At 36.6% G+C, this 57,671-nt stretch carries 56 protein-coding genes and 1 pseudogene (2 of these 57 running past the window's edge); 46 read left to right on the forward strand and 11 right to left on the reverse strand.

Annotated features, from left to right (window positions below):
- Positions 1–7 carry the end of a type 1 glutamine amidotransferase family protein gene (locus AC4GZ8_RS03045; protein ID WP_491080324.1) on the forward strand. It extends 626 nt beyond the left edge of the window, so the window shows 7 of its 633 coding nt (coding positions 627–633); its start codon lies beyond the left edge, outside the window; the stop codon is at positions 5–7.
- Positions 8–417: 410 nt separating this feature from the next.
- Positions 418–951 carry a dihydrofolate reductase family protein gene (locus AC4GZ8_RS03050; protein ID WP_491080325.1) on the forward strand — a complete coding sequence of 178 codons (534 nt, stop codon included), beginning with the start codon at positions 418–420 and terminating at the stop codon, positions 949–951.
- Positions 952–1,219: 268 nt separating this feature from the next.
- Here AC4GZ8_RS03050 and AC4GZ8_RS03055 read toward each other — a convergent pair whose 3' ends face one another.
- Positions 1,220–1,840: an NAD(P)-dependent oxidoreductase gene (locus tag AC4GZ8_RS03055; RefSeq protein WP_491080326.1), complete on the reverse strand. Its 621-nt coding sequence runs from the start codon at positions 1,838–1,840 to the stop codon at positions 1,220–1,222.
- 382 nt (positions 1,841–2,222) lie between these two features.
- Here AC4GZ8_RS03055 and AC4GZ8_RS03060 point away from each other — a divergent pair, with 382 nt between their 5' ends.
- From AC4GZ8_RS03060 to AC4GZ8_RS03070, 3 genes are all read left to right on the forward strand, one after another.
- On the forward strand, positions 2,223–3,284 hold the full coding sequence (locus AC4GZ8_RS03060; RefSeq protein ID WP_491080327.1) for a tartrate dehydrogenase: 1,062 nt from the start codon (positions 2,223–2,225) through the stop codon (positions 3,282–3,284).
- Between the two features lie 89 nt (positions 3,285–3,373).
- A complete protein-coding gene (locus tag AC4GZ8_RS03065; protein WP_491080328.1) occupies positions 3,374–4,720 on the forward strand; it encodes a 2-hydroxycarboxylate transporter family protein in 1,347 nt (448 codons plus the stop codon).
- A 188-nt stretch (positions 4,721–4,908) separates the two neighbouring features.
- A complete protein-coding gene (locus tag AC4GZ8_RS03070; RefSeq protein WP_491080329.1) occupies positions 4,909–6,096 on the forward strand; it encodes a mandelate racemase/muconate lactonizing enzyme family protein in 1,188 nt (395 codons plus the stop codon).
- 216 nt (positions 6,097–6,312) lie between these two features.
- On the opposite strand, the gene AC4GZ8_RS03075 is transcribed toward AC4GZ8_RS03070, so the two are convergent.
- Positions 6,313–7,824, reverse strand: coding sequence for a glycine betaine uptake BCCT transporter (locus AC4GZ8_RS03075; RefSeq protein WP_491080330.1), 1,512 nt, complete (start codon positions 7,822–7,824; stop codon positions 6,313–6,315).
- 152 nt (positions 7,825–7,976) lie between these two features.
- A complete protein-coding gene (locus AC4GZ8_RS03080) occupies positions 7,977–8,867 on the reverse strand; it encodes an FkbM family methyltransferase (RefSeq protein WP_491080331.1) in 891 nt (296 codons plus the stop codon).
- Between the two features lie 339 nt (positions 8,868–9,206).
- On the opposite strand from AC4GZ8_RS03080, the gene AC4GZ8_RS03085 reads away from it, so the two are divergent.
- Both AC4GZ8_RS03085 and AC4GZ8_RS03090 read left to right on the forward strand, forming a co-directional pair.
- Positions 9,207–10,067, forward strand: coding sequence for a gamma-glutamylcyclotransferase family protein (locus AC4GZ8_RS03085; RefSeq protein WP_491080332.1), 861 nt, complete (start codon positions 9,207–9,209; stop codon positions 10,065–10,067).
- A 507-nt stretch (positions 10,068–10,574) separates the two neighbouring features.
- Positions 10,575–11,477: a glycerophosphodiester phosphodiesterase gene (locus tag AC4GZ8_RS03090; protein ID WP_491080333.1), complete on the forward strand. Its 903-nt coding sequence runs from the start codon at positions 10,575–10,577 to the stop codon at positions 11,475–11,477.
- Positions 11,478–11,775: 298 nt separating this feature from the next.
- On the opposite strand, the gene AC4GZ8_RS03095 is transcribed toward AC4GZ8_RS03090, so the two are convergent.
- On the reverse strand, positions 11,776–12,387 hold the full coding sequence (locus tag AC4GZ8_RS03095; protein WP_491080334.1) for a CGNR zinc finger domain-containing protein: 612 nt from the start codon (positions 12,385–12,387) through the stop codon (positions 11,776–11,778).
- A gap of 119 nt (positions 12,388–12,506) precedes the next feature.
- On the opposite strand from AC4GZ8_RS03095, the gene AC4GZ8_RS03100 reads away from it, so the two are divergent.
- Positions 12,507–12,980: a hypothetical protein gene (locus tag AC4GZ8_RS03100; RefSeq protein WP_491080335.1), complete on the forward strand. Its 474-nt coding sequence runs from the start codon at positions 12,507–12,509 to the stop codon at positions 12,978–12,980.
- Between the two features lie 91 nt (positions 12,981–13,071).
- On the opposite strand, the gene AC4GZ8_RS03105 is transcribed toward AC4GZ8_RS03100, so the two are convergent.
- Entirely contained in the window at positions 13,072–14,337 is a 1,266-nt protein-coding gene (locus AC4GZ8_RS03105) for an erythromycin esterase family protein (protein WP_491080336.1), read from the reverse strand.
- Positions 14,338–15,084: 747 nt separating this feature from the next.
- On the opposite strand from AC4GZ8_RS03105, the gene AC4GZ8_RS03110 reads away from it, so the two are divergent.
- The 19 genes from AC4GZ8_RS03110 to AC4GZ8_RS03200 all read left to right on the forward strand — a co-directional run bounded on the left by AC4GZ8_RS03110 (position 15,085) and on the right by AC4GZ8_RS03200 (position 30,535).
- On the forward strand, positions 15,085–15,168 hold the full coding sequence (locus AC4GZ8_RS03110; protein ID WP_372496239.1) for a putative holin-like toxin: 84 nt from the start codon (positions 15,085–15,087) through the stop codon (positions 15,166–15,168).
- Positions 15,169–15,952: 784 nt separating this feature from the next.
- Positions 15,953–16,429 (forward strand): cell wall hydrolase, encoded by a 477-nt coding sequence (locus tag AC4GZ8_RS03115; RefSeq protein ID WP_491080337.1) that lies wholly within the window; start codon positions 15,953–15,955, stop codon positions 16,427–16,429.
- Positions 16,430–16,453: 24 nt separating this feature from the next.
- Positions 16,454–16,903 (forward strand): spore coat protein GerQ, encoded by a 450-nt coding sequence (gene gerQ, locus AC4GZ8_RS03120; protein WP_491080338.1) that lies wholly within the window; start codon positions 16,454–16,456, stop codon positions 16,901–16,903.
- Positions 16,904–18,661: 1,758 nt separating this feature from the next.
- Complete coding sequence (locus AC4GZ8_RS03125; RefSeq protein WP_491080339.1) at positions 18,662–18,922, forward strand: metal-sensitive transcriptional regulator; 261 nt, start codon at positions 18,662–18,664, stop codon at positions 18,920–18,922.
- 87 nt (positions 18,923–19,009) lie between these two features.
- Entirely contained in the window at positions 19,010–19,237 is a 228-nt protein-coding gene (locus AC4GZ8_RS03130) for a sulfurtransferase TusA family protein (protein WP_491080340.1), read from the forward strand.
- A 54-nt stretch (positions 19,238–19,291) separates the two neighbouring features.
- Positions 19,292–19,771 carry a DsrE/DsrF/DrsH-like family protein gene (locus AC4GZ8_RS03135; protein ID WP_098798876.1) on the forward strand — a complete coding sequence of 160 codons (480 nt, stop codon included), beginning with the start codon at positions 19,292–19,294 and terminating at the stop codon, positions 19,769–19,771.
- Positions 19,772–19,864: 93 nt separating this feature from the next.
- Positions 19,865–20,167 (forward strand): rhodanese-like domain-containing protein, encoded by a 303-nt coding sequence (locus AC4GZ8_RS03140; RefSeq protein WP_491080420.1) that lies wholly within the window; start codon positions 19,865–19,867, stop codon positions 20,165–20,167.
- A gap of 12 nt (positions 20,168–20,179) precedes the next feature.
- Entirely contained in the window at positions 20,180–20,470 is a 291-nt protein-coding gene (locus AC4GZ8_RS03145; protein WP_491080341.1) for a rhodanese-like domain-containing protein, read from the forward strand.
- 58 nt (positions 20,471–20,528) lie between these two features.
- A complete protein-coding gene (locus AC4GZ8_RS03150) occupies positions 20,529–21,104 on the forward strand; it encodes a sulfurtransferase TusA family protein (protein WP_491080342.1) in 576 nt (191 codons plus the stop codon).
- Between the two features lie 26 nt (positions 21,105–21,130).
- A complete protein-coding gene (locus AC4GZ8_RS03155; protein ID WP_098798873.1) occupies positions 21,131–21,364 on the forward strand; it encodes a glutaredoxin family protein in 234 nt (77 codons plus the stop codon).
- Positions 21,365–21,390: 26 nt separating this feature from the next.
- Entirely contained in the window at positions 21,391–21,786 is a 396-nt protein-coding gene (locus tag AC4GZ8_RS03160) for a DsrE/DsrF/DrsH-like family protein (protein WP_491080343.1), read from the forward strand.
- 51 nt (positions 21,787–21,837) lie between these two features.
- Positions 21,838–22,965 (forward strand): MBL fold metallo-hydrolase, encoded by a 1,128-nt coding sequence (locus AC4GZ8_RS03165; protein WP_491080344.1) that lies wholly within the window; start codon positions 21,838–21,840, stop codon positions 22,963–22,965.
- Positions 22,966–23,069: 104 nt separating this feature from the next.
- On the forward strand, positions 23,070–23,297 hold the full coding sequence (locus AC4GZ8_RS03170) for a sulfurtransferase TusA family protein (protein WP_491080345.1): 228 nt from the start codon (positions 23,070–23,072) through the stop codon (positions 23,295–23,297).
- Positions 23,298–23,353: 56 nt separating this feature from the next.
- Complete coding sequence (locus tag AC4GZ8_RS03175; RefSeq protein WP_491080346.1) at positions 23,354–24,133, forward strand: sulfite exporter TauE/SafE family protein; 780 nt, start codon at positions 23,354–23,356, stop codon at positions 24,131–24,133.
- Positions 24,134–24,845: 712 nt separating this feature from the next.
- Entirely contained in the window at positions 24,846–25,157 is a 312-nt protein-coding gene (locus AC4GZ8_RS03180) for a hypothetical protein (RefSeq protein ID WP_491080347.1), read from the forward strand.
- Positions 25,158–25,793: 636 nt separating this feature from the next.
- On the forward strand, positions 25,794–26,498 hold the full coding sequence (locus AC4GZ8_RS03185; RefSeq protein WP_491080348.1) for an HAD family hydrolase: 705 nt from the start codon (positions 25,794–25,796) through the stop codon (positions 26,496–26,498).
- A 1,006-nt stretch (positions 26,499–27,504) separates the two neighbouring features.
- Complete coding sequence (locus AC4GZ8_RS03190; protein WP_491080349.1) at positions 27,505–28,425, forward strand: aldo/keto reductase; 921 nt, start codon at positions 27,505–27,507, stop codon at positions 28,423–28,425.
- A 55-nt stretch (positions 28,426–28,480) separates the two neighbouring features.
- Positions 28,481–29,455: an aldo/keto reductase family protein gene (locus AC4GZ8_RS03195; protein WP_491080350.1), complete on the forward strand. Its 975-nt coding sequence runs from the start codon at positions 28,481–28,483 to the stop codon at positions 29,453–29,455.
- A 150-nt stretch (positions 29,456–29,605) separates the two neighbouring features.
- A complete protein-coding gene (locus AC4GZ8_RS03200) occupies positions 29,606–30,535 on the forward strand; it encodes a phytanoyl-CoA dioxygenase family protein (protein ID WP_491080351.1) in 930 nt (309 codons plus the stop codon).
- A 239-nt stretch (positions 30,536–30,774) separates the two neighbouring features.
- Here the strand turns inward: AC4GZ8_RS03200 and AC4GZ8_RS03205 are convergent, their stop codons facing one another.
- Both AC4GZ8_RS03205 and AC4GZ8_RS03210 read right to left on the reverse strand, forming a co-directional pair.
- Positions 30,775–31,419 carry a ThuA domain-containing protein gene (locus AC4GZ8_RS03205; protein WP_491080352.1) on the reverse strand — a complete coding sequence of 215 codons (645 nt, stop codon included), beginning with the start codon at positions 31,417–31,419 and terminating at the stop codon, positions 30,775–30,777.
- 14 nt (positions 31,420–31,433) lie between these two features.
- Positions 31,434–32,147 (reverse strand): SDR family oxidoreductase, encoded by a 714-nt coding sequence (locus tag AC4GZ8_RS03210; protein WP_491080353.1) that lies wholly within the window; start codon positions 32,145–32,147, stop codon positions 31,434–31,436.
- A gap of 1,147 nt (positions 32,148–33,294) precedes the next feature.
- On the opposite strand from AC4GZ8_RS03210, the gene AC4GZ8_RS03215 reads away from it, so the two are divergent.
- From AC4GZ8_RS03215 to AC4GZ8_RS03240, 6 genes are all read left to right on the forward strand, one after another.
- Positions 33,295–34,269: an SIS domain-containing protein gene (locus AC4GZ8_RS03215; RefSeq protein ID WP_491080354.1), complete on the forward strand. Its 975-nt coding sequence runs from the start codon at positions 33,295–33,297 to the stop codon at positions 34,267–34,269.
- Between the two features lie 35 nt (positions 34,270–34,304).
- The gene (locus AC4GZ8_RS03220) at positions 34,305–35,588 is read left to right on the forward strand and encodes an ABC transporter substrate-binding protein (protein ID WP_491080355.1); all 1,284 of its coding nucleotides are present in this window, start codon (positions 34,305–34,307) and stop codon (positions 35,586–35,588) included.
- 73 nt (positions 35,589–35,661) lie between these two features.
- Positions 35,662–36,546 carry a carbohydrate ABC transporter permease gene (locus AC4GZ8_RS03225; RefSeq protein ID WP_491080356.1) on the forward strand — a complete coding sequence of 295 codons (885 nt, stop codon included), beginning with the start codon at positions 35,662–35,664 and terminating at the stop codon, positions 36,544–36,546.
- A gap of 5 nt (positions 36,547–36,551) precedes the next feature.
- Positions 36,552–37,442, forward strand: coding sequence for a carbohydrate ABC transporter permease (locus AC4GZ8_RS03230; RefSeq protein ID WP_491080357.1), 891 nt, complete (start codon positions 36,552–36,554; stop codon positions 37,440–37,442).
- 6 nt (positions 37,443–37,448) lie between these two features.
- A complete protein-coding gene (locus AC4GZ8_RS03235; RefSeq protein ID WP_491080358.1) occupies positions 37,449–38,273 on the forward strand; it encodes a PfkB family carbohydrate kinase in 825 nt (274 codons plus the stop codon).
- Between the two features lie 59 nt (positions 38,274–38,332).
- Entirely contained in the window at positions 38,333–39,058 is a 726-nt protein-coding gene (locus AC4GZ8_RS03240; RefSeq protein ID WP_491080359.1) for a GntR family transcriptional regulator, read from the forward strand.
- 133 nt (positions 39,059–39,191) lie between these two features.
- On the opposite strand, the gene AC4GZ8_RS03245 is transcribed toward AC4GZ8_RS03240, so the two are convergent.
- Positions 39,192–39,938, reverse strand: coding sequence for an MIP/aquaporin family protein (locus AC4GZ8_RS03245; RefSeq protein ID WP_491080360.1), 747 nt, complete (start codon positions 39,936–39,938; stop codon positions 39,192–39,194).
- A 12-nt stretch (positions 39,939–39,950) separates the two neighbouring features.
- Positions 39,951–41,165 (reverse strand): formaldehyde dehydrogenase, glutathione-independent, encoded by a 1,215-nt coding sequence (fdhA, locus tag AC4GZ8_RS03250; RefSeq protein ID WP_491080361.1) that lies wholly within the window; start codon positions 41,163–41,165, stop codon positions 39,951–39,953.
- 239 nt (positions 41,166–41,404) lie between these two features.
- Between fdhA and AC4GZ8_RS03255 the strand changes: the two genes are divergently transcribed.
- Complete coding sequence (locus AC4GZ8_RS03255) at positions 41,405–41,791, forward strand: hypothetical protein (protein ID WP_491080362.1); 387 nt, start codon at positions 41,405–41,407, stop codon at positions 41,789–41,791.
- 13 nt (positions 41,792–41,804) lie between these two features.
- Positions 41,805–43,169 (forward strand): sigma-54-dependent Fis family transcriptional regulator, encoded by a 1,365-nt coding sequence (locus AC4GZ8_RS03260; protein WP_491080363.1) that lies wholly within the window; start codon positions 41,805–41,807, stop codon positions 43,167–43,169.
- A gap of 195 nt (positions 43,170–43,364) precedes the next feature.
- Here the strand turns inward: AC4GZ8_RS03260 and AC4GZ8_RS03265 are convergent, their stop codons facing one another.
- Complete coding sequence (locus AC4GZ8_RS03265; protein ID WP_491080364.1) at positions 43,365–44,300, reverse strand: metallophosphoesterase; 936 nt, start codon at positions 44,298–44,300, stop codon at positions 43,365–43,367.
- A gap of 35 nt (positions 44,301–44,335) precedes the next feature.
- Complete coding sequence (locus AC4GZ8_RS03270) at positions 44,336–45,202, reverse strand: endonuclease/exonuclease/phosphatase family protein (RefSeq protein WP_491080365.1); 867 nt, start codon at positions 45,200–45,202, stop codon at positions 44,336–44,338.
- A 1,268-nt stretch (positions 45,203–46,470) separates the two neighbouring features.
- On the opposite strand from AC4GZ8_RS03270, the gene AC4GZ8_RS03275 reads away from it, so the two are divergent.
- The 11 genes and pseudogenes from AC4GZ8_RS03275 to AC4GZ8_RS03325 form a co-directional block, all read left to right on the forward strand.
- Entirely contained in the window at positions 46,471–47,409 is a 939-nt protein-coding gene (locus AC4GZ8_RS03275) for an ArsR/SmtB family transcription factor (protein WP_491080366.1), read from the forward strand.
- A 266-nt stretch (positions 47,410–47,675) separates the two neighbouring features.
- Positions 47,676–49,436 (forward strand): glycoside hydrolase family 2 protein, encoded by a 1,761-nt coding sequence (locus AC4GZ8_RS03280; protein WP_491080367.1) that lies wholly within the window; start codon positions 47,676–47,678, stop codon positions 49,434–49,436.
- A 23-nt stretch (positions 49,437–49,459) separates the two neighbouring features.
- Complete coding sequence (locus AC4GZ8_RS03285) at positions 49,460–51,253, forward strand: glycoside hydrolase family 2 protein (protein ID WP_491080368.1); 1,794 nt, start codon at positions 49,460–49,462, stop codon at positions 51,251–51,253.
- A 198-nt stretch (positions 51,254–51,451) separates the two neighbouring features.
- Positions 51,452–52,705, forward strand: coding sequence for an extracellular solute-binding protein (locus AC4GZ8_RS03290; RefSeq protein WP_491080369.1), 1,254 nt, complete (start codon positions 51,452–51,454; stop codon positions 52,703–52,705).
- 114 nt (positions 52,706–52,819) lie between these two features.
- Positions 52,820–53,752: a carbohydrate ABC transporter permease gene (locus tag AC4GZ8_RS03295; RefSeq protein WP_491080370.1), complete on the forward strand. Its 933-nt coding sequence runs from the start codon at positions 52,820–52,822 to the stop codon at positions 53,750–53,752.
- Positions 53,753–53,764: 12 nt separating this feature from the next.
- On the forward strand, positions 53,765–54,604 hold the full coding sequence (locus AC4GZ8_RS03300) for a carbohydrate ABC transporter permease (RefSeq protein WP_491080371.1): 840 nt from the start codon (positions 53,765–53,767) through the stop codon (positions 54,602–54,604).
- 32 nt (positions 54,605–54,636) lie between these two features.
- Entirely contained in the window at positions 54,637–55,059 is a 423-nt protein-coding gene (locus tag AC4GZ8_RS03305; protein WP_491080372.1) for a hypothetical protein, read from the forward strand.
- 75 nt (positions 55,060–55,134) lie between these two features.
- The gene (locus AC4GZ8_RS03310) at positions 55,135–55,257 is read left to right on the forward strand and encodes an HAD hydrolase-like protein (RefSeq protein ID WP_491080373.1); all 123 of its coding nucleotides are present in this window, start codon (positions 55,135–55,137) and stop codon (positions 55,255–55,257) included.
- A gap of 209 nt (positions 55,258–55,466) precedes the next feature.
- Positions 55,467–56,156, forward strand: coding sequence for a response regulator transcription factor (locus AC4GZ8_RS03315; protein ID WP_491080374.1), 690 nt, complete (start codon positions 55,467–55,469; stop codon positions 56,154–56,156).
- Between the two features lies 1 nt (position 56,157).
- Positions 56,158–57,162, forward strand: a pseudogene (locus AC4GZ8_RS03320) (sensor histidine kinase).
- A 149-nt stretch (positions 57,163–57,311) separates the two neighbouring features.
- On the forward strand, positions 57,312–57,671 hold the 5' portion of the coding sequence (locus AC4GZ8_RS03325) for an ABC transporter ATP-binding protein (RefSeq protein ID WP_491080375.1). It continues 324 nt past the right edge of the window; 360 of the gene's 684 nt are visible here — the first part of the coding sequence; its start codon is at positions 57,312–57,314; the stop codon falls past the right edge of the window.

The following is a 57,671-nucleotide window of genomic DNA, read 5'->3' on the forward strand; positions in this document are numbered from 1 at the left end:
TAAATGAGTTAAAATATCAAATGGCATTTTTATTTTTTGAAATAATCTCCATACTTTGTACGATGTCAAAGTATAATTTTTACACATAATCAAAGTTTTTAGATAAGTTAACAGAGGTTGTTGATAATTGTAAACTATCGGGGGTGTTGATCCAAGCAGGATTAATGCCCTTTTATGTTGAACTCCTTAATGTAGAACGGGGCAGGTTAGAGACAGTATGTATTGGTAACAAAATAACATAAAAGGAAACAAGCAGATTGTGAGTAATTGTACTTAAACTAACGGGTTGCGATATCTCAATAACGAGGTATAGCATTTTCTTATTGTACGAAGAAGGATAGTTCAATAAAAGTAGCATCTTTGCTGAAATATTAGGGACCGTATATTCTTATATAGAGTGTAAATAGGAGGCGTATTATGAAGAACCAACGGAAGATAGTATTATTTATTGCTCAAAGCTTGGATGGGTATATCGCAACAAAAGAAGACTCTTTAGATTGGTTATTTAAAGTTGAGGGTGAAGAAGATAATGGCTATTCGGAATTTTTTGAAACGATAGACACAATTTTAATTGGCAAAAGAACATATGATTGGATAATGAAACATGAAAAAGGTCAATTCCCATATCAAAATAAAGATTGTTACGTTTTTTCTAGGTCACAATTAGACGATACGAACGATGTTAAATTTGTAAATGAAGACATTGTTAACTTTACTCATAACTTAAAAAAAGAAGAAGGAAAAAATATTTGGATAGTTGGTGGTGGAGACTTATTACATACGTTTTTAAAAGAAAAATTAGTCGATGAACTGATTTTGACAGTTGCACCAACTATCATCGGGGAGGGAATTCCATTATTTAAAGTAGGTGATTATCAGCTAGACCTTTTTCTAAAAGGTACTAGAACCTTTAATCAATTTGTTGAATTACATTACATAGTAAAAAAATGAACACAAATACTCTTCAACTAAAGGGTGCGATTGTTCAAGAAGAATAATCGCTATTTTCTTATTGAGCTAAAGTGGTTTAGTAAAAAAAGAGATGTTATTTTTACAACATCTCCTTAACTTATAATTCCTTGTGATTTTTAGACTCTAATTCATATTTTAAATATACTTGAAAGGGCGCTTTAATTAAAGAGTGCGGATTGTTACCGCATCCCCTTTGCTTTTTCAACAAACGGGTTAATCCTATTTGAAAGAAGTATAAAAAATATTATTAATAGGCGATACCTACACGTGATTTTATATAATCGCTTGCTTTTATCTGTTTAAATGTAAATTCTGCTGTATCCTGTACGGATATTTCAGCTCCACCCTCCGGCAAAAAATTACGGTCTATTCGATATTTGCCTACCCTTTCTCCATTCGGCAAGTACGTAGGACAGACAATCGTCCATTCGAGGGTTGATTGCTTGAGGATATCGTAAACTTTATGATGTTCTTTCGCTGCACGAGTTGACTTCTGCTTTGATTCACTTGATTGATAACGCAGAGAACTTGGCGTGGTTCTACTTTGCAGAATACCCGCAGTTCCTATAGTTATGATTCGTTTTATACCTTCGTTTTCCATTGCTTCGATAATAAGCGGCATACTTTCTGATAGAGTGGTTGTGCCATCAGTATTTAGTGCACTAATAACTACATCAATCCCAAGCATTGCACGCACTATATCATCTTTATTTAAAACATTCCCTTGAATAATGGTTAAATTTTTATTCTTTATTGAAATCTTCTCTGGAGTGCGAACTAATACAGTAACATGATGTCTGTCATGAAGGGCATAAGTAACGATTTGACTTCCAACTCGTCCAGTTGCACCTAAAATTAAAATATTCATTAGAATGAGGCTCCCTTTGTAAATAATAATATTTTACTATAAAAGTTATTATATTGTCTTGTTCAACTAAAGGGAGCTTTCATTCAATAAGCACAATAACATGAAAATCAAAAAGGGTGAGGTCACCATAAATTGACCACAACCTTTTTCTGCGTGCTAATGACATTGTTATATACGTTGCTAAAACATATTTTATTTAACCTGTGTTTTCGGATTTTCTCCACATGATCGGAACGACTAACTCTCCGTGGATATAGCTTTTTCATTCTCTGCTTATGAAAAATAAATAAAACTTGACTGTTTTCAGAATATTTCTTATTATTCGATTATAAAATTATAACAGTCGACTAACGACTATATTGATTTGAAAGGAGGTTATTTCATGAAAAAGTTAAAGATCGCTGCCATCCCGGGAGACGGAATTGGGAAGGAAGTTGTTCCTGCAGCAATCGATGTTTTGAAAGCGGTATCTGAAGTTCATGGAGGGTTATCTTTTGAGTTTACGGATTTCCCATATAGCTGTGAATATTACTTAGAGCATGGGACAATGATGCCTGAAGATGGCCTCGAGAGATTAAAAGATTTTGATTCTATCTTTTTGGGAGCTGTTGGAAATGTTAAGCTCGTTCCAGACCATGTATCATTATGGGGGTTGTTGATTAAACTTCGCCGTGAGTTTGAACAACAAATAAACATTCGCCCTGCAAAACTACTTAATGGAGTTCGTTCACCACTAGTAAACCCGAAAGACTTTGACCTCATTGTCGTTCGCGAAAATAGCGAAGGGGAATACAGTGAAGTCGGCGGTCGCATTTTCCGTGAAGAAGATGAAATTGCCATTCAAAACAACATCTTTTCCAGAAAAGGAACAGAACGTGTCATGCATTATGCCTTTGACCTAGCTGCTAAGCGTAAAAAGCATGTGACCAGTGCAACAAAGTCAAATGGAATTGTTCATTCTATGCCATTTTGGGATGAGGTATTTAAAGATGTTGCCAAGAATTACCCGGAAATTGAAACAGATTCTCAGCATATCGATGCGTTATCCGCCTTCTTTGTCACACATCCTGATAAATTTGATGTCATCGTTGCTAGTAATCTATTTGGCGATATTTTAACTGACCTTGGTGCAGCGATTATGGGAAGCATCGGAATTGCACCAGCAGGCAATATCAATTGTAATGGGAAGTATCCATCCATGTTTGAACCAGTCCATGGATCCGCACCAGATATTATCGGTAAAGGAATTGCAAATCCAATTGGCCAAATTTGGACGGCTAAAATGATGTTAGACCATCACGGTGAAAATGAAATTGGCCATGTATTATTAGATGTTGTTGAAAGCACAACTACTGATGGCATAATGACTCCAGATATCGGCGGGGATCATTCCACCAAAGAAGTAACAGAGGAGATTATTAAACGATTGAAAGCAAAAGCATAAGATAACCTACTGAATCTATTGACTATGAATAGATTCACCTTTTCCAACGAAATGCAAGCGCTTACTTATCCGCGAAGGGAGTGTTTACAATGAGTAATCTGCAAAATGATCCTAAAGTTGAAAGTATCGGTATCGATTCAAAATCACGGTTGAAAATGGCAGGAATCGACGCACCCATTTTTTTTGCCATTGTCGTTGTATTATTAATTGGAATTTATATGGAAGCTTTTCCGCAAAACTTGGCTGGCGGACTAATTGTAGCTATGGTGTTAGGGATTCTTTTAATGTGGATTGGTGACCATATTCCCGTCTTTAATACTTTTGGCGGCGGTCCAATTCTATGTATCTTAATACCGGCTTTATTCTTATATTGGGGTGTTCTCCCTGAAAGTGTGGGAACAATGACTGACCATTTTTACAACGAAATAGGATTTTCTGATTTTGCCGTAACAGGGATTATTGTAGGTAGTATCCTAAGTATGGATCGAAAAATGCTCATGAAAATTGGAAGTCGCTTTTTTATTCCTCTTTTGGGTGGTGTTATTGCAACGTTACTTATTGGAGGACTTGTTGGAGAATTAATCGGTTTTGGTTTTGCTAATACATTATTCTTTGTAGTAGGCCCCATAATGGGGGGCGGTATGGCTGCAGGTGCTGTTCCAATGTCTGAGATATTTGCTGCGAGCAGCGGTGAAGACGCAGGTGATATACTTGCGAAAATTGCACCTGCCGTAATGGTAGGGAACATGATCTGTATCCTAGCTGCTGGTGCCCTTAACGGGTTAGGAAAAAGAAAGAGTCGTTCCAAAAACTTCTCCGGTGATGGAGAAATGATCAGATTGAAGGATGGTCAGAAAAAAATTGACCTTAGTGGTGGTAGGTCTTCAAAAATTGCCCTTTCGATCAATAGTCTAATGATAGGGATCATTGTTGCAACAACTGTTTTTGCTTTCGGAAAAATTGTATCGACTATTTTCCCTATATTCCACTCTTACGTATACATCATTCTTGGTGCAGCGGCTTTAAAAATCTTTAACGTTTTACCTGAATATATTGAAAAAGCTGCGGAAGATTGGTATGACCTCATCACAAAAGCATGGGTACCTGCTATCTTAGTTGCAATCAGTGCTGGTATGGTTGATTTTAAAAGCGTGATCGAAATTGCGACAAATCCAAGTTACATCACATTGGTCGTATTAACGGTTGTGATTGCTGTGTTAGCAGCTGGTTTCTTGGGATTATTAGTGGGTTTCTATTTTGTAGAATCTTCTATTGCTGCAGGTATTGGGATGGCAGACATGGGCGGTTCCGGAGACGTTGCAGTCTTAAGTGCTGCAGAACGAATGGGCTTAATGCCATTCTTGCAAATTTCATCACGTATTGGTGGAGCAATCATGTTAGTTATTCTATCTATAATAGCACCATTCCTGATGTAAATAAAACCAGTACTTATTAAATGATGGAAAAATGAGGGGAAACATGACGGGAAGCCAAGATCCGTTGTGTTTTCCTATCGTTTTTATCATGACGAATTATGCAGGGTATAAAGGGATCATGTATGTTGCTATACAGGTTCAAAGGACTTATTAAACACAACAATTTTTTAAAAAGAGGAGGTAATGAAATGAAAATTACCGATATTCAAGTTATTCGAGCAAATCGTTTTCTGTATGTCAAAGTATTTACAGATGAAGGATTAACAGGATTAGGAGAGTCGGGTGCATGGGGTTTTTTAGATGCTTCCGCTGAGGCGATAAACACGTTTAAATCTTATTTAATCGGTAAAGACCCTTTACAAATTGAGCATCATTGGCAATATATGTACCGTTCCTTCCATTTTAGGGGAGCAGCGATTATGGGAGCGATTAGTGCAATTGATATTGCCCTTTGGGATATTGCTGGCAAAAGGTTTAACGTTCCTACTTATATGCTGCTAGGTGGAAAAACAAGAGACAAAGTTAGAACCTATTACCACGTGTCCGGTGAGACGACTGAAGAACTTGTTGCTAACTGTGTGAAGGCGAAGGAAATGGGCTTCAACGCTGTAGGACATCTGTCTCCTTTTCTCGATGAACCACGAAATAAACCCTATTTTCTCTCATATGCCAGGATGATCAATGAGGCAGTAGAACGTGTTGGGATGATTCGGGATGCAGTTGGAGATGACGTAGACTTATGTTTAGAGTTGCATCGCCGGATGAAGCCTGGAGAAGCAATAGCCTTTGCACAAGCTGTTGAACAATATCGTCCTTTCTTCTTGGAAGATCCGACTACACCAGATAATTTTGATTCAATGGGACTAATTGCAAGTAAATCGAATGTTCCGATTGCAACAGGTGAACGAATCCATACTATTCAAGAATTTGAAATGCTGCTATCGAGAAATGCCATGTCCTATGCGCGTGCAAGTGTCTGTTTATGCGGCGGAATTACGGGTGCGAAAAAAATAGCAGCGATTGCAGAAGCTCACGGTGTACAGGTTGTACCACATAACCCATTGAGTCCAGTTAGTACAGCTGCGTGTATGCAAATTGCCATTTCAACTGAAAACGTAGCGATTCAAGAGTTGCCTGATCATGAAACCGTTTCTGCTACAGAAAGGTTTACAAGTTCTAATACAGTGGATGGAAGCAAATTTAAACAAAGTGATATGGTAACATGGTTACCCACGGTGAAGGACGGATTTATTGAAGTTGAGGAACGGGTCGGAATTGGGATTGACCTTGTTGAAGATATAGAGGAAAGATTCCCTTATGAGCGTCGAATTGTCAATACTAGATTACATATCGATGGCTCAATTGTGGATCAATAGATGTTTGAACAGCGGTAAAAATTGATTCCAAAACAAATTGAAGGGGAAACTCAAGTACTGCCACCTTTACTTGATCAATAGATCTATGTTAGTACTCCACCATTAAGTAAATAACCACCCTAAAGCATTATACAGCGATTAGGGTGAGTTATTTTTTTCTAACATTTTTAAGAGAGATAAACGACATCATTTATAGCTTCTATGCCGCTTATGACTTTATGCTTTATTTTTCTTAATCCGACCAATTCCAAGTTGCTTTGCTTCTGCGCGTAAAGCTTTTAATAGGCTGAAGGTCATCAAAGCGATAATGATTGAAAATGGTAAAGCAGCGATAATCATCATATTTTGTATTGCCTGAAGACCGCCCGAGTATAATAGCGCTAATGCTATTGCTGAGAGTAAAATCCCCCAAGTGAATTTAACTTTATTCCCAGGTGAGGGAGACCCATTTGTCGTCATCATCCCCAACACATATGTTCCTGAATCAGCAGATGTAATGAAAAACGACCCAATAAGAATCATAGCAGTTATGGATGTTACTAGAGAAAATGGATAATTCGAAAACACTCCAAATAACGATTCCTCTGCAGATAAACTTGATATTTGTGCTATTCCATTATGTTCAAGTGCGATAGCTGAACCTCCGAAAGCTGAGAACCATAAAAAAACAACAATTGAAGGGATTAATAGTACATAAAAAACAAATTCCCTAATACTTCTTCCTTTCGAAACTCTGGCAATAAAGATCCCTACAAATGGTGACCATGCAATCCACCAGGCCCAATAAAAAATAGTCCAACTATTAATCCATTCACGAATATCTTCGTTTAAAGGAGCAATTCTAAAGCTCATCTGTGGTAAGGTTTGAAGATATCTGCCAATCGTATCGGTAAATAAATTTAGAATAAATAAAGTTGGACCGAATAGAAACATAAGCAAAAATAAAGCACCGGCTAAAACCATATTTGCGTTGCTTAATATTTTTATTCCTTTTCCTAATCCAGTCATTGCCGAAAGTAAAAATAGGACGGTAACAATCGCGATAATCAAAAATTGGACCCCAATCGTTTTAGGTGTTTCAAATAGATAAGCCAAACCACCATTGATTTGAACTGCCCCAAAACCAAGTGATGCAGCAACACCAAGAACAGTTGCCAATACAGCAAAGACGTCAATCGCTTTTCCTGTTAAGCCGTTCACCTTATCACCAAAAATAGGTTGTAAAGTGGCACTTATTAAATTCAATTTCTTGTGTCTAAAATGAAAATAGGCAATTGATAGCGCAACAATGGCATATATGCTCCAAGCGTGAATCCCCCAATGAAAAAAAGTAAATCGAAGTGCATCCTTTATCGCTTGATCGGTCCCAACTTCACCAGTAGGAGAACTAATGGCATAATGGCTAATTGGTTCCGACGTTCCATAAAATACAAGCCCTATCCCCATTCCGGCACTAAATAACATTGCAATCCAAGTGGGAGTAGAAAATTCAGGCTTTTCATCTTGATTTCCAAGCTTAATTCGCCCAATAGGTGAAATGAGCAAAAATAAGCAAATGACAAGAACAATGGTAACAAGAATTAAATAATACCATCCAAACGCATCCGAAAAGAAAGCTTGAATATTAGCGGTGACCTGCTCTAATTGATTTGGAATAATAATTCCGGCAATAACGACCAAAGAAAGAATAATGAGTGAAATGTAAAACACGATATAGCGTTGTTTCATGAAATTCCCTCCCACATATGTTAACGGCATATTTTAGTATCTTCTTTTTTCCTTATTTCATGTAAAAAGCAGTGAATCTTTCGTTCAAAAGCAAAGATCTTTCAGAAACAAAAAATCACCCACCCCGAGGCAATAGGGTGAGTGATATCGTTTTACTTCATTAAAACCAAATCTGTATGATAATCTTTAGTACGCAACATTTTCTGAAAATTTCCCATTATATCTTTTTCCATTTTGTTTAATTTATCTTCATTCGTAAAATAATAAATGGTAAAATGCTGATCCAAAAATAATAAAAATCTTGTCAAATCTGTTCCTGACTTTCGAATATAGTGGCTATCAAATTCAATGAAACCAAGACAAGACTTACTTTCTTTTATAAGGCGCTCCATTCCATTTAATACAAACGCTTCAAAGCCTTCAACATCTACTTTAAATAAGACTCGTTCATGTTGTAAATCTTGTTTATGAAAAATGGAGTCAACCCGTATTGAATCAATTGATTGCATCTCAATCGATTTATTCATTTTGGTATTTATACCCGAAGATGTACCTGACCACATGCGATTAACATAAAAGGTTTGTTTTGGTTTTGTTTGATCTGAAGCAAGTGCATGGATGATCTTAATTTGTTCCTTGTTTTTATGCTCATCTCTAGAACGCTTAATAAAGGGAATTAATTGCTTATTCGCTTCAAAACCAAATATTTTCGTTTCTTGTTCATAATTCGTAGAGAAAATACACTCTCCATAATTGACTCCAACATCTAACACAATGGTTGGTTTAAAATTTTGTACGGCACCTTTCCAAAAGGTAGTAAGTCTTGTTTGGGTTTCACCATTTTTTAATAATAATGCTCGTCCTCTATTCTCAGCAGAATTAATATACAACGAGTTTTCAGAGCTTAAAGCAATTTTATTGGGAATTCGATGATTGTTAATGGTTTTATATTTGACTAAGAGACCAATATTAATTAAATACTTCCATGTTTTAGGATGCTTATCTAAGAACTTCATAAATAAAGGCTTTGGCAGCAATTCCACAAAATGATCCTCCCCATTTGTACTGTTAAGCTATTCTCTTCATGATATAAAAGAAAGTTTAATGTTTTGTAAATTTGGAATTAAATATTATTAAATTTTGGAGTAGGGGTACGGTTCGTGCGGTACGAAAAGGATATTTTTCATAAGTTTTTGAACGTATAACGTCAGCAACAAGTTTCACAAACATGTGGAGTCTAGAGTAACCATAAAATAGAGCATTTCTGACCAGGTGCAGGAGTGCTCTTTTTTATAGGATCTATTTGAACTTATCCAAACATATAATTGGGATAGTTGTGTTACATCCACTTGTGAGAAAAGGGTAGAAAGGAGAATGTGAGGTTGGAAAATGTAAATAAGGTATTTGTTTACGGTACATTACGACAGCATGAATCAAATCACTCCTTATTAAAAAATGCAAGGTGTGTAAGTCGTCAATGTTGGACAAATGGAATCTTATATGACACAGGCTTTGGATATCCGGCACTGCTTGCAAGCGCGAATAATAGAGTCTATGGTGAGGTTTATGAAGTATCAGACCAGCAATTAAAGAGTCTTGATGTACTAGAAGGCTATGAAGGGAAAGGAAAGGAAAATCTATATGAACGAACGACACAGGTGGTTCATACCGATTTTGATACAATCAAAGCATATGTCTATGTATATTCTTCGAGTAATGCTACTGATTTAAACGAAATGAAGTTTGGTGACTGGAAGTGTCATCGGTACTTACAGCAGAAGGAATTATTATACTTTGCCTATGGGTCATGCATGGATGATGAGCGGTTTCAGCTAGCAGGTGTAAAACACGAGTTTGAAAGAGTAGCAGGCTGTGGTGTTGCGAAGAATTATTCCTTAGCGTATACCCGAAAAGCACAAGATGGTGGCAGAGCAGACCTTATTGAATCGGCTGAGTATACAGAGGGGAAAGTCTATCACATTTCCAAAGAAGCTTTAACCTACCTGTACCAGAGAGAGGGTGTGAATGCCCGCATTTACCGTCCAGCTTTTATCGATCTAACGATTGATGGAAAAACATATTTGAATGTATTAACGTTTTTAGTCGTTGATAAAGCAGAGGAAGTGGCCCCGCCTATGCACTATGTTACAGAAATTCTTAGAGGTGCAAAAGGTTTTGTAAGTGAAAGGTACTATCAAAAACTGGTGGGGGATTTGCGTGAAAAATTTGGAATTAACGAATAAACGATATATATCGATATGAAATTAATGCTCATTGTTGATTTATGATGCGCTAGTTGACTGGATCAGAAGGGCAAGAGGCTCCCGGGCATCCTGTTTTAGAACTGATTGCTTCCTCGTTACCTAATCATCAATGTTCGCATCGAGCATTCATTAAGCCTAAAGCTCTACCTTATCAAATTTGTAAATTTCTCGTAAAAATCGTTTCAGTATTCTAATTTTTTGGCAAATGACCAGTAGTTTTCATAGAGTTTTGACATCTTCATTTATATGATTCATTAAAAACAGATAGTGAAAATGAGGCTTTTGAATGATGTGAATAACATTATTTCATCTTTGATTAGGTAGATAAAGCTATTGTTTCGTTACTTTATAGGATAAAGGTTTTTAAAAAGAATAGGGTTTATTTCCTGATTTTGCTTGTAAATCAACTTTTTACAATCTATCAATCTAGTATTTACATTCTCCTTGTAATGTAAGTAATGAACTTACATAAAGGAGTGTTTAGAGTTGAAAAAAAGTTTAAAAAAGACTGCTTTACTATGTTTGACATTAGGATTTGCCTTTCAAGCTTCTCTACCTGGTGCGCTTGCAGCTGAAAACTCAAGCTTTCCAACAACTGAATCAAAACTATTAAATGTTGCACATCGTGGTGCATCTGGACATGCTCCTGAGCATACGCTCGCAGCCTACGAATTAGGTGAGCAAATGAAAGGTGATTATATTGAGGTAGATCTTCAAATGACAAAGGATGGGCACCTCATTGCCATGCATGATGAAACAGTAGACCGCACAACGAACGGAACTGGGTTGGTTAAGGAAAAAACATTAGAGGAAATAAAAGAGCTTGACGCAGGCTCATGGTTTAATGAAAAGTATCCTGAATATGCAAAAGAGGAATATGAAGGACTTCAAGTTCCGACGTTAGAAGAAGTTTTTGAAACTTTTGGCCGTGGCGCTGACTACTACATTGAAACAAAGTCACCAGACGTATACCCTGGTATGGAGGAAAAATTACTAGAATTACTAGAAGAATATAAACTTACTGGTGTAAATGGCCGCTCAAGCCATGTCATTATCCAATCATTTAGTCAAGAAAGCTTATTAAAAATGCACGAACTAAATCCAAATATTCCATTGGTTCAACTTAAATCCTACCGTACTCCAGCATCCATTACTGATGAGGAGATCGAGGAAATAAAAGAGTATGCTGTAGGTGTAGGTCCAAACTTTAAACAAATTGACCAGGCATACGTAGAAAAAGTAAGAGAAAACGGACTGCAAATTCACCCATATACAATAAATGAAAGGGAAGACATGAGAAAGGCATTAGAATGGGGAGTTACAGGCTTATTTACAAATTTCCCAGACCGATATAATGAGGTGTTGAAAGAATTTTACAGTGGGAAATAAAACGAAATTCAAAAAAACAAGCAGGTGTGATGACCTGCTTGTTTTTTTGGGAATTTGGAATATCGATATAAAGATTCGCTGTGATTCTTCAACCATTTGAAGCACGCATTGACGTTTACGGACAATTACAGTAGTTCATATTTGTAACCGGTTGGCCACTCATTCCACTGGAGTGATACATCGATTAAGTCAAAAGCAACTCCCGAAAGAATATTACGAGGAGGTTATCTATAATACGGACCTCAAAGTCTTTCCAAAAATGAAACATCACCTATAGAGGGGAAGTGACCGAGTATGGTCACTTTTCTTTTTGGTAAAATCTTCGTGCTTTAGCACGATTGCCGCAATCGGCCATTGAACACCAGCGGCGGCTCCGGTTCCGACTCGTATCGAAGAATAACCATCCACAAGGGTCTCCCTCACATTGTTTGACTCGTTCCAGGTCGTTTTTGGAAACGAGTAAATCTACAGCAGATTGCAAAATCGGAGGGAGCATCGTGTCCAAGTTTTTCTCGGTTTGCTTGAACTTCAAAGTGTAATGATCCTTTTCAGGGATTACTTGCAAAGTTTGATAGAAATGGCACATAAATTCATTGAAAAGTTCCAGGTCTGGCGGATTGGGCGATGTTTCCTTTGAAATGGACTTGAAGATTCGATACATGACTTCCCGCATTTCGATTGCCTGCTTCACAACATCTCCAGCTTCAGACGGTTTCTCCTCCGCTTTTAAAAGAAGAGCTTTTGCTTGTTGTCCGGTCAAGACTTTTGCATGGATGCACCAGTCGACCAATTTGGCGTAACTTGTAAACCAATCCCGCCTTTTCTCCGCACTTTCCCGCCAACTGACGGTATTGATGAAATCCATACACAAACGTTCTCCGACCATCATATAAGGGTTCGTTTCCGACATGGTCAAACCTCCTTTAGTATAACCATCATAATATATATTGACAGTTAGAAACAACTCGGGTAAAATATAACCATCTAAAGTTGTTTTGATGGTTAAAAACAAGATCAGGAGGTACTGAGATGGACAATCCGATGTTGGTAGCTGTTCGAACATTGTTGAAGGAGACATTTGATGGACCTGAAGAAAACGCAAGCTGGTACACAGAAGCGAAGCCTGGTAGTGGTTTATTCGGAACGCTTGAAAAATTATCGGCAGAAGACGCTTCGATACCTGTCAATGGTACGACAATCGCTGCACAAACGGATCATACCCGCTATTACTTATGGGTTGTGAATTCCTATTTAAATCGAGAAGAACCCAAGAAGGACTGGGAAGCATCATGGAAAATCACAAACGTTGATAACATCACATGGGCAAAATTTAATAACGAACTTCAACAAGAATACACAACACTACTTAAAAAGATTGATTCACTTGACTCCTTAGATGAACAGATATCGAAAGGTCTTTTGGGAGCGATCGCTCACTCCGCCTACCATCTCGGTTCCATACGACAGATGATCAAAGCGATCAAAGTCCCAAGCCAAACATAAGCATTAAAAAAGCTCCAAGGAATCATTCCTTGGAGCTTTCAGCATGTATAGTTTAAAAATTTTTTTCATTAGAATTTCTCTCCATCTAGTTTCATTCCAACACTTTAGTCGGTGTTGCTTTCTTGACTATAATAATGCCGTCGTAAGCCTGATCAGGCACCATTTCAATCGTATAAAACCTCTTTAATAGCTTATACCATGCGCGAAAGTCGTCACCTATATTTGCCATTTTTTGATTACTTGAAATGATAGTCAACAATTCATCAGACTCACGGCTCTTTTCAAAATCAAAGTAAAAGATATTTTGCTCCACTCCACTGAATGCGTCAACTAAATCATTATGATTCTCTAACGTATAAATTTTTCGTTTGTCAGAACCCCTGTTCAATGCCTGAAATTGGCTGTTGATAAAGTCAGTACCTATTGCAAAATACTTCTCTCCAAATTCTTCATCTAAATAATGTCCCATCGATTTATAGCCAGCAAGTGAGGCTGACGTTTTTTCGACATGTCCGTTATGTCCGGTGAAGAATACTTTATCATTTCCGCGGTCTTTTTCAAATTCAATAATCCATTGTAAATTTTCAGCTAAATATTGATCGCGAAGATCTGTGTAGTTTTCTTCATTTAAAAACAATTGTGTACGCTGCTTCATAATTTGTGCGTTTACTGTGGCAAACGCAAAGTCGTCAGGAGACGAATGTTCCAAGTAATTCGCTTTATTTGATAGTAAATCTTGAATGATGTCATCGATCGTATGATCTACTTTTGCTAATTGTTCAGTTGTTAATTCCCGCATTGCTTCATTGGAAACAAGTTTCAATTGATTAGCATACTTTTTAGCAGCATCCTTGTTTACAACAGCATAAAAATCAAGCAATTCCATTTTACTGAAGTCATAGCGCTGCATGTCATTCCCATAAAAACGAATTTTCTCATCCTCTCTAACCGACTTGTTAAAATCGTGCATCCATTGAACAAGATCAATCATTTGTTCAGTTTTATAAATACGATAATCAAGGCTGTTTACAGCGGCTTCTGCGGTACCTTCTCCATTTACAATATATTTGTTAATCTGCTGTCCGCCTCCAAAATCACCTTCCAAGATAAAGACGCGGACATTTTCCTTTTTCATTAAAGTTTCAAAGACCTGTTTTTTTAACTCTTGAAATTCAATATTCCCATGTGTTGCTTCTCCCAACCCAATGACTTCCACATCATCTGGAATGTCCATTTGCTCCACCGTTGAAATATATTGGTCCGCGTTTTCTACGGTTTCACCTTTCCCACAACCCGATAATAAAGCAGTAAAAGAAACGACCGCTATGAAGAAAGTACAGCTTTTTAAAAATGCCATTTGTTTCCCTCAACTTTCTAGTTTTGTCTATATTGGATGTCATATATTAAATAAAATGATACATTATGAAATTTAATTTAAGTTTAAATCTGTGTTATTTATGTTTAAATTTGAGGGAGACAAATAGTGTGAAATGCAGAAAGATAATGAACTTAAAAAATTTGAGTTTTTATAATGCTTTACTCATAAACCAAATTTATAAAATAGATAAATCAATATAAAAGTAGTTTTACCTGTAATAAAAAGTGGTAAGATCATCTACTTATATAGGGAGTAATTTCCTCATAAAAATGTGAAAGTAACAAGTAAGACTTTTTAAAGTTATGAAAAATGAGAAGGGTGACATAAGAAACTCATTAGAATCGGGAGTGCCTGGGATGTTAATAAATTTCCAGACAGGTTTAATAGGGTTTTGAAGGAATTTAAAGTGGGTAATAAAAACAAATTCAAAAAACAAGCAGATGTGATAACTGAAATTGGATGAAAAAGAAGGTTCTATTAAAATTTTAATTATTTATTTAATGATTAAAAGCTAGTTAAGCCCTATAAAAAGACTCTTGTTGCATATTGTGAATAATCATTTAAATGCTTTGGTATAGAACAATATGATATATACAGATTAAGGATTACGATAATTTGATTATACGGGAACGTACATTCTGTTACTGTGCTATAATAGTATTGCAATAGTTATGAAAACTCAAGGGTGGTCAGCGTTACCCTGCAAGGAAGGGGGTGATGCTTATGATGACAGTATTTCAAACGTTAATGCTAATGATTGCATTTGCGGGTTTGGTGTTGTCTATCATATCTTTTAGAGATAGAAAATAACCCACCCTTGAGCTTTGACCGGCAATAAGGTGAGTTATTTACCCAACATCGCTGATCCCCTTGAAGGGAATAGCTATTGTGTGGCTGTTTGGTGTTGAAGCACCGAACAGTCTTTTTTAGTTTATGTTTTCTCTACTAATATTATAACCAAAGATCCAATGGTTGAAAAGTAAAGGAGAAAGATACTAGATTCAATTCCCATTTTTATATGGGTGTGTCCTTCAAATATTTTAACCCCAAAAACGATGTGATCTAAATTTATTTTGATCATTCCCTAAACATTTGTTAATAAATCCACTTTTATAAAAGCCATTTTCCTTTGTATATTTAAGGCTCTTAACTCAAGTGAACTTAGATTTGCAATAGTTATTAACGAATAAAGAACAGAGAAGCCAAACCAAACGAATTGCTGTCTGCGGCGGGTTATACTTTGTCACGGAGCAGTAAATTTGACATAATGATAGAATTTTTTATCCAACAAGGAATGCATGATATTTACAAAATGAATGAAGCCTTATTTGCTTTTGAATGGATTTTTTACCAGTTCTAAGATTGAAGTGAGAATCCTGGAGCTCCAATCAATCATAACAATCCTAACAAAGCAACAAAGTTTGCGAAATCAACTTTTCTATTCAAAAATCTAATCGTACATTTATTCAAGAGATAGGATTAACCGCTAATGAATGATGGAAAGGAACAGTTCCTAAAATTTGGGCATATAGGCAAGTTACCAAAACCAACTTCTGGTAATAATTTATCTTTATAAGCCGAAGGGAGTGAGAAAATGGGGAGACGAATAAAACATACTTCACGTGACGTGGAGGAATTAGCGAGGCTCATGCTGGCGGAAGCGACCGGTGAAGGTGTCGAAGGAATGAACATGGTGGGAACAGTTGTGTCCAATCGGGTCGAGGCTGATTGTGCTCCTGACTTCAAAGGGTTGCGCAATATCAGACATGCGATTTATCAAACCATACCTGGAACTGATATTCCTCACTTCGAGCCCGTCTTAAATGGAACATTGTATACACAACGTCCCAACGAAGCTGATCTCCAGAGGGCTAGGAATTTGTTGCATGGTAATAGGGAAGCACGGTCCAGAATGAGTTTGTGGTTTTACAACCCCAGTCCAGGGAAAAAATTCCGAGCTCCTTGTTCCCCTACGATGCCAAGATCACCCATGACCCAGTTCGACTTTGCACATAAGAATCATTGTTTCTATATCGGTGTACCGGGCTATTGCCCAGAGTTTTACAGATAAATTAAAAAGGAGGTTAAATTTCTCATGACTTGTGGAGTTTCTAATTATTATCCAATGAATTATTATCATGGTTACAATCCAACTTCAATGATGCGGGCTAGTAATACCCAACAACCTGGCGTTTTCCCTGCAACTATGGGACCTTCCTATGGTGTCCCAGTGGTTCCGTTCGGGACTGGGCAGGGAGGCACGATGGAAGAATCATTTATCGAAAATATACTACGTTACAATAAAGGTAAGATCGGTACTTTCTATTTTACTTATCAAGGTAATAACAAATGGAATGCAATGATTTACAAAGGGCGCGTAGAAACAGCCGGTCGTGACCATCTCATCATCAGCGACCCTTCCACTGGAAAACGTTATCTGTTGATGATGGCAAATCTCGATTGGGTAGAATTCGGAGAACAAATTAACTATCCTCAAACGGCAATTAATCCTGATGTTCAAGCATCTATGACGACATCGGAGTGAGTTGTAGAACGTTAAAAAACCGCTTAATTCTTTTGGAAATAAGCGGTTTTTTAATTTTGTGCACATAAAATCCATATGACAATAAATTGAAGCGAACGTTTTGCCTCTTAGGTTACAATTGGGCTATATGGAATTCTATTTTTCCTTCTTCGGACACATAGGGGGATTAAAGTGTCTTCAACTATTTCATTAGGAATTTGGACAAGATTGGCAATACGTTAAAACGGAATGTAACAAAACAAACGATTTGCTGTCTGCAGCGGGATATACTTTATCACGTAGTTGTAAATTTGACATAATGATAGAATTTTTTTATCCAAAAAGAAAGGTATGATATTCACAAAATTAATGAAACCTTATTTACTTTTGAACAACCTTTACTGGGTTCATAAAATCCCGCTTTCAAAGCAACCATTTCTTTATGAAATATTGTTTTCCTATATATGTTAATTATAAAGAGAGGAGGATGACAAAGATAAAAAGAATGTAACAGAATTGTGTTTATTTTAGACAAAAACGGTTCAATGACAGGGCTTGAGGAAGACACGATTGGTGGCTCTAATTCAATGCTAAACATGTCAAGTAACAATAATGTTGTTTAATTTATAATAAAGTTGTTAAAAAAAACGAAAGTCCTACTGATTTAACAATCAGGCCATATTATATTTGTAACTTTTATATTGCGTAGTAGATCTATACTACGCAGTAAATGATATTTAGTTGTGAATGGAGAAAAACTCCAGTACTTACAAGAGAAGTAATAATTGAGGTGGAAAAACTTATTTTGTATTTCAAATTGAATGAAGACGCGATTGGACGCATCTGCAGAGCCTTCTTACACGACGAATTGATTTTAAGGATTTTATAGATCCTTTTACACATAATAACATCATCTTATCTATAAGGAGGAACTGTGATGCACTTTGATTACACCGTGGAAACAAAAAGTGATATACAAACTGCGATATCTTCATTAGGAATAAGTTAAAGGAAGAAAAGTTTGGTGTCTAATGGGAATTTGATATTAAGGGTAAGTTACAAGAAAAGGGTTTAGACTTTAACCAGGAATAAATTTATGGTGGATGATCCTAAGATAAAGGAACTTGCTGAAGATTTGAGCGACGACTTATTGATTGCATCGACAAAAGTATAGTATGAAATAATAAAGAAGGAGATATAAAACGGTTTATGTCTTTGTTGACAATATACTATAGGGGGTATATAATGCAATTTGTTAGTTGCTCCTTGGTACTAAGGAGTGTGAAGGATAAATTTTATTTTTATTTTTATTTTATTATGTTTGCCTACCTTAATAGGTATTTATAAAAGATACGTTCCTGTTCTATGTATGTCCTTTTTTGATATAAGTGATATAAATAAGTCTAGTGATAAGGTTGTAATAAATATTAGAGATTACAACGTTGCATATAATCACCAAATGAATGATGCAATTAACATTCCAGTTGCTTATTTGAATAGATTTTATAATGAAATTCCTTATCGACCAGTACATCTAATCTGTTCAAATACTCTGGATAAAAACGTTGGAACTCGAATATTACGAAAGAAAGGTTTTAAAGTAGTCAGTTACTCGCTATCTTCTCCAGAAGTATGTAATGAGAGTAACAAGTCAGAGCGAAAAGATATGTGTGAGTGGACTAGAAATAACATAATTTAAACATGTTGACAAAATACCTATAGGGGTATATAATCAACTTATCGAATCACAAAATTTTAATCTGATATGGGGGTGCCACTATGGAATATGATGTTCAGACAAAGAATCGTTTAAAACGCATTGAAGGTCAAATCAGAGGCATTTTGAGAATGATGGAAGAGGGAAAAGATTGCAAGGACATCATTACCCAATTGTCTGCTAGTAGAACCGCAATTGATCGTACAATTGGTGTTTTAGTAAGTGCCAATTTAATAGAATGTGTTAGAAAAGCAGAAGAAAATGGAGAAAGCAGCGATGATTTAGTAAAAGAGGCTGTTAACATGCTTGTGAAAAGCAGATAATAAAAGGTTGACATCCTTTTTTATTTAGAATACTATATACCCATACGGGTATATGTACTAAAAATGAAGGTTTGAGGAGGATATAAAATGAAAGTAGAAAAAGTATTAGATGCAAAAGGATTAGCATGCCCAATGCCAATTGTAAAAACAAAGAAGGCTATAAATGAAATTGAAACAGGTCAAATCCTAGAGGTTCATACAACAGACAAAGGTGCTAAGAGTGACCTAACTGCTTGGGCGAAATCAACTGGACATGAATTACTTGATTATAAAGAAGAAAATGATGTATTTATCTTCCAAATTAAGAAAGGTTAAAATTTTTTACAGACACATATACCCATGGTGGTATAAAAGTGAGGAGGAATTTGAATGTCAGAGAAAAAGAAAACAACGATTGTTCTATTTAGCGGAGATTATGATAAAGCAATGGCAGCCTATATTATTGCAAATGGAGCGGCGGCTTACGATCATGAGGTAACCATTTTCCATACATTCTGGGGATTAAACGCTCTTAGAAAAGAGGCACAAGTACCAGTGAAAAAAGGATTCCTAGAAAAAATGTTCGGCAAAATGATGCCTCGTGGTGCTGATAATATGGGGCTTTCTAACATGAACTTTGCAGGAATGGGACCTAAAATGATTAAGCATGTGATGAAAAAGCATAATGCTATGCCACTTCCACAACTAATAGAAATGGCACAAGAACAAGATGTGAAGTTAATTGCATGTACAATGACAATGGATCTACTTGGTTTACAAAAAGAAGAGTTGATTGATGGACTTGATTACGCCGGAGTTGCAGCATACATTGGTGATGCAGAAGAAGGAAATGTAAACTTATTTATCTAGTAGCCTATTAGAACAGGAGGTCATTTCTTGAACATTTTTAGTGTTGATACGCTGATTATTTCTCTAGTTATATTTTTTATTGCCCTACGATTTATGCTTGTAAAGGGGGTAAAACAGATCAATACAACTCAATTAAAAGGGCTGTTGAAAGAGAAGGGACTTCAATTTGTTGATGTACGTACTCAAGGAGAATTTGGTCGTTACCATATCCCAGGGTTTAAAAATATCCCGCTACATCAACTTTCGCAAAAGGCAAGTACTTTGAAAAAGGATAAAGAAGTTGTGGTTATTTGCCAAAGTGGAATGAGAAGTAAGAAAGCAAGTGAATTATTAAAGAAACAAGGATTTAAACAAATAACAAATGTAAAAGGTGGCGTAAGCATCTGGAAAGGCTAGGAGGTTAATAGAATGAGAGAATTTACAACAACACAAGTTGAGAATTTACTTGGTGAGGAATTGAATTTAATTGATGTTCGTGAAGTTGAAGAGGTAGCACAAGGAAAAATTCCTGGAGCAATAAACATTCCACTAGGCTTATTGGAATTTCGTATGCATGAACTAGATAAAGCAAAAGAATATATTATGGTGTGTCGTTCAGGTGGAAGAAGTGCACAAGCATCAAAATTTCTCGAAAGTCACGGTTTTAATGTGATTAACATGACTGGTGGAATGCTTGCATGGGAAGGGCCAATCGAATAAATTTTTTTAGATCAATATATACCCCGGTGGGTAATTAAAACTAGGAGGTTGTTTTAACATGGAAATGATAAAAACGGATGTTGTTTTAGATGCAAAGGGATTAGCGTGTCCAATGCCGATTGTAAAGACAAAAAAAGCAATGGAAACCATAGAGGCTGGGCAAGTCTTAGAAGTGCAGGCAACAGATAAAGGATCTAAGGCAGACCTTAAAGCATGGTCAGAAAGTTCAGGGCATCAGTATTTAGGAACACTCGAAGAAGGCGATGTATTAAAGCATTACCTTCGTAAAGCAAGTGGAGAAGAAAATTTAGAAAAGAAGCATCCTCATGTCGTTAGCAACGATGAGTTAGAGCAAAAACTTTTATCCAATGAAGATTTGATAGTGCTAGATGTAAGAGAACATGCAGAATACGTATTTAGTCACATCCCAAAGGCAAAATCAATTCCTCTTGGTGAGTTGGAGAATCGGTTAAACGAATTAAATCCTGAGACACCAATTTATATCGTATGTAGAACTGGTAATCGTAGTGATTTAGCAGCACAAAAACTAGCCGGCCAAGGATTTAAACAAGTCATAAATGTTGTACCAGGTATGAGCGGATGGGAAGGTCAAACTGAAAAAGCAGTAGATTAGGAGTTTATGAAGGAGGAGAAGATGAAATGAAAAACAACGTAACAGTTTATACGACTTCAACTTGTCCTTATTGTGATATGATGAAAAATTTCTTGAAGGATAAGGATATTCCTTTTCATGAAGTTAACGTACAGAAAGACCCTGTGGCTGCAAATAAATTAGTTGCAACAACAGGTCAGATGGGAGTCCCACAAACGGAAGTAAACGGTAAATGGGTGTTGGGATTTGATCCTGATACACTTATGAGTTTATTGAAATAATTTAAAAAGAATTGGAGGAATTTTAGATGGCAAAAAAGGTAGCAATTATTGCGAGTAATGGTGGGTTGTTTGATGCATACAAAGTATTTAATATTGCGACGGCTGCAGCAGCAACAGATCAAGAGGTAGCCATTTTCTTTACCTTTGAAGGGTTAAATCTCATTCATAAGGAAGGATACAAACAACTTCCAATGCCAGAAGGAAAAGAACATTTTGTAGAAGGTTTTACAAAAGCAAACGTTCCTTCTATCCCAGAATTAGTGGATATGGCAAAAGAAATGGGTGTAACATTCATTGGATGCCAGATGACAATGGATGTTATGGGATTAGAGAAAGATGCTTTTATAGATGGTATTGAGGTTGGTGGGGCCGTAACGTTCCTTGAGTTTGCAAAAGATGCTGATGTAACTTTAACATTTTAACGATTTTCTTATATTTTTTTAACCTAAATAATACTATAGGGGGTATTTTAGATGAGCATTAGAGAAATGACTTCACAAGAAGTAACACAGAAAGTGATCAATCAAGAGGAATTATTTATTTTAGATGTCAGAAATGAAGATGCTTTTAGTGATTGGAAAATTGAAGGGGCAAACTTTGATTATCTAAATGTACCTTATTTCGATTTATTAGATGGTGTGGAGGGAATTTTAGATCAACTTCCATCAGACAAAGAAATTTTAGTTGTTTGTGCTAAAGAAGGTTCATCTGTCATAGTTGCTGACATGCTTTCTGAAGAGGGGTTAAGTGTTGCCTATCTAAAAGGTGGTATGAAAGCATGGAGCGAACATTTAGAGCCTATTAAAGTAGGGGATTTAAAAGACGGTGGAGAAATTTATCAATTTGTTCGTATTGGAAAAGGTTGTTTATCTTATATGGTCGTTTCAAATGGTGAGGCTGCCATTATGGATGCAACAAGAATGACAGATGTCTATACGGAGTTTGCTGAAAAGATTGGTGCAACAATTACACATGTATTTGATACACATTTACATGCAGACCACATTTCAGGTGGTAGAGCAATAGCCGAAAAAACCAAAGCAACATACTGGTTGCCACCAAAGGACGCAACAGAAGTTACATTTGAGTATCAACCGCTAGAAGGTGGTACGGATGTAACCATCGGTAACACAACGATCAATATCCATGCTTTATATTCTCCAGGTCATACGATTGGTTCAACGTCTTTTGTTGTCGATGAAAAGTTCTTACTTTCGGGTGATATTTTATTCATTGATTCTATCGGTAGACCAGACTTAGCAGGTATGGCAGAAGATTGGGTAGGCGATTTACGAGAAAGTCTTTACACACGTTATAGAGAATTATCAGAGGAACTTATTGTTCTTCCAGCCCACTTTATGATTATTAACGAATTAAATGAAGACGGTAGTGTTTCTGCAAAATTAGGTACTCTGTTTGCACAAAACCATGGGTTAAACATTGAAGACGAAAACGAGTTTAGAAGATTAGTGACGGAAAATTTACCGCTGCAACCAAATGCTTACCAAGAAATCCGTGAAACAAACATGGGGAAAATCAGTCCAGATGATGAGAAACAACGTGAGATGGAAATTGGTCCAAACCGTTGTGCTGTTCGATAAGAGAAACTTAGCGATAGTAGAGGTCTGGTTGGACTTTTACTATCATCCTTAACTTAAGTGACTAAGAGTAAAAAAATATTAGAATTATTAGGAGGAATTTCAACATGAACGTAGCAAAAGTATTAGACGCAAAAGGGTTAGCGTGCCCTATGCCTATTGTAAAAACAAAGAAGGCAATCAATGAATTAGAAGAAGGAGAGATTTTAGAAATTCATGCAACAGATAAAGGAGCAAAAAGTGACCTTGGGGCCTGGGCAAAGTCAGGTGGTCATGAGTTACTAAAAGATTCAGAAGATGATGGAGTACTCAAGTTCTGGATTAAAAAAGGCTAAAAAATAATGAAGGGGACCAATACGGTTCCCTTTTATAGTATAGGAGGCAAAACGAAATGGATTTACTATTTATATTAACGATCTTTCTGATAGGGTTCATTGGTTCATATATATCCGGTATGGTTGGTATAGGAGGATCAATCATAAAATATCCAATGTTACTCTATATTCCTCCGTTATTTGGGTTGGCCGCATTTAGTACACATGAAGTGTCAGGTATTAGTGCCGTACAAGTATTCTTTGCAACACTTGGTGGAGTATGGGCTTACCGTAAAGGTGGCTATTTAAATAAGACACTTATCACCTTTATGGGAATAAGTATTTTAATTGGTAGTTTTATAGGAAGTTATGGTTCAAGGATGATGTCTGGAGAAATCATAAACCTTGTTTATGGTATTTTAGCATTGCTTGCAGCGATTATGATGTTCTTGCCGAAAAAAGGTCGAGATGATATCCCTCCTAATCAAGTTACTTTTAATAAGTGGTTAGCGGCATTATTTGCTTTTATGGTAGGTATAGGAGCAGGTATTGTTGGGGCAGCAGGGGCTTTTCTATTGGTTCCAATTATGTTAGTTATTTTAAAATTGCCAACACGTGTGACGATTGCATCCTCTCTAGCCATTACATTCATCTCATCAATTGGTGCTACAGTTGGGAAAATATCAACTGGCCAGGTAGAATTTCTTCCTGCGTTCATTATGGTTATAGCGAGTTTAATTGCTTCTCCATTGGGAGCAAAAATGGGACAGAAAGTAAATACAAAACTCTTGCAATGGATATTAGCACTGTTAATTTTGGGTACTTCAATTAAGATTTGGTTGGATATTCTTAGTTAAGAAGTTTAATTGAAGTTAAAGGGAGACCCGGTCAAAGGGTTTCCCTATTTTGGATAAATTAACAACCCGTGGGGGATGCAATAAAACCTCTTTTAATTTCCTCTAAATATCATTTTACCGTCCAGGGCTTTGAACATGGTCTTCCTCTGCAGCCGATGCCTCTGCTCTAGTAACATGAACAGTACCAAATAGATGATTTGGAGGAACTATCAGACCTTATCCAAAGAAACATTGATATATTAAACGTCGTTTGTTGCATAGACAAATATACTATGCAATATCAATAAAACCAGCTATTTACTTAAAATGTAAAATAACGCTACTAAAATATTCAAGGATAGTTATGTCGGAGTTCACTTAAATAGTGAAGAAGCGATCTTCAACAATCTTCAGCGCTATTGTGGAATAACATATAGATTTAAACGACTTTATTGTTATATTTTTAAGTACGGTGAACTATCTTACATCAATAATTAAACAACTATATTTTACCCCGTCCTAAAATTGGAACGGACTTATGCTTGTTTGAGATTAAAAAATGAAATAACTTTATTGTATTTACACAAAACAAGCAAAGAAATGCTGTAGGAGAAGCTTTTGTCATAACTGTACTATGCAACCACCATTATGAAATCTTACAAGATCGAATTAATGTAAGAGGAATATCTCCAATAAGCGAAGCGGATTATGAATAGGGGGAACGACTGCATTATTGGATGCAAGCGGCTTTTCCATCCAAAAAATCGTGAATGTACAAAAATACACAAGCGAGGATGAACGAGTGGATAAGGTACTATTCGTTATTACAACAGATGGAATGGAAAATGCAAGCCGTGAATATACCGCTAACAAAATCAAGAATATGATTGAACATCAAAAAAGAGAAATATGGATGGGACTTCATGTTTCTAGGGGCGGATATTGGTACATTTCAACTGCTGCACATTTTGGAATAGATGAGGACTTTGCCGTTGACTACCACGCTGAAAACAACATTGAAACAAAATTAAATTTGATTTTGTAAGCGAAGCTGTAATAAAACTTCGGAGTGGTAAGGAAATTGATCGAAGTTGGAAAAAAGGAATTAAACATGATGATAAGCGTCGATCTTGAAATAATTATTTGACTAAGATACATTCCAAAGAAGTCTTATATTAAAAAGAGGTTAAATATCCGGAGTTTAAAAAATACTTAAAGCAGAAACATGCTTTAATAGAGGGCGAAAAGAAATTGAGGGAGTTATCAGTAAAACAGTATATTAATAGACTAGAGAACATGTACCTGAAGGAATTTATAACGAAGAAAAACAAATTGACTCCATATTGGAAAAGAAAAGGGGGATTGAAGTGAAAATATAGGTCCTCTTATTGCTCATTATAAATTTACTTTGGAACATTTTATTTACCAGAATAATATTATGTAAACTATGAAGAGCGCGCTAAAAGATTCTATACGAAATAGTTAACGATAAGTTTATAAAAGCAGTGTGTTTCATATGTAAGCACTCTGCTTTTATTCTATATATTTATGTATCTAAAAAAGAACAATTTAGAGAACCCTAGCTGTTTTTCGAAAATCTATTCCTCAGCAAATAGACAAACAAAATACTGAGTCAAGCATAGATAAGTGATATCATACTAATATGAGGAGGGCTATGCGAATGGATACGATAATTTTTGATGTTGATGATACACTATATGACCAAGCACAATCTTTTCATAAAACGGTGAGGAAGCTATTTCAAGAACCATTAGCAAACGATGAAATTGACCAATTATATAAAGCTAGTCGAAAATATAGCGAGATTTTATTTGATCAAAGTGAAGCGGGGGAAATATCACAATTTGAGTGGCAGACCGGGCGAATTATCGCTGCTTGTAAGGACTTTAACATTCCTATAGATACAGAAAAAGCGGCTATTTTTCATGAAACGTATGTTGCCGAACAAAAAAACATTGCATTGTTTCCAGAAGTGGAAGAACTGCTAAATGCACTTTACAAAGAAGGAAAACAGCTTGGGATTCTTACAAACGGTGAGGAAACACACCAAGCCATGAAAATAAAGCAACTCGGCCTTAGTCGGTGGATACCTGCAGAAAAGACGTTTATTTCTGGAACAATTGGTCATGCAAAACCGAAAAGAGAAGTATTTAATTTTATTGAAGAGAAAATGGGCCTTGACCAAACCAAAACGGTTTATATCGGGGACAATTTTGAAAAAGATATAATCGGAGCAAAACAAGCAGGCTGGCAGGCGGTCTGGATGAACCATCGTAAGAAGGGATTACCAGCAAATGCTGCCTATAAACCAGATAAAGAAGTAAATAGTGCTAAAGAGCTATTGGATTTATTTGTAAAAGCATAGGTCGTCAAATAAAAGTTGTATCGAAAAATGAATATCTGAAAGTGATTGACAAATTTAATGGAAGAACAATGTGTGGTTTTAGATTTAACAAAGGAACATAAGTTTTCTCGTGCGATGTAAGATGACATCCGTCTGGAACGAAGAGAAGCAGAAATTCTCGGTTATTTAATGGATCACGCAATGACTTCTTGTACAAAGAAGCAAATCGAAGAATCATTTGGGAAAATCGCAATGTTAGTACCTTCAGCGGTGAAAAGGTATATGACAAGTATACAAAATAGCTAAAACATCATGAGGCGTGAACATATTGCAGACGCTGTTTTAGTGACAACAAATAATGGTTATATATGGAGCTGACATGCCTTCTATTGTCCTCCGTTAGACTGGTTGCGTAAAAAGTAACCGGTCTTTTTTTATACTAAAGGTACGAAGAAAATAGAAGGAAGATAATGATGAATGGAACACAGCGTGTGGCAGAGGCATTATAGATGAGAGGTTTATTTCTCTTAGTAAAAATGATGTCATTGAACTTCCGAAAGAAAACCCAAAAGAAGACATTGAAAAGGTTTTTTCAAGTGAACATTACACCCCCCTTTCTTTTATATATAAACTATAAAATTTATAGTATGTAATGTTGATGTTATTATATTAAAAAAAATTCAGTAATTGAAATATAGTTTGAGTGAACATATACTTTTTTTGAAAGGAAACATATACAGGGTTTGAATAGTAGAGTGTTAAATGGAAAACTAACGGTTTAAAAAGTACCCTGAAAAACGTCTTGAAAATTGGTAGCCCTTTCATACTGGTGTGGTTGTTGTAATGAATCTGTATCAATTTAAAAAAGGAGAATACGTTATGGTGAACAGTTTACAAAGTACGAGAACCTACATAACGGAGTGAAATTGCTATGGTTGGGTTTTAGGAGTTTTCAAGAGAGTGACGGGGAATAGGTCCTTTTCGTTTTAACAAATAACGGAGATCAAAAAAATTTGAGGTGATTATAGTGAAGTATAGACGATTAGGGAAAACGGATTTAAATGTTTCTGTTGTTGGTGTTGGTACTTGGCAATTCGGTGGAGACTGGGGTAGAGATTTCAATCAAGACGAGGTAGATTCCATTTTAACAAGAGCAAAAGATTTGGGCATTAATTTGATAGATACAGCGGAATGTTATGGTCCGCATCATATGTCTGAACGTTTCATTGGTGACTTCCTTTCAAGAGACCGCCGGGAAGACTGGGTTGTCGCTTCAAAGTTTGGACATAAATGGCACGATTCATGGGGGCATGCATGGAGTGTTGATGATGTTCGTGTGCAATTAGAGGAATCCTTAAAGGCATTAAAAACTGATTATATTGATCTCTATCAGTTCCATTCTGGATCAGATGAAGATTTTAATAACGATGACCTTTGGACGATGTTGGACAAGCAGGTACAAGCAGGTAAAGTGCGAAACTTGGGAATTTCGATAGGTAGCAATAATAATATTTATCAAACAACGAACGCAACGAAAGTAGGGGCGAAGGCCATTCAGGTTGTGTATAATCGAATCGATCAAATTCCAGAGGAGAATGTATTTCCTTCTTGTATTGAACAAGACCTTGGTGTATTAGCGCGAGTTCCATTAGCGAGTGGATTTTTAAGTGGAAAATATAAGCCAGGAGCGGTGTTTAGTGATAATGTAAGAAAAGGTCGTAGTCGCGAAGATGTAGATGAAAAATTGCGATTGGTTGAGCAAATAAAACAAAATGAAGTGCCAGAAAGTGTAAATATGGCAGAATGGGCATTGGCATGGTGTTTACAACACCCTGCAGTTACATGTGTTATTCCTGGTTGTAAGAGTGTTGAGCAAGTGGAAATGAACGCAAGAGCGGCTCAACTAAATTTAGTTAAAGAAAATCATCCGAGTGCGGTCGTTAAATAAAAAATAGACATGCTCTTACGCTGGAATGAAATTTCAATAAAAAGGAGTGTTGTTGATGAAATATCGTCGTTTAGGAAATAGCGGTTTAAAGGTCAGTGAAATTGCATTAGGTAGTTGGCTCACATATGGTGAATCTGTCGATCAGCAAAATGCGATTGATATCATCCATCATGCTTATAATCTAGGAATTAACTTTTTTGATACAGCAAATGCGTATAATGCTGGTGAAGCTGAAAAGGTTGTTGGACAAGCATTAAAAGAGTATGATCGCTCAAGCTATGTGCTTGCAACGAAATTATTTTTCCCAATGGGAGAAGGGCCAAACCAACGTGGTTTATCAAGAAAAGCTGTTATCGAACAATGTGATGCAAGCTTAAAGCGTTTAGGTGTTGATTATATCGATTTATATCAATGTCATCGTTTTGATGAAGATACACCAACTGAAGAAACTTTACGAGCACTTGATGATTTAGTAGCACAAGGTAAGATCTTGTATTACGGAGTAAGTGAATGGAGTGCTGTCCAAATCAAGGATGCCATGAAGATTACCGATAAAAGAAATCTTCGTCCTATGATCTCAAACCAACCGATTTACAATATGCTTGTGCGCTACATCGAAAAAGAAGTTCTCCCTACTTCTTTGGAAGAAGGGATTGGTCAAGTGGTGTTCTCTCCACTCGCTCAAGGTATCTTAACTGGTAAATACAAGCCAGGTCAAACGGTTCCACAAGACAGCCGTGCGGCAAATGACAAAATCAATCGCTGGATAAATAGCTATTTAAGAGATGATGTACTAGAGTGTATTGCTCGCCTTGAAAACGTTGCAGCCAGTCAGGGGCTTAAACTTTCACAATTAGCAATTGCATGGATCCTAAGACAACCAGGTGTAAGCTCAACAATTGTTGGTGCAAGTAAAGCAAGCCAGCTTGATGAAAACGTCAAAGCATCTGGAGTTGAACTATCTGCAGATGTTCTTGAAGAGGTTGAAGGAATCTTGAAAGAGATTGATGGATTTGTCCCAATTTGGTAAAAGGCGAATAGAAGTTGAGGCGTTTTTTAAGCACTCCTTTCATTATTGTAAAAATTGAAAATATTACAAAAAAATGGTAAGATAATACACATGTTGTAAGCGCTTTATCGATTTTGATCTGTCCATCCATAAAGATAAGGGGGATATAAATTGACAAAATATAAGGTGTTAAATCAAGAACAAGTCAATCAGTTTATCGAGTTAGGTTGGGTAAAGGTTGAACAAGCATTCCCTAAAGAGGTGGCGTTAGAAGCTCAAAAAATTGTATGGCAGAATGTTGAAAAACGAGGAGTACTAAGGAATGATCGATCAACTTGGACTGAAGAAATGGTACAATTAAATGAAAACTATGAACATGATGAATTCCAGAAATGTAATACAAAAAGGTTAGCAGATGCAATTGAAGATCTTGTAGGGGAGGGTCGATGGGCGAACAGGACAGTATATGGTGAAAGTGAAAAGAAGGTTGGCTATGGATGGTGGCCAGTTAATTTTTCTCAAGGTGCTAATAAACCATGGAATGTACCGAATACAGGTTGGCATTGGGATGGTATTCATTTTCGCCATTATCTTGACAGTCCAGAACAAGGCCTGCTTTGCTTAAATTTATTCTCTGAAATAGGAAAACAAGGTGGGGGCACGCTTGTGGCAGAAGGTTCACATAAAGTGGTAGCAAAATTTCTTTCCAAGCAACCAGACGGTATTGAGCTTGGAGACGGTATTCGTACACTGAATAAGCAGCACCCGTGGTTTTCCGAATTAACTGCATCTAATAAAAAGGATGGCACAGGTACAATTTATGAACAAGATCGGATAGAGAAATTTATGGAAAATCCGTATGTTGATGAAGATGGAATCAAGCTTCAGGTTGTTGAAACCACCGGAAATCCTGGAGATGTCATTTTATGTCACCCGTTTTTATATCATGCTGCATCACAGAATCATTCAGGCGTTCCTCGTTTCATGTGTAATCGGACCACTCCACTAACTGAGAGAATAAACTTAAACCGTACAGATGGGAACTATTCACCTTTAGAGTGGAGTATTAAATCGGTTATACATAAAGAAGCTGCAATATAAAAAAATTATTATTCACATTAATAGAGGAGCTGCAATTAATTAGCAGCCCCTCTATTTTTTTAGATTAATTAATACTGATTCTACAAAAAGGAAAAATGGCTATTATTATCCTTTAAAATATGATGACTGATATACGAGATGCATTTGTAGTTCTGTGTAAGAAGTATAAGCCGCTTCAAGTTGGATGACACATTTTTTTGGGTGGAGGGACAATGTTACCTGTCCCCCCGTTGCATTCGTTATTTAGATAACGCCCAATTAATTTTTTCTGCTAATAATCTTGAGACGTTTTCATTTAACATTCCGGCTTTCGTGTGAGCTGGGGTAAAACAGCATACCTTTCCTTTCCCATAGGAATGCTTCCAGCCTGCGATGGAATCGCCATCTACACCTGTACTCCAAAGGTCTACTTCTGTATTTGCTACATCACACTGGACAAAATACTGCTCATCGGAAAGGGAAAAAGTATTCTCTCCACTTTTTTCATTTTCCTTCAACATGTAGATAACATCCTGAAGTCCTGGTGGGTGATACTCAAAATATCCTCGTAGCATCTGAATGTAGTTGCTATCAGGTTCATATCCTGCTGAACCAGCATGCCACGCTAAGACATTGCCCCCATCTTCCACATAATTGACAATCTTTTTATCCAATTCATCCGTTAGCCAAGTGAACACGCGTTCATCTTTCGGATTTAATTGATCCATTTTAGCATTGATGAATAAGTCAGGCTTTTCATCAAGGACTTTTGAAACCTCTTCATGCGTAATGAATTGAAGATTTACTTTCTTATTTGCTAATCGTTCTATTGCTGCTTCTAATCCAGCCTTTGCATCATCAGCATTATGCCAATAGTCTCCTAGTAATGCGACAATTTTTACCATCGTTTCTATCACCCTTACCAGTTCAATTTATTCCCTTGATAATCAATGTACATATGTTCTTCAATTGCCGGGGCCTTTAATATTTGCTCTTTAATTCCTGTTGCCGATTCTATTGCATCGATCGTTGCATTTGGATTAAATTCACCGAATATATACGTTCTTACATATCCTGGGTGGAATGCTAAAACCTTGACCCCGAATTCCTTTAACTGATTTTGTAATATCGTTAATTGCATGTTTAAAGCTGACTTGGACATACAATAGCCATATTCTTTTTTTCGCCAAGAATCTGTTAAGCTAGCAGCTTCTGAGGAAATATTCGCTAGTATTTTACGATTACCTTTCATTAATAACGGTACCACAGATTTTGAAACACGAAGTGGTCCAAATACATTAGTATCAAAAAGCTTCATCATATCCTCGTAATTGAACTCCCCAAATATATCTTCGGAACGGTCTTTGTATATTGCTGCATTATTAATAAGAATATCTAGTTGACCAGCATTTTTTTCAATATATTTAGCGACCTCATCCACAGATTTCTGATCGGTAACATCTAATGAAACGATGTCTAAATCCTCACCAAATTCCTTTTTTAATTCATCAAGCTCTGTCCAATCATTCATATAACGACCAGCAAATACTTTAAAATTAGATTTTAGAAAAACCTCTGTTAAAGCTAGTCCTAAACCTCTGTCAGCACCTGTTATGTAAACAGTCTGTTTCATTTTATTCCAACTCCCTATGTGTATAATAGTGAAAACACTTACATCTATACAATATTCTTCCTTTGATTTCATTTTCCTTGTTATTTCTAATGAAAATTTGGAATTAAAACTCAACTGATGAAAGAAATGGCTAATGTTAGTAGGATTCCTAATAAAGAGATAAAACTTCGACGTTGCCATTGCTAGTTTAGTAATGTCCATCATAACTTTTAGAGACTAAGAAAACTAGTCGATTGGCGAGCCTGAAAGACGAAGACAGAGACGTTAGTTGCCCTTTACTCTAAATAATCTATTAAGTGTTTAATTGTGATTGGCCGTGATGGAAAGAGAGAGATCTCTGAGAATGTATGAATGGTCACAATTTCTTACCAAGCCTATGATGGTGGAGGTATGAAAATTAACCTAAACGGATTCCACTAGGCGTCTTTCATGCCAATTCTCTTTTTCACTAGAAAATTCCATTGTTGAGCGGAAAAAGATTTTTCATTCATTTGAAGTAATGCTTCTTATTGACACACTAACATGACTTTTCCATGAATACACATCACTATCTGTAATGAAGAAACCGTAAAATTTCCTGGGTAAGCGCATACTTTGACAAAACATACTGTTTTCATCTTCACCATTGGTGAATTTTTGCACCTTTTATCGAAAAAGCATTTAAATAAGAAACTTATAAAATTGAGGAGATTCCTAGGTTCGTTTTAATTAGGTGCTAGGAAATGGCATAAGGAATCCAATCCTAAGTTTAAAAAAGAAGAGTTTAGAACAAGGGAAGATCGATCAAGTGTCGTGTTAAAGATAAGAATCCAACTAAAAGGATATCATCTGATTCCCTAGTTTCGTTTAATAGCAGCCAATTATATTTGGCTGTTATTTTCTTTGTGAATTTTCCATTTCAGAAATTTTAACTCCTCTTATAACCAGATACTTTTCCCAAATGGATGAGAATAGTTTTTTCACTTTTACCCCTTATTAAATTCAAAAAAAAATAATTATTAGAAAATTTAAAAATAAACCGTTGACCTATGACATCATATGATGTACTATAGCCATATAGATGATGTTATATGACATCATAATAACTTAGGGAGATAGAAAAATTCACTACCTACCTAAGTTAAAACTTGAAGGGAGAGTTGAATTTATGAAACAAGAGCATGTGGAACAAATTCAAAACGTGATCGAGGCTGTGAAAGGGAAGGATATTAAAAACATTTTCTTTGTTGCATGTGGCGGTTCTATGGCAGCGCTTTCACTAGGGGATTATTTTATTACGAAAGATACTGACATGCCAAGCTTTGTTTATACTTCTAATGAATTTATTCATCGTGCACCAAAAGCATTGGGGGAAAACAGCCTTGTCATACTGAGATCTCATTCTGGTACAACTCCAGAAACAGTTGGAGCTGCTACATATGCTAGGGAACAAGGTGCCTTAACTGTTGCCATTTCAATGGATGTTGAATCACCGCTTTGTCAAGAATCAGAATACACTGTACATTACAATTACAAAGATGGGTCTGATCCTATTGATGGGGAAATAGGGGTTTACTACACGTTACTCTTTACATTACTTCATCAACTTACTGGGGAAGAAAAATATCTTCGCGGTGTGGAGCAATTATCTAAGCTAGGTCAGTTAATTGAAAGCAACCAAGCGAAGCATAAGGATGTAGCTGACGCATTCGGAAAGAAGTATAAGCGTGATAAGGTTATTTACACAATGGCGAGTGGAGCATATATCCACCATGCTTATTCATTCACAAGTTGCTTGTTGATGGAAATGCTTTGGATCAACTCAAACGCAATTCATTCAGGAGAATATTTCCATGGACCATTTGAAGTAACTGATTTTGATGTCCCATTTTTAATCGTAGTAGGAGAGGGACCAAGTACACCGCTTGATCAACGTGCTCTTGATTTTGTCACGAAATATAGCGAAAAAGTTGAAGTTGTTAACGTTAAAGAGTTTGATTATAGTGGGGTGGACGAAGACCTTAAAGAGTATTTTGGTACAGCACTAGCAGGTCCTGTATTACGCTTATACGCTGATGGTTTAGCTGAACATACTGGACATCCATTATCAGTAAGAAGATATATGTGGAAAATCGAGTATTAATAGTCAAAAATGGGTTACGGGGAGGAAATAATGTAATGAAAAAGTTCGTAAGCTTTTTAGTTATTATTTTAGCTGGCTCTATGTTTTTAGCAGCATGTTCTTCCTCCAATGAAAGCAATGGCGAAGCATCTGAGGGTGATCAAGTAGTGATTGATTTCTTTCATAGATGGCCGAATGAACCAAGAAAATCATTTTATGATGAAAAAATTGCAGAATTTGAAAAGCTGCATCCTAATGTAAAAATTAATGTTGATGCTGTTTTAAATGATTCTTATAAAGAAAAGATTCGAGTAATGGTTTCAAATGATGATCTTCCTGATGTTTTCACCTCATGGTCAGACACTTTTGCTGCAAATCTAGTAAGCTCAGGTCGTATTATGGAGCTAAATGATATAATGTCGGAGGATACAGATTGGTCAGGTAATATTATCGAGTCTCAATATGCCGGATTTACGTTTGATGATGTTACGTATGGAATACCGTTTACTGTTGACGGTAAAGCTTTCTTTTTTAACAAACAAATATTTGAAGAAAATAATATAGCGGTACCAGAGTCATATGATGAACTTATTAATGCGTTAGAACAACTGAAGGAAGCTGGCTATGAAACACCATTAGTAGAAGGTTTAACAAATGGTTGGGCAATCTCTCATTACATGGGAACTATTTTTGATAGAGTCATAGACAATAATGTCCTTCTAAAAGACTATAACATTGAGACGGGTGAATATACTGATCCAGGATATATTCGCGGTCTGGAAATCTTTAAAGAGTTAACGACTTACATGGGTGATGTCTCAACGGCAATTGATCATGAAGCAGCTCGAAACATGTTTGCTGCTGGTGAAGTTCCAATATTATATATGCAATTTGCTGAGGTTAAATATGTACAGGATGCCGGCGATGTGGAGTTTGGGTTCTTTAATTTCCCTGCAGTTGAAGATGGAAAAGGAAGACCTAAATCACTTACTGGTGCACCAGAAGGTTGGATGTTAAGTAAAAATGCTCCTCCTGAAGCAGTAGAGTTTTTAAAATTCCTGACTTCAGAGGAAACAGCCAAAGCTTTTACGAAAGCAGATGGTCAGTTGAATGCTATTAAAGGCGGTGTAACGGAAGAAACCTCCAATCCAACAAGTCTGGAAGCCTATCAAATTATTCTAGAAGCATCAGATGCGACCCCTTGGTTTGATAATGCGGTTGATATATCCATTGCTGATATTTTCATGCGAGGCGGTCAGGAATTAGCAACAGGTCAAACGACACCAGAAGAGATTATGGCAAAAGTACAGGAAGCAGCTGCTAAATTACGTAACCAATAAAAAATCCAATTGCCCTAACTAAGATATGAAAAAGGTTAGGGCAATTCTTCAAAAGAAGGGTGGGGGATTTGTAATGAAGGTAAAAAAGGCGAATATAACACCAATCATATTCATGTTACCAACCATTCTATTATTAGGACTATTTATTTACATACCACTTATTCAAAACTTTTATAATAGTTTTTTTGAATTTAGTGTATTTTCTCAATCAAAAGAGTTTGTTGGTTTGAGTAAAATGAAAGAATTACTTGTTGATGAGGTAGCCATCATTGCATTAAACAATAATGTCAAATATGCCATCATTTCCGTGTTACTGCAAGTGTTCTTTGCTTTAGCACTAGCTGCTATTTTAGAGGATAAATTTTTTAGACGCTTTGCTCCAGCTTTACGAGTTATTTATTTTATACCAGTCATGATTTCAATCTCTGTTATTGCCTTATTATTTGGATTTGTCTATAATCCCCAAATTGGGTTATTAAATAGTTTCCTAGAGCTCATTGGATTAGGTCACTTGGCCAAGCCTTGGTTAGGTCATTCAACAACTGCAATATATAGTGTTATTGCAATGTCCCAATGGCAAAGTATTGGGCTGATTACGATGTTGTTTATCGTTGCAATTCAGAAAATTCCGAAAGAGTTATATGAAGCTGCAGAGATAGATGGTGCTGGAAAAATACGAAGATTCTTTAGTGTAACGGTACCACAAGTGAAAGAAGCTACGTTTGTTAACTTATTAGTTACTGTGACTGGATCTATTCTAGTATTTAATGAACCTTATATTCTCACAAACGGTGGTCCAGGAAATAGTTCAATGACCTTAGCGGTTCATATGTATCAAACAGGTTTCGTAAAAGATGACATGGGCTATGCATCAACATTAGCATCTCTTATCTTCCTATTATCTGCAATATTTGCGCTTATACAAATCAAAGTATCGAAAACAGGGAAGGAGGACTGAAATACATGATAAAAACGAACTTGAAGAAGTCAACTTTCCCTAGTACCGTTCCTACAAATAAAATGAAAATCCCAGTTCAGACACGAATCACCAAAAATATCGTATTTCTCGGTTTGCTGAGCTTTGCTATTATCATTCTCTATCCGTTATTTTGGATGTTTGTATCATCATTTAAAAGTTATCAGGAAATCTACACTAATGTTTGGGCTTTACCAACAGAATGGAAGTTTGAAAACTATTCCCTAGCATGGTCAAAAGGGATTTCGAGTTATTTTATCAACAGTGTGTATGTAACCGCATCAACGATTCTTTTAACCGTCATAATAGGATCGATGGCAGCGTTCGTCTTATCCAGGTATAAAAATCGATGGATTGACGCGGCTCTCTTATTTACGATTGGCGGGTTAATGATGAATCCACAAGTTGCTTTAATCCCTTTATTCGAAATTTTAACAATAACCAATTTAATCGATACACATTGGGCCCTCATTTTGACCTATGTATCCTATCGATTACCTTTAACGATTATATTGATTCGGGCTTTCTTCTTAACAGTACCTAAAGAGTTATCTGAATCAGCATTGATGGATGGGTGTACGGAATTCGGGATTTATTGGCGTATTTATTTACCAATATCAATACCTATTGTCGTTACATCTGTTATTTTAACCGCATATTTCGCTTGGAATGAATTCTTATTTGCGACCGTTTTCATTAATTCGAATGAATTAAAAACGATCCCTTCGGGGCTAATGGTCTTTCGAGATGCTCTTCGAACAGACTGGGGGGTATTGCTATCAGGAATGGTTATTGCTACAGTACCAATGATTGTTCTACTTATATTCTTACAAAAATATTTGGTTAGAGGTCTTGCAGAAGGCTCTGTGAAAGGATGATGACTCATGAAATTAATCTCAATTGGTGATAACGTAGTTGACTGTTATTTGGATCAAGGTAAATACTATCCTGGAGGTAATTGTGTCAATGTAGCCGTAAATGCCAAACGTAATGGGGCTGGTGAAGTTTCGTATATTGGAATATTTGGGAATGATGAGCCTGCCAATCATATCAAGTATGTGCTTAGTCAAGAAGGGATCGATTATCGTTTTTCACGCGACGTATTTGGTATTACTGGACAGCCGCAAGTTACATTAACAGAAGATCATGACCGTATATTTGTAGGTGGGCCTAAAAATACCGTACAGCATAAATTTAAAATTCAGCTCGTTCAAGAAGAGCTGGATTATATAAAAGCTTTTGATTTAAGCCATGTGAGCTGCTATTCCTCCATGGAAAGTGAACTCCCAAAATTGTCACAAGTGTCAAAAGTATCGTATGACTTTTCGAATAGGAAGGACCTGCCTTATATTGAATCAATTGCTCCGTATATTTCTTATGCTTTTTTCTCAGCTGCTGAGCTTTCAGATGAAGATTTTGAACGATTCATTAAAGATTTAAGTGCTTTTCGGTTTGAAATCATTGGGTTGACTAGAGGAGGAAGACCAGCGATCTTTATCAAAAATGGAGAGATGTATGAGCAGAAGGTAAAGAAAATTGAAGTGGTTGACACAATGGGTGCAGGTGATAGCTTAATCGCAGGCTTTTTAACTTCTTATATGAGTGGTGATGACATAGAAGTTGCGATTGAGAAAGGAACAAGGTCAGCTGAAAAGACTTGCCAAGAATACGGTGGATTCGGTTACCCAAAAGATATACAAAAAGTTTAACGACCATACAATGTTCATGTATAATTAATGGTAACGTTAAAAATATAGGAGCGAACCTTATGAGTAACCGCGATCAAATTCAAAATTATTTATATGAAGAAATCATGACCGGAATCAAACAATATATTGAAACGAATCAGTTAAATCAAGGTGATCAAATTCCTACTGAAGCTGAATTATGTGAAATTTTTCAAGCTAGCAGAATCTCCATTCGTCGTGCAATCAAAGAATTAGTAGACGAAGGTGTTCTTCAAATTATTCGAGGAAAAGGTACATTTGTAAATACATTTCGTAAAGAGATTCACCTTTTACATTTTCAGGGATACACCGAAGGATTGACGACAAAGAGTGATTTTATTACAAAAGATATTATTTCAATGGAGAAAATAAAGGGTACACCCCATATTAATCATAAATTTAACAATCAATTTGATGAGTATATTGAATTAGTAAGAAAAGTCTATCGAAATAACCAAATTTTAAGTTTGGATTATGCATATTTTCCAACAGCACTTTATCCCTCAATAGAAAACAAAATTACATCAGACAGTTCAACCTTTAAGATTATCAACGACGAGTATGGAATAAATTTCAAAAAAGTGTGTAAGGATCTTGAATTTGTACATCCAACAGAAGAAGTACAAAAGCTTCTAGAGGTTAATCGAATGACACCGATCATTTTAGTAGATAAAATTATTTATAACGAAGAATCAATCCCTGTCCACTATTCAAACTACTATTTAATCGCAGATCGGGTCAAGTTACGACTAGAAACAGATTACTAAATGTGGGGGACACGGGGACAGGTACATTGTCCCTCCATTTTTGGTAGGGTAATACACAGAAGCAGGGACGGTTCTTATGTTTTCAATAATGAAGCAAAAGAACCGTCCCACACTTCTCAAACTTTTTAAGGCTTCACCCTTTAACAGACCCCGCCATCTCCTGCTTAGTTGTTGTTAACCCTTTATAAGCAACAGCTCCTCCAATCGCACCGATAATCGGTCCAATCACATAAATTGGAAACTGTGCCCAGCTGATATGACCACCTGCTAAACTATTAATCACATAGGGACCAAATGTCCGAGCAGGGTTAAACGAAGCACCAGTTGCCCCAGCTGTTAACATGATAAGTCCGCCTACAGTCAATCCAATCACAAGCCCTGCCCAGTTTCCCGGGGCGTCCGAATCAACAGCAATCCCCATAATCACAAACATAAGGACAAATGCTGCGATCGCTTCTACAATAATCCCTTGTACATAGCCCGTACTTGAACCAAGTGATGTTGCGCCTAACCCTCCAAGGTGAAGACCATCCATTCCAAGAACAGCAACAATTGCCATTGCACCGATGATACCGCCAATGCACTGAGCGATGAGGTACGCAGGAACCTCTTTCCAAGCAAAGTGACCGGTGACTGCTAAACCAATTGTAACGGCAGGATTAATATGACAACCAGAGATTCTTCCAATGGTATAAATCATCGCCATGACGACAATCGCAAAGGCAACACTTATCACGCCGATATCCGCAAGCGTTGCCGCCGTATTATTACTTGCTGTAATGACCCCATTAAACGCAGCTGTTCCAGCACCAATGAGTACGAGTAAAGCAGTTCCAATACCTTCAGCCACACATCGTTTGAAAAGAACTGGGGGTTCCATGACAAACCTCCTCTATTTTACAAGTCCGTGAGGGTCAATGACATACTTTCTCGCTGCACCTTGATCAAACTCTTGGTATCCTCTTGGCGCATCTTCTAAAGAAATAACAGTTGCATTTACGGCTTTCGCAATTTGTGCTCTTCCACTTAAAATCGCTTGCATTAAGTCACGATGGTATTTCATCACAGGTGTTTGTCCGGTTACAAAGGTATGTGCTTTTGCCCAACCAAGGCCAAGACGCACCTTTAATGTCCCGATTCGTGCATCTTCATCAATTCCACCAGGATCCCCAGTTACATATAGCCCTGGAATACCAAGTCTCCCGCCAGCACGTGTTACGGTCATTATTGAATTAAGTACGGTTGCCGGCGCTTCCCCAGCATTTGCTCCATGTCCTGACGCTTCAAATCCCACGCAGTCAACGGCACAGTCGACTTCAGGAACCCCTAAAATTTGTTCGATTTGCTCACCAAGATCCGGATGTTCACGAAGGTTTATGGTTTCACATCCAAAGCTTTTTGCTTGTTGAAGCCGCTCTCCGTTCAGGTCACCGACAATAACAACAGCCGCACCGAGTAATTGAGCTGAGTGTGCTGCTGCTAACCCAACTGGACCTGCTCCAGCAATATAAACTGTCGAACCTGGTTTGACTCCTGCACTGACTGCACCATGATACCCTGTTGGAAAAATATCTGAGAGCATTGTTAAATCTTTTATTTTTTCCATTGCCTGATCTTTATCTGGGAATTTTAATAATTGGAAATCAGCATACGGAACCATAACATATTCAGACTGACCTCCGACCCATCCGCCCATATCAACATAGCCATACGCTGAACCCGGACGATCAGGATTTACATTTTCACAAATATGAGTGTCACGCTCTTTACAGCTACGACAACGCCCACAAGCAATATTAAATGGTACAGATACGAGATCGCCTTTTTTAATAAACTCAACATCACTTCCAACTTCAATGACTTCACCTGTAATTTCATGTCCAAGAATAAGTCCAGTTGGAGCGGTCGTTCTTCCGCGCACCATATGTTGATCGCTACCACATATGTTCGTTGTCACAACTTTCAAAATCACACCATGGTTACATTTACGACCAACATTCAGAGGATTAACACCTGGGCCATCTCTTAAAACTAAATCGGGATAACCTATGTCCTGTATTTCCACTTTACCTGGTTTCACATACGCGACTGCTCTGTTTCCACTCATTTTGCAATTCCTCCTTAAAATAAATGTTAGGTAGTTCACTTTACATAGTGCAAGAAGCGTGCCAAGATCCAAACTTTTATATAGAGCCACTTTTTATGATGAGTGGGTATTAAACCTGTCTACTTTCTGAACAACAAACTGTCCTATTTTAGGACAGTTGTTCATTCAAACTTGGAAATATTTACCCAAATAGTATAATAGACTTAGAGTAAACGTTACTATTTAAAGGGGGACAAGCAATGCCACTAGTGAACCTTGTTGAGCGGGTTGATATAATTGACCGTTCTTGGAAGCGTTGTCAAAACTTTGGACTTTCACCCTCAGACCCTATGGATGACTCAATTTTAACCGGTAGTGCCTTACAGGAGGTATTAACTGCAAATCAGTCGATGATTCGGCACGCAACATTCATTTTAGAAAACCTTTATCCAGCCATTCACTCACAAGGACTCGTCACGGTGATTGTTGATCGAAATGGAACCATTATTCACAAAGTTGGCCAGCTTGATCGTAATGAGACGATCGATTACTTGCCAATTGGTTCCAATTGGTCTGAAAAAAGAAAAGGCACTAATGCGATGGGACTCGCCATCTACGAAAAAAAAACCAATCATTACACACGCTGAGCACCATTTCTACGTGAAAAATCACTTTCTTACCTGTGCAGCAAGTCCCATTTATTCTCCAACTGGCGAGTTAATTGGTGCAATTAATATTAGTGCAAAAAAAGAGATGTATCACCCATTTATGATTTCCTTAACAACGACGCTGGCCGAAAGTATACAGACCCGGCTGCTGCTAGACCAGACTAAGCAAGAAAAGGTGTTAGCATTAAAAGAACTTGAGGTAACATCAAACTTATCAACCGTTCCGCTTCTTACCCTTGACCGTGAAAATACGATTATTCGTGCCAATCAAGCAGCCCGTTTTATTTTAGGAGAAAATTGCATGGGGGATGAGTTTCATGTCGCAAAAGGATACTCGGTTGAGGTCATCTCAGATCAATCACAAAACATTCACAGCTCCGTTGTTTCTTTAAACAAAGCGAACAAGGAGGACGAGACGGCAAAAAAACTATACACCACCTTAGATATCATTGGCTCTTGTCCCAAAATAGAAAAGGTTCGAAACATGATAACAAAGGCGGCTGTTTTTGATTACCCTGTCATTATTTACGGGAAAAGTGGGACAGGAAAAGAACTTATTGCACAATCATTACATAGCAATGGCTCACGATTCGGGAAACCATTTGTCGCTGTAAATTGCAGCGCGATCCCAGAAAACCTTATCGAAAGTGAATTATTTGGCTATGAAAAGGGGGCATTTACAGGGGCGAATCACAAAGGATCTCCAGGAAAATTTGAAGCAGCAAACGGCGGAACCATCTTTCTCGACGAAATTGGCGATATGTCCTTAAAGGCCCAAGCGGCTTTACTCCGTGTCTTACAAGAAAGCATGGTTACACGAGTCGGCGGTGTCAAAGTCATCCCGATTAACACAAGGGTTATCGCGGCTACAAACAAAAACTTACGTGAAGAAATAAAAGCAGGGCGCTTTCGAGAAGACTTGTATTACCGCCTTAAAGGGATTTTCATTACCGTCCCGCCGCTGAAAGACAGAACCGACATCCTTGAATTAGCCGACCATTTCATTCATTCATTAGACCATTCATCAGTCTCATTATCGGATAAAGCAAAGCAAAAAATCCTAGCCTATCATTGGCCAGGAAACATCAGAGAACTTAAAAGTGTCCTCATCCAAGCCTCCTTTTTGGCCGTAGGAAACGAGATTAAGGCGGATGATTTACACTTTGAAGATGTGTATGAACAGCAAACTCAGCAAATAGAAATGGTAGAAAAAAAACCGTCTTCACTCGGACAGACGGAAAAAGAGGCCATCACCCAAGCGCTAACATCTGCTGGATGGAATATAAGCAAAGCTGCGAGGATATTGAAGATTAGTCGAAATACGCTGTATCTTAAAATGAAGAAGCATGGGTTGTGAAGCGAGGGTACGGTTAAAACTGGTGAAAAAATCGATTTTGAATAATGTTTTCTCAAAATAAAGAATGAGTTATTGCAAATTGGATAAATGCTTCGAATTTGAAACAGAAAGAGGTGTCGATATAGCAGAGGTAGAAGGGCGGCTCTTTACTTCCTTAAAGGAAGCAAAAAAGCCGTCCCTATGTTTACCTTCCTACTATTGTATTTTTAAAATGCGATCTGTTTCACGGCCATAACCATCGACTTCCAATCGATCCTTGTATACGCGAACAATTGAGTAGGAATTTGTGTCATCGGTTTCGACCATACCTTTGAGGTTTACATAGTGAATTCCGTTTTTCACTCCATAATTGCCTGCGTGATTATGTCCATTGAAATAAGCAACGACATTTCCGGCTGCTTCTAGTTCTGCTATTACTGCTTCATCATTCCAGACATTGTGGTTATTTTCAGGGTAAACAGGCATGTGGGACAATACCACAACTTTTTCTTGGCTTTGTGCCGCTTTTTTCAGAACTCCGCGAAGCCATGTTAACTGTTCCTCGCTGACCCCGCCATTCCAAGTTTGAGCATTGATTTCATTATTAGCCTTTAATGAATTGTACATCTCTTGGGCTTGTTGGTATTTATCTGAACCTTCTGGGTTCGCGTAAAGGCTAAGGTCATTGGTATCAAGCACAACAAAGCGCCAGTTTTTGTATTTGAAATCATAATATTGGTTCGGCATATCAAGTATATCGACCACTTCGTCTGTTGTCACAGGGAAGTCGTGGTTGCCAAGGACATGATACTTCGGACCTTCTATAGAATTGTAGATTGGAAGAATATCAGAGAAGCTGGAAAGGTTTCTGTCGATTAAATCACCCGTTTGAACAGTAAAATCCACTTCTTCACTGTTAAACGTTTGAACGGCGTCCATCAGCTTGTCCAATGAATTAGTATAATAGCGCGTACCATTTATTTCGCAGTCACAATACTGGGCATCTGGAACAATTCCAAATTCGAATTTTGGCTTTTCTTCTTCTTTTGCAAATGCGGCTGTAGTGGCTGTAATGGCCATCCCAAGTACAGCCGTCGCCGTTAAGTATTTCAATTTGGTTCCAAGTCCTTTTCTTCCTTGTTGCTCATTCAACATAATAATTCTCCTTTCTTTATCACAAGTAATCATTATTTATTTCCGTTTACATATGGCTGCTCACGGTCCAATACGATTTCAGCAGTGATTGGAAGATGGTCTGAAGCCAAGCTTTGAATCACTTCGGTATTCACAGTTTCAATGTCATTTGATGTAAAGATATAATCGATTCGTTTTGTAGGATTTTCGGCAGAATAAGTAAATGCTGTCGGCTGATCTGCAAAAACATCAAGATAATTAGCATACATGGCTTTCATTTCATTGCTTTCTGGAGTAGCGTTTAAATCTCCTAAAATCACTTTTGGTCCTTCTGATTGGTTAGCAATTTTGACAACCTCATTGATTTGAATTTCGCGTTCAGCAGATGTTAACGCTAAGTGAGTGTTATAAAAATGCAAATGATTACCCTTCACATTGATTGTTGCTTCTAACAGACCGCGCTGCTCTGTGTTTCCGATTTTTGTTAAGGAATGATTTTCAGATGCTATGATTGGGTATTTACTTAAAATAGCTGTTCCATATTGACGACGTTCGTCTCCTTCATTTAAAGGTTCATAGTCAAGGTTTGCTGCATATGTATAAAACATGCCTAGACGTTCTGCCAATAATTTTGCCTGGTCTTGAAAATCACTGCGGCTTGACCAATGATTGTCCACCTCTTGTAAGCCAACGATATCTGTATTGGATTCTTCGATGATTCTAGCAATCCGTTCTAAGTCTAAAACATTGTCTTCCCCAACAGCGTGGTGAATATTAAAGGACATCACTTTAAGCTTTACCGGTTCACCATGTTCCAAGGCAAAGGTGTTATTGCCTAAGCATAAAACCAGCAAAAGAACCGCTATTGCACCGAGTAAATTCCATTTCCTGCCTTTTCTCCGTTTTAATCCAACCACCATTCATTACCTCCTTAAGAAATTTTGATTACCATTTGATGCTAACAGATGAAAATAAAGCCTTTATTGATTTAATGTAAAAAAGGAATATAGGTTTTATTACATGTATGTTAAGCTAAGTCGTATATCCTGTGTATATATTCCTAAGGGGAGGGGGGATTGGTATGGCTATACCTGTAAGGATAAGCTTTAACATAGATGGGGGTTATTTAATAGATTCAAACGTAGCTAAAAAAGTTACTCGCTTTCTATGATTGTGAATCTTCTTTTTTGTGGAAAAAATCTAAGCCGATAGATTTCCCAGAAAAAAAGTGTGGTTACTTGCAATACCAATATCAACAAAGGAGTCTTTGTTTACAGAAAAAGAAGGAACATAAGCTCTGGAAGATAGAGGATTCCTACACATTTAAAGCAAGCAGAAAGAGAAGAGTTAAAAAAGGGCAGCAGAACTAAAAAACCGTCCATGAAAAAGCTTAAAGGGTTCCGGTTTCGGGTTAATGGAACAAATGGCATTTGCTATAAAACTATTTCTTCTATTTTTTCGAAGAGATTTGACCTTCATCGGCTTAATGAAGACCATTTCCTCTGATTTTCTGAAGGGATTATGTCATCATCGTCTTGATGAAGACCATTTCTTCTGATTTTCTGAAGGGATTATGTCATCATCGGCTTAATGAAGACCATTTCCTCTGATTTTCTGAAGGGATTATGTCATCATCGGCTTAATGAAGACCGTTTCCTCTGATTTTCTGAAGGGATTATGTCATCATCGGCTTAATGAAGACCATTTCCTCTGATTTTCCAAAGGGATTTGGTCATCATCACTTTTATGAAGACCACTTTTCTTCGTTTTCCAAAAGCGACTTGGTCTTTATAGGTCTTATAAAGAAAACTTACCATATGCTGTGACTTTTTACATTTTAATATACCAATTGCTCGGTCTAAACTTTTGTCATATCGGCTTTAAATTTCAGAAAAACACCTCAAAACGGAACCATTTAGTAAAAGCTTATGGTAGTATTTGCAGGTTTACAGTATCATTTACTTTGACTACTTTTATCCATGTTTTCAAAAAAAGTTAATTCTTAATGGATCCTAGTTACACTCCTAATAGAAAGATAAACCATCTTTCAAGTAAAAATGACTAGTTTAATTCAAATATTTTGTTTGAAAAGCCGATTTATTCAAGTTAAAATATGTATTAATACAAAAAAGTTGTTTATATTGAGGTAAATAATTATGTTTTTGTTGGTTTAGGATTGGGGTGGAGAATGACTATGTTAGAATTATCGATTAATAAACCAAGTGATCTACAGAAGGTTGCTCATGCATTATCATCAGAAGTTCGCTTAAAGATTATCTATTTGCTAAACAAAGGAACCATGAATATTCATGAGTTATCAGAAAGCTTAGATAAACCTGTATCTACAATAGCTGCACATGTAAAAGTTCTAGAAGATTCAGGGTTAATTTTGACTGAGCTAAGGCCGGCAACGAGGGGCGCTATGAAGGTTTGTGCACGAAATTTCGATGACATACATATTCAGTTAAATGCCGTAAAAGATCAGGCAAAAGACAATAAATATTATGAATTAGAGATGCCGATAGGACAATATGTTGATTTTCATGTTTCTCCTACATGCGGCATAGCTGATCATGATGGAATTATTATTCCTGAAGATGAACCTGTTCATTTTTACAGTCCTCTTCGAATAAATGCTCAATTAATATGGACAAGAAAAGGATATTTTGAATATAAATTTCCGCTTGCCATTCCATCAGAAACGAAGATTAATGAAGTGCTAATCTCATTAGAAATTTGCTCAGAGGCACCAAATTATGACCAGAATTGGCCTTCAGATATAACCGTATGGTTGAATGGTGTTGATATTGGTACCTGGACAAGTCCCGGGGATTATGGTGATCGTCCTGGTAAACTTAATTCAACAGCATGGGGGGAAACGACAAGTACTCAGTATGGGGTATTAAAAACGTGGAAGGTAACAAATCATAAAACAACGATTGACGATGTTCATTTATCTGATATTAAGATCAACGATTTACATTTGACAGATCATCAATTTTTAACTTTTCGGATAGGCATCAAGGAAGATGCAGTTCATAAAGGCGGGTTTAATTTATTTGGCAAGGAATTTGGTGATCATCCTCAGGATATTAAATTAAAAATAACTTTTAATAATAACAACTGAATCTTAAACTCTGGACAAACGTTTGCTTTTGTCTAACACACTGAATCCATCTATTTGATGGATTTTTTTGTTGAAAAATTATCAACAAATATTTACTAAAAAATGGTTGACTATTCTGAAATGTAAGCGTATTCTAAAAATTAAATACAGATAATTTGTAATTAAACAGATTATCTGTAATAAACGCAACATGAATAGTATATACCTTTCTGTATGAAGTGGTAAGTACTTACTTTTTAAATCTTAAGATAAAGGAGTTAAATGACATGACAACGATAAATATTCCAAGAAAGGAATATCCGCGACCACAATTTGAAAGAACAGAATGGATCAACTTAAATGGTGAGTGGAATTTTAAATTTGATAAGGACAATAACGGTGAGAAACAAAAATGGTACAGAAATACGGAAGTTTTTGACAAAAAAATCATTGTTCCTTTTACATATGAAACAAAAGCTAGCGGAATTGGCGAAGAAGGTTTTTGTCCAAATGTTTGGTATCAAAAAAGAATAACGATACCAAGTGAATTTGAAAGAAAGAAGATTGTACTCCATTTCCAAGCAGCTGATTATGTAACAAAATGTTGGGTAAATGGCAGCTTTGTCGGTGAACGAAAAGGTGGTCAAATCGCATTTTCTTTTGATATTACGAACTACGTAAATGAGACGAATGAATTAAATATTGTGGTCAAAAATGAAGATAGTCAAAGCTGTTTTCAGCCACGAGGAAAACAAAGATGGTTGGACAATAATTATGGGTGTTGGTACGTTCAAACGACGGGGATTTGGCAAACTGTTTGGCTTGAGTTTTTGAATGAAGCCTATGTTGAATCGGTAAAAATCACACCTGATATAGATACAGAGTCAGTAGAGTTTTCCTGCAAAATTGCAGGAAACGTTGATTTTGACTTAATTTTGAAGACATCTATTTCTTATAAAGGTCAGCAAATAAAGGTGGTTGATCAATCTGTAAGCCGTTCGAACTTAACACTGTCAATAAATATTGCAAGTGAATTTCACCCTTGGAGAGTAGTTCATTGGAGTCCGCAAGCTCCTAATTTATATGACGTCGAATTTACTTTATATAAAGATGGAGAAATCATAGATAATGTAAAATCTTACTTTGGGATGAGAAAGATTTCAATAGAGAACGGAAATATCTTGCTTAACAATTCACCGCTATATCAAAAACTATTACTAGACCAGGGATATTGGGGGGAATCACATCTAACGCCACCTTCTGAAGAAGCAATTATTGAGGATATTGAGAAAACGTTAGAAATGGGTTTTAACGGAGTAAGAAAACATATGAAGGTAGAAGATCAACGCTACCTTTACTGGGCAGATAGAAAAGGTCTTCTTGTTTGGTCGGAAATGGCTGCAACCTATGAATTTTCAGATGAGGCCATTCAAAACTTCACAGAGGAATGGATAGAGGTTGTGAAACAGCAATATAATCATCCAAGTATCATTACATGGACACCTTTTAATGAATCCTGGGGAGTGAAAAATATCTTTACAGATACAAAGCAACAAAAGTTTACTGAAGGAATTTATCATCTTACAAAAGCCATTGACAGTATGAGACCTGTTATTGTAAATGATGGTTGGGAGCATACCGTTTCAGACATAATCACTTTACATGACTATGTAGAATATGGTGATGAATTCGCAAGTCGTTATTATGATAAAGAAAAAGTTGTGACAAACAACATCGCTTTCAATAAACATAAACATGCAATGGCAAAGGGCTATAAATATCAAGGGCAACCAATCATTATCAGCGAGTATGGTGGAATTGCATTTAATTCAGAAAAAGGATGGGGCTATGGGAATCAAGTGAAGAGTGAAGAGGATTTTCTGCATCGCTTTGAATCTATTACACAAGCAATTAAAGATTCACCATATATTAGCGGCTATTGCTATACCCAAATAACGGATGTTCAACAAGAAGTGAATGGTCTTTTAGATGAAGAAAGAAATCCAAAAGTAGATGTAAATAAAATCAGAGAGATTAATAGCAAATAATTTCAACTAAGGAGACTAAGAGAATGGATCGACATGAATACCCAAGACCTCAGCTAGTAAGAAATGATTGGCTTAATTTAAACGGAGAATGGGAATTTGAATTTGATGATCAAAATATAGGGTTAGAACAAAAATGGTATTTAGGTAAATCGAAATATACAAAAAAGATCAACGTACCATTTGCATATCAAACAAAACGCAGCGGTATTAACGATCCCAGCTTTCATGATTGGGTGTGGTATCGCAGGGAGTTTGAAATCCCTGAATCAATGCTTAACAAGCAAATTCTCTTGCATTTTGGAGCTGTAGATTATCGAGCGATGGTTTTCGTCAACGGTAATTTAGTAGGTACACATGAAGGGGGACATACGTCATTCTCCTTTGATATTACAAACTATTTAATAGAAGGAAGACAATCAGTTGTTGTAAGAGTAGAAGATCCATCCGAAGACGAAACCATTCCTCGAGGAAAACAATTTTGGGTTGAAAAATCCGCTGGCATTTGGTACACAAGGACAACTGGAATATGGCAAACAGTATGGATCGAAGCTGTGAATAAGACTCATGTGAACAAATTAAGATTTACTCCTGATATTGACAGTGGAGAAATTTCAATTGAAATTGAAGTTTCTGGTGAATACGTAAATAAAGACATTGAAATTGCGATTAGTTTTAAAAATGATCATGTAGCAAATGAAACGGTGAAAATTCATGAGAGTTATACGAAAAGATCTATTAATCTCTATAATCGTAAGATATTTAGAACTGGTTTCCATGGTACTGGTTGGAACTGGTCACCGGAAAATCCAAATTTATTCGATGTAACCATTCGGTTGAAAGAGGGAGAGATTGTACTCGATGAAATGACATCCTATTTCGGTATGAGAAAAATCCATACTGAAAATGGGATGGTGTATCTAAACAACAAACCGTATTATCAAAAATTAGTACTTGACCAGGGATACTGGCCGGAAGGTTTACTAACAGCACATACCGATCAAGACTTTAAAAAAGATATCGAATTAACAAAAGAAATGGGATTCAATGGTTGTAGAAAACATCAAAAGGTTGAAGATCCTCGATTTCTGTATTGGGCAGATCAATTAGGCTTCTTAGTATGGGGAGAATGTGCAGCTTCTCCTTGCTATAGTGAAGATGCTGTTGCTCGTTTAACGAAAGAATGGATTGAAATCATTGACCGTGATTACAACCATCCATGTATCGTTACCTGGGTTCCGATTAATGAAAGCTGGGGAGTTCCGTCTATTGCAAATAACGATCAGCAACAGCACCATTCGTTAGCATTGTACCATCTCATTCATTCACTTGATAAAACCAGGATAGTGGTTTCAAATGATGGGTGGGAAATGACAAAGACAGATATTTGTGCGATTCACAATTATAATCATGGTCACAAAGAAGAAGTGGAAAAATATAATGAATTTCGTCATTCACTATCAACTGCCGATCATCTGCTTCATTCAAAACCAGCTGGAAGAGGAATCTATGCACAAGGATTTCATCACTGTGGTGAACCGATTCTCTTAACGGAGTTTGGAGGAATTGGGTTTAAAGTTGGAGATGAAAGTGGTTGGGGATATACTTCTGTATCAAATGAAGAAGAGTATATTGCTGATTATGAAAGAGTGATGAAAGCTGTATATGAATCTCAATCATTACATGGTTTTTGTTATACACAGCTTACAGATGTTGAACAAGAGATTAATGGACTTTTGACATATGACCGAAAACCAAAATGTGATTTAAAAGAGATTCGAAGAATAAATGACATGTGGCATTTAAAGACTGTTAAGTAATCTGTTCGACTATAAGCAGCTAATTCAACCTGTTTATTCTCTTTTGACTGGAATCAAAATTGATTTCAGTCAAGAGATAGATATAAATCAGAAGTATGGTTTTGAAAAAATGAAAACGCTTTAATTAAAGGGGAGGGATGGAAGTATTTTTTATTTTCGGTCTTAGTTTAAAAAATAATCATTTCAGGGGGTAGAGTCATGAAGAAAAAAGCAGTATCAATGATCTCAATACTATTAATGTTTGTTATAGCATTATCTGGTTGCAGTTCATCAAGCTCTGGTTCAGCTAAAAATGAAATTGTTTTTTGGAATGTATTTACAGGTCCTGATGGTGAAAATATGAAACAAATTGTAAATGAATATAATAAGACAAATCCAGAATTCAAGGTAAAGAATGTATCCATTGCTGCAGATGATATGTATGCAAAAATACCAACTGTCGTAAATTCTGGAAAAGGAATCCCTGATTTGACCATTGTTCATGCTGAAAGAATTAAGCAGTTTGTTGAGAATGATATGTTATCACCATATGATGATTTATTGGCTGACTTTCCTGAAATAAACGAGAAAAACTATGTACCAGCAGGATGGGGCATTGGAGACATTGATGGTAGCAGATACAGCGTTCCATTAGATGTTCATAGTTTTGCCATGTATTACAATAAAGAGTTACTTGAAAAATATGCACCAAATGCTCTTGATGATAACGTTATTACATTTGATGAAATTAGAGAAGCAGGAGAAGTTTCCAAGAATGACGGTATTGTAGGCATGGGGATAACTTGGACTCGGCCAATGTTCTTATCGATATATAACCAACTAGGTGGAGATATTACAAGTGATGGTGAAACACCGACCCTAAATACTCCAGAAGCGAAAGAAGCATTAGAACTTTTAAAAGGCTTAATTGATGACAAGATTACGAATAAAGATGGAGAAGATCCTGGTCAGTTATTTAAATCTAATAAAGCGATCTTCTATCCAGAAGGGATTTGGATGCAAAATAGCTTAAAGGAAGTGAAAACATTAGATTGGGGCTTAACTAGTTTCCCGCAAGTTTCACCTGATAAAATTGTAAACTGGACATCATCACACCAATTCGTCATGTTAAAAGATGAAAACCGATCTGAAGAGAAAACAAAAGGGATGATGGAATTCCTTAATTATATTAGAGAAAACTCACTTCCGTGGGCGGAAGCAGGACAAAATCCGGCTGCGCTATCAACCCTAGAAAATCCAGAATTTAAAGAACTGCCACATTCATTCTTAATAGAAGACCCTAAATTGCAAGAGTCACTTAAAATTTTTGATTATAAATATAATGGCTTTGTCGCTGAAGAGATTGATAAATTAGTTGGAGATGCAATATTTGGAAAGATAGATATTGATACAGGACTGGAAAAAGCTCAAAAAGCAGTTGAGGATAAGATTACAGCTAATAATAAAAAATAACTTTACTCTACTAAATTGTCATGAATGTCTTGCTATAAAACTACTGAGAATTCCTTATTTCAAAAGTAAGGAATTCTCTCTCTATTCGATAACAGAAGAATAGGAGTTAATATGATGATAAATACTGGCACAAATAAGCAAGTTAATATGTCCACATCACTAGCGGGAAATACGAGTAAAAAACGGGTAAATCTCTCTCCATATCTTTATATAGGACCTCATCTCATTTTATTCGGCATCTTTTTTCTATTTCCAACTATATTTGGAATTTACATTTCATTTACCAATTGGGACCTAATTGGAGAGCCTAAGTTTATAGGGTTTGCAAACTATAATGAAATTCTGTTTAACAAGGATTCTACCTTTTATGAACAATTGCGCATAGGTTTGGGAAATACATTTAAATTTGTTCTTTTTACAGTACCTGCTTGTATTATTGTTCCGTTGCTCTTAGCTGCAGGGCTAAATACTAAACCTAAAGGGTTAAAGTTTTTTCAAGCATTATTTTACATGCCGACGTTATTTTCAGTTTCAGCCGTTATGATTATGTTTTCGATGTTATACAGTGTTTCATTTGGGCCAATTAATTATTACCTAAATAGTGATACAAACTGGCTCTCAACACAGCCATATGCATGGATTACATTAGTAACGGTAACCGTATGGTGGACAATTGGGGCAAATATGATTATTTATCAAGCAGCACTTAATGGTATTCCAAAGGATTTATATGAAGCTGCCTCTATTGATGGAGCAAATAGTGTTCAAAAATTCTTTCGAATCACTATACCTGGGATAAGAGCTCAAATCTTATATACAGTCGTTATTACGACGATCGCACAATTTAATGTTTATGGGCAGCCACTCATGTTAACAAATGGTGGACCAACAAGCTCAACAACAGTACTGCTCATGTACATTCAAGAAAATGCATTTGGTTCTGGAATTTCAATTGCCGGTATTGGGTCAGCAATGGCTGTCATTCTTGGGATTTGTATTATGGTTGTCTCTGCCATTCAATTCTTCTTTTTAAGACAACGTGATTAGGAGGTGCTTACCATGGAGAAAAGAAAACTTTCTAAAACGATTTCATTACTTTTTTTAATAATGATGTCATTTATATGGATTGTCCCGCTTTTGTACACTGTGTTTTCTTCGTTCAAAAGTGAAGTGGATATCCAATCAAACGCTTTTACAATCTTGCCGATTAATTGGGTCATCGGCAACTATCAGGATGTTCTATTTTCGAACACAAGTGCTCCAGTGGCGAAGTGGTTTATGAATTCAATGATCATTTCAGTGGTGCAAACGGTTCTAGTATTAGTCCTTGTATCATTAGCCGGTTATGGTTATGCACGAATGAAATTTAAGGGAAGAGATGCTATTTTTATCTTTTTAATGGCAACGATGATGTTCCCAGCGGTAGTAAACCTTATACCACTCTACAAAATTGTTGATTCACTAGGATGGGTAAACAATTATTTGGCTGCCATTGTTCCTGGGACTGCTGGAGTCTTTAATATCTTCCTTGTAAGACAGTTTATGCTAGGAATTCCAAAGGATTTTGACGAATCTGCCCGTGTGGACGGTGCTTCTGACTTTCAAATTTTCATTAAGTTAATCTTGCCTCTTATTAGACCTGTATTAACAGTCGTAGCATTGTTTACATTTACCGGGGCATGGAATGACTTCCTTTGGCCATCGATTGTGTTTAATGATGTAGAAATGATGCCAATTACACCAGGATTACAATTGCTTCAAGGTATGTATGGTTCACTTGAGGTTGCCCATGCTTTAACTGGGGCACTGATTGCGATTGTGCCAACATTTATTCTGTATTTATTTACACAAAAATATTTTATGGAATCACTCTCCTTATCATCAGGGGTTAAAGGGTAATGAGGTAAAACGTGCTAAAAGGAGGTTAAAGGGTGAATAGAAAGCTAGAAAGAAGATTAGTAATGATCGGTTCTATATGGCAAATAACATCAGGTCTTCTTACCATTTTTCTTTATGCATCTTATATTAAAACTGAAGGATTAAAAACGTCATACACTTCCATTGCTAACCTTGAGGCAGCACAGTCTGTCTTTGGTAGCTTGTATATGTTCTCTGTTTCATTTGGGATGATATTTGTTATTCTGGGAATCCTCAACTTTGTTGTAGCCAAAACATTAAAGGATGATCAAACGGAGGTTAAAAAACCGATTTGGTTTATCCTAGTAGGTTTAGCCTCTTACTTTGTGATGGATATTTTAGCGTCTATTCTGTTTTTATCCGCAGGCATTTTAGCACTAGCTAAAAATAAATCAATATCAAAGCTCCTAAACTATCAATTGGAAAAACAGCCATAATCATTTAAACTTCTATTTTTTCCACGACCGGGTTTATAAAAATCAGTAGTCAGATATTTTGTAAACCGAAAAGTATTGAAGATAAAATGGAGCTTAACCAAACCGGTTTATATCGGGGACAATTATGAAAAAGATATGATCGGAGCAAAACAAGCAGGATGGCAGGCCGTCTGGATGATACATCTGCACACCGGATAAAGAAGGACAAAGAATTATTATAAAAAAAGACTTAGACCCTTTTGTTAGGAATCAGTGATTGTTATGCTGGTTCCTAACTTTTTTTGTGTTATTCACATCAATTTTATCTAATTTAGATTAGATGCATTTCCTCTTGTATTTTCAAAGTGAATTTCTGGTACTATAATGAAGGAGCTGAATTGTAAAAAATCAAGAAAAAGGTGCTATATATGAAAATATTACTTGTCGAAGATGATAAGACGATTGCAATGGGATTGGATTACTCATTGAAACAAGAAAAGTACGAAACGGTTGTTTGCTATGATGCCGAGAAGGCAAAGAAAGTGATTGAGCAACAGTTAAATGAGGTGGATTTGTGTTTGTTTGATTTGTCCTTACCAGATGGAAGCGGCTATGAGTTATGTGAGTTAGTGAAAAAAAGTGCAGATAAGCCTGTTATCTTTTTAACTGCTTTAGATGATGAAGTGAATGTTGTGATGGGGCTTGATATGGGAGCGGATGATTATATAACAAAGCCATTTCGTATCCGTGAGTTATTCTCCAGGATTAAATCAGTGCTGCGCCGTTACAATAAGCAAACAAGAACACAACCCAAAAATATCTTTGACATCGATAATATCCGGATCAATACACTAGAAGGAAAGGTTTATAAAAATGGAGAGGAAGTGCTCCTTACTGCGTTAGAGTATCGTCTTCTATTAATCTTTGCAAATCATATTGGACAAGTCCTCACTAGAACACAATTGCTTGACCGGATTTGGGACGTAGCAGGTGACTTTGTGAATGATAATACATTGACGGTTTACATAAAAAGATTGCGTGAAAAGCTAGAGGACGAGCCGCAAAGCCCATCAATTATAAAGACTGTACGTGGAATGGGCTATAAGGTTGGTGACTAGGATGATACGAAACAGAGAGATTCAGATTTTTTTACTTGCTTTAATCATGATAACGTTACTAGCAACGATCTCTGCTTTTTTTCTTATTTCTGGACAAGCAGCCACATTGGTTTTTCTAACCTCAGTCTTTCTTATCGGGTGTAGTCTATTTTTTACAAAATGGAGATACAGGGAAATCGAAAAGTTATCGGGTTATTTACGTAAAATCTCAAGCGGTAACTATAGCCTTGATGTTCGAGATAATTACGAGGGTGAACTTAGTATTTTAAAGAGTGATATTTATAAAGTTACATTGATGCTGTCTGAGCACCGCTCATTGTTACAACAGGATAAAGTGAAGTTAACGAGTGCTATATCAGATATTTCTCATCAGCTAAAAACACCATTAACGTCAATGATGGTTATGGCAGATCTTTTAGGTGACACGAAACTTGATGTAGCAAGACGAGAAGAATTTACAAATAATATTCGAGTGCAGCTCGAATGAATTGAGTGGCTCGTATCTTCATTATTAAAGCTTTCCAAAATTGATGCTGGAACGGTTCCTTTTAAAAGGGATCATGTTTTAGTTTCAAAATTACTAGAGCAGGCCATTCAATCTGTTTTAGTGCCTATGGATATTAAGCAGCAAACTCTTAACGTGATTGGCGATAAGGAAGTATCATTTATTGGTGATTTCAACTGGACGACAGAGGCGATCATAAATATCTTAAAAAACTGTGTGGAACATACACAGGATGGCGGCAAGATTTCTATATCTTTTTCAGAGAATGCACTTTTTACTGAGTTGATTCTATCTGATAATGGCAACGGAATTTCAAAAGAAGACCTACCATATATATTCAAACGGTTTTACAGAGGAAAAAATGCTGAAGAAGATAGTGTTGGCATTGGATTGGCAATGGCACACAGTATCATCAAAAGTCAGCACGGTAACATTGAAGTTAAAAGCGAAATTGGAAAAGGAACACAATTCACCATTAAATTTTATAAACAGGTTATATAGTGGGACATGGGGACAGGTCTCGTGTCCCAGAGGGACAACGAACCTGTCCCCATGTCCCAATGTGAATAAATTGTCACTTTGGAAGTCACTTTATTGTCATTTTAGACAGATATACTAACCGTAAGATGAAAAACATGGAGGAAATCATAATGAATATTTTACAAATTGAAAATCTGTCTAAGGTATATGGCAAGGGGGATACAGCCGTAAAAGCACTAGATAATGTATCGTTTTCTGTGAAAAAAGGAGAGTTTGTGGCGATTATTGGTCCTTCAGGTTCAGGGAAGTCAACGCTACTCCATCTCCTTGGAGGTGTAGATCGACCTACTAGTGGGAAGGTATTAATTGATAATACCGATATTTATAACCTGAATGAGACGCAGCTAGCGATTTTCAGAAGGAGACAAATCGGGCTTATCTATCAGTTTTACAATTTGATTCCGATTTTAACAGTTGAAGAGAATATTACCCTGCCAATGCTGTTGGATGAGCATAAGGTAGATCCAGAC

Source organism: Metabacillus sp. RB-C-LZQ-3-1, assembly GCF_058315175.1.

Coding starts and splice junctions, on each gene's coding strand:
- AC4GZ8_RS03205 (WP_491080352.1), bottom strand. CDS start 31,419: ATGGTAAAAATTGTCGCATTACTAGGAGACTATTGGCATAATGCTGAT.
- AC4GZ8_RS03160 (WP_491080343.1), top strand. CDS start 21,391: ATGGCAAAAAAGGTAGCAATTATTGCGAGTAATGGTGGGTTGTTTGAT.
- AC4GZ8_RS03295 (WP_491080370.1), top strand. CDS start 52,820: ATGATAAATACTGGCACAAATAAGCAAGTTAATATGTCCACATCACTA.
- AC4GZ8_RS03270 (WP_491080365.1), bottom strand. CDS start 45,202: ATGGTGGTTGGATTAAAACGGAGAAAAGGCAGGAAATGGAATTTACTC.
- AC4GZ8_RS03170 (WP_491080345.1), top strand. CDS start 23,070: ATGAACGTAGCAAAAGTATTAGACGCAAAAGGGTTAGCGTGCCCTATG.
- AC4GZ8_RS03110 (WP_372496239.1), top strand. CDS start 15,085: ATGACAGTATTTCAAACGTTAATGCTAATGATTGCATTTGCGGGTTTG.
- AC4GZ8_RS03215 (WP_491080354.1), top strand. CDS start 33,295: ATGAAACAAGAGCATGTGGAACAAATTCAAAACGTGATCGAGGCTGTG.
- AC4GZ8_RS03185 (WP_491080348.1), top strand. CDS start 25,794: ATGGATACGATAATTTTTGATGTTGATGATACACTATATGACCAAGCA.
- AC4GZ8_RS03290 (WP_491080369.1), top strand. CDS start 51,452: ATGAAGAAAAAAGCAGTATCAATGATCTCAATACTATTAATGTTTGTT.
- AC4GZ8_RS03275 (WP_491080366.1), top strand. CDS start 46,471: ATGACTATGTTAGAATTATCGATTAATAAACCAAGTGATCTACAGAAG.
- AC4GZ8_RS03145 (WP_491080341.1), top strand. CDS start 20,180: ATGAGAGAATTTACAACAACACAAGTTGAGAATTTACTTGGTGAGGAA.
- AC4GZ8_RS03240 (WP_491080359.1), top strand. CDS start 38,333: ATGAGTAACCGCGATCAAATTCAAAATTATTTATATGAAGAAATCATG.
- AC4GZ8_RS03150 (WP_491080342.1), top strand. CDS start 20,529: ATGGAAATGATAAAAACGGATGTTGTTTTAGATGCAAAGGGATTAGCG.
- AC4GZ8_RS03220 (WP_491080355.1), top strand. CDS start 34,305: ATGAAAAAGTTCGTAAGCTTTTTAGTTATTATTTTAGCTGGCTCTATG.
- AC4GZ8_RS03140 (WP_491080420.1), top strand. CDS start 19,865: ATGCTTGTAAAGGGGGTAAAACAGATCAATACAACTCAATTAAAAGGG.
- AC4GZ8_RS03225 (WP_491080356.1), top strand. CDS start 35,662: ATGAAGGTAAAAAAGGCGAATATAACACCAATCATATTCATGTTACCA.
- AC4GZ8_RS03115 (WP_491080337.1), top strand. CDS start 15,953: ATGGGGAGACGAATAAAACATACTTCACGTGACGTGGAGGAATTAGCG.
- AC4GZ8_RS03230 (WP_491080357.1), top strand. CDS start 36,552: ATGATAAAAACGAACTTGAAGAAGTCAACTTTCCCTAGTACCGTTCCT.
- AC4GZ8_RS03060 (WP_491080327.1), top strand. CDS start 2,223: ATGAAAAAGTTAAAGATCGCTGCCATCCCGGGAGACGGAATTGGGAAG.
- AC4GZ8_RS03130 (WP_491080340.1), top strand. CDS start 19,010: ATGAAAGTAGAAAAAGTATTAGATGCAAAAGGATTAGCATGCCCAATG.
- AC4GZ8_RS03255 (WP_491080362.1), top strand. CDS start 41,405: ATGCCACTAGTGAACCTTGTTGAGCGGGTTGATATAATTGACCGTTCT.
- AC4GZ8_RS03175 (WP_491080346.1), top strand. CDS start 23,354: ATGGATTTACTATTTATATTAACGATCTTTCTGATAGGGTTCATTGGT.
- AC4GZ8_RS03195 (WP_491080350.1), top strand. CDS start 28,481: ATGAAATATCGTCGTTTAGGAAATAGCGGTTTAAAGGTCAGTGAAATT.
- AC4GZ8_RS03135 (WP_098798876.1), top strand. CDS start 19,292: ATGTCAGAGAAAAAGAAAACAACGATTGTTCTATTTAGCGGAGATTAT.
- fdhA (WP_491080361.1), bottom strand. CDS start 41,165: ATGAGTGGAAACAGAGCAGTCGCGTATGTGAAACCAGGTAAAGTGGAA.
- AC4GZ8_RS03070 (WP_491080329.1), top strand. CDS start 4,909: ATGAAAATTACCGATATTCAAGTTATTCGAGCAAATCGTTTTCTGTAT.
- AC4GZ8_RS03095 (WP_491080334.1), bottom strand. CDS start 12,387: ATGTCGGAAACGAACCCTTATATGATGGTCGGAGAACGTTTGTGTATG.
- AC4GZ8_RS03210 (WP_491080353.1), bottom strand. CDS start 32,147: ATGAAACAGACTGTTTACATAACAGGTGCTGACAGAGGTTTAGGACTA.
- AC4GZ8_RS03050 (WP_491080325.1), top strand. CDS start 418: ATGAAGAACCAACGGAAGATAGTATTATTTATTGCTCAAAGCTTGGAT.
- AC4GZ8_RS03315 (WP_491080374.1), top strand. CDS start 55,467: ATGAAAATATTACTTGTCGAAGATGATAAGACGATTGCAATGGGATTG.
- AC4GZ8_RS03280 (WP_491080367.1), top strand. CDS start 47,676: ATGACAACGATAAATATTCCAAGAAAGGAATATCCGCGACCACAATTT.
- AC4GZ8_RS03155 (WP_098798873.1), top strand. CDS start 21,131: ATGAAAAACAACGTAACAGTTTATACGACTTCAACTTGTCCTTATTGT.
- AC4GZ8_RS03055 (WP_491080326.1), bottom strand. CDS start 1,840: ATGAATATTTTAATTTTAGGTGCAACTGGACGAGTTGGAAGTCAAATC.
- AC4GZ8_RS03105 (WP_491080336.1), bottom strand. CDS start 14,337: ATGGCATTTTTAAAAAGCTGTACTTTCTTCATAGCGGTCGTTTCTTTT.
- AC4GZ8_RS03235 (WP_491080358.1), top strand. CDS start 37,449: ATGAAATTAATCTCAATTGGTGATAACGTAGTTGACTGTTATTTGGAT.
- AC4GZ8_RS03300 (WP_491080371.1), top strand. CDS start 53,765: ATGGAGAAAAGAAAACTTTCTAAAACGATTTCATTACTTTTTTTAATA.
- AC4GZ8_RS03285 (WP_491080368.1), top strand. CDS start 49,460: ATGGATCGACATGAATACCCAAGACCTCAGCTAGTAAGAAATGATTGG.
- AC4GZ8_RS03125 (WP_491080339.1), top strand. CDS start 18,662: ATGGAATATGATGTTCAGACAAAGAATCGTTTAAAACGCATTGAAGGT.
- AC4GZ8_RS03065 (WP_491080328.1), top strand. CDS start 3,374: ATGAGTAATCTGCAAAATGATCCTAAAGTTGAAAGTATCGGTATCGAT.
- AC4GZ8_RS03100 (WP_491080335.1), top strand. CDS start 12,507: ATGGACAATCCGATGTTGGTAGCTGTTCGAACATTGTTGAAGGAGACA.
- AC4GZ8_RS03075 (WP_491080330.1), bottom strand. CDS start 7,824: ATGAAACAACGCTATATCGTGTTTTACATTTCACTCATTATTCTTTCT.
- AC4GZ8_RS03245 (WP_491080360.1), bottom strand. CDS start 39,938: ATGGAACCCCCAGTTCTTTTCAAACGATGTGTGGCTGAAGGTATTGGA.
- gerQ (WP_491080338.1), top strand. CDS start 16,454: ATGACTTGTGGAGTTTCTAATTATTATCCAATGAATTATTATCATGGT.
- AC4GZ8_RS03165 (WP_491080344.1), top strand. CDS start 21,838: ATGAGCATTAGAGAAATGACTTCACAAGAAGTAACACAGAAAGTGATC.